The sequence below is a fragment of the Croceitalea sp. MTPC6 genome (genome assembly GCF_036985525.1).
Taxonomy (GTDB): Bacteria; Bacteroidota; Bacteroidia; order Flavobacteriales; family Flavobacteriaceae; genus Croceitalea.
In genome coordinates this window covers 172,653-229,977 of the sequence record NZ_BTGR01000003.1, presented here as the reverse complement: position 1 = coordinate 229,977, position 57,325 = coordinate 172,653, and the positions used below count along the sequence as shown (strand labels likewise).

Here is a 57,325-nt window from a genome sequence, read left to right as displayed (position 1 = left end):
TTTTTCTTGCTTGCTTTGCTTCATTTAAATAAATATACCTGCTTTGAAAATCCCTTACAACCTTATTCGCTTAAAATTAACTATTGTGCTAGTTAGGGAACGTGTCTATTAGCATTGGTATTGTGGTAAGTAGGATTAAAATTGATGTAACGGCAATAAAAACCGTCTGTTTTACTTTTAACCCAGTTTGAACTGCATAGGCCAGTATCAAAACAATCAAAATAATTAGGATTTGAGAAAACTCAATACCTGTGGCAAAACCTAAAAGGGGAGAAAGTTTATTTTCTTCTTCGGCCATAAGCATATTAAAATAGTTGGAAAATCCAAAACCATGAATAAGTCCAAAAAAAGCCGTGGCCAAACTTTGAAAATAAATACCGGTAACATTCTCTTTTTTAAATATCCTTGAAAAATTGAAGATAGCGGTTAAGGCTATTGTAACGGGAATAAGAAATTCTATTAGACCTACATTAATAGAAAAAATTCCATACACTGAAAATGCCAATGAAGTACAATGGGTAATGGTAAAGATGGTAGCCAAAATCAAAACTTGCTTCCAACTTTTAAACGTGAAAGGGACAGCTAAAGCTGCTAAAAAAAGAATATGGTCATAGGCACCAAAGTCCAGAACATGCTCAAAACCTAATTTTATATAAAACCAAAAATCTTGCATTTTGTTAGGTATTAGCTATTAGTATTTTTTTCCAAGCGTCTGTTTCGGCATATCGTTTTATAATTATATTCCTTTTTTGAAGGAAGCTCTTTAAATACCTCTTCAAGAGGATAAAATCAACAAGTTTTCCCAAGATACCAAAAGGTGAAGTATAATCAAAAATATCCTTCATAATGGTCTCTCCATTTCTCTCGCTAAAAAGGTGTTGATGTTTGAAACACTTGAAAGCACCTCTTACCATTTCATCCGTAAACTTATTTGGATAATCAAATTGAGTGATTTTCGAAGTCAATTTTTGATAAAATCCAAAATGCTTAGCTTGCCAAGTCACAAATTCATTCAACCTAATTAATCCTTCTGTTACACCATCAATAGCTTTTTCATTAGTGTTTTTAGCAGAAATCTTGTGTAAATCGATACTTCTAGACAAGTCAAAAACTATCTCTTTTTTAGCCTTAATTCTAGTTTCAAGTATAATTCTGGGCACTAAGTAGTTATTTAGAAGTTATTGACTACAAAACTAGCTCATCCCTCGCTCCTGTTGGATAACCTCATAAGCTTTTTTCACCTCTTTAAATTTTTCCTCGGCACCTTTCTTTATGGCTTCATTCTCTGTTATCACTTTATCGGGATGGTACTTTTTTGCCATGTTGCGATATGCCTTTTTTACTTCGTCATCTGTTGCAGAGCGTTCAATTTCTAATATTTTATATGCATTATCAGCAGATTTAATAAACATTGCCATTATGCTTTCAAAATCATTAAGAGCAACTCTTAAGTATCCTGCCAGTTCTTTTATTTTATTTACTTCTGGCTTACTAACTTGTCCATCTGCCTGCGCTATACCAAACAAAAAATGTATCAATTGCAACCTCACCTCATAGCGGGTTCGCTGATTTAAATAGGAACAAATACGTTGCGCCGAAACCTCTCTTTTTTTAATGACATCATTAAACGTTCTGAAAATAGCATTCGCCTTGTCCTTACCATAAGTGCTCACAAAATATTGGCGCACATAATCCAATTCCCTTTGGCTTACTTGTCCATCTGCTTTTATCACCAGCGAACAAAGTGACAAAAGGTTTAACTCAAAATCAGCAGGAGAAACCGTTTGTTTTGTAAAATCACGGAATACGTTTCTAGCACCTCCCCCATTATTTCCGCCTAAATTATCTAAAAAACTTCCTATTAAAAAGCCTAAAATAGCACCTGGGAGGCGTAAAAAAGTATATCCTAAAATGGCGGCAAACCACTTAATCATATTGCAAAAATTAAAGCATCAAATATAGGGGTTTGCTTAGGAAAAGAATAGTCAAAGACATGTTAAGTCCTTAAAAGAAATACAACAAAAAACCTATCTTTGTAGATATTAAAAAATAGACTATGTATCCTGAGGAATTAGTAAAACCAATGAGAAACGACTTGGCAAGCGCCGGGTTTGAAGAATTATATACAAGTGAAGCGGTTGAGAATGCACTAAAAAAAGAAGGTACTACTTTAGTAGTAGTAAATTCTGTATGTGGCTGTGCTGCTGCCAATGCAAGACCAGCTGCTAAACTGAGTTTACAGAATGAAAAGAAACCAGATAATATTGTTACTGTTTTTGCTGGGGTAGATACAGAAGCTGTGAATACCGCTAGAGCGGCAATGGTTCCTTTTCCTCCATCTTCTCCAAGTATGGCTTTGTTTAAAAATGGGGAGTTGGTCCACATGATTGAAAGACATCACATTGAAGGTAGACCTGCAGAAATGATTGCAGAAAATCTAACCGAAGCTTACAACGAACATTGTTAAAACAACAATTTAGTTTATAAAAAAACCACTTCTATTTTGAGGTGGTTTTTTATTTTTACATATGCAAAAGTTGCTTTCATATCCGCTTACCATACTTTTCTTTACCTTCTTCGGATTAACATTGCTATTGTTCCATCCAATCCAATGGATATGTTTAAATGCTTTTGGTTACAATGCACATAAAAGGAGCGTAAGTATTTTGAACAGATGCTTAATGCTCTGTACACATTTACTGGGTACTCGATATACTTTTATTAACAATCAGAATATTCCTTTGGACAGACCGATAATTATTGTTTCCAACCACCAGAGTATGTACGATATTCCACCCATTATTTGGCATATGCGAAAGCACCATCCAAAATTTGTAAGCAAAAAAGAATTAGGTAAAGGTATTCCTAGCGTTTCATATAATCTTAGACATGGTGGTTCCGCTTTGATAGATAGAAATGATGGGAAGCAAGCGTTAATTGAAATTGGAAAGTTAGGTTCTTATATTGAAAAATATAATCGGAGTGCTGTAATCTTTCCCGAGGGTACCCGCAGCAGAGATGGAAAGCCAAAAGCATTTAAGCCAATGGGGCTAAAAACGCTGTTAAAAAAATCACCTTCAGCTATAGTGGTTCCCATAACCATAAACAATTCATGGAAATTGTTGCGCTTTGGAAAATTCCCCATGGGACTTGGTGCTCATTTAAAATTTAAAGTCCATCCTCCTATTGAAAACAAAGGAAATCCAGATGAGCTTCTCACTTTAGCAGAACAACAAATCATTAAGGATATTAGCATATAACTATGAATGATTCTGAACTTGTTGAAGAAACCATTGTATTTGTAAAAAAGACATTACAAGGTGCAGAAGGAGGGCACGATTGGTTTCATATACAGCGAGTTTTCAACAATACACTACAAATTGCTAAAAATGAAAAGGTCGATGTTTTAGTAGTTAGCCTAGCAGCATTATTGCATGATATAGCCGATGCAAAATTCCACAATGGGGATGAAAGTATCGGACTAAGAATGGCTCATGATTTTTTATCCTCATTGAACGTAAACAAGAAGATAGTTCAACATGTGATACAAATTATAAAAAACATGTCTTTCAAGAACTCTTTGGACAAAAATAAATCTGGATTCTATTCCAAAGAACTAGAAGTGGTACAAGATGCAGATAGATTGGATGCCATTGGTGCAATAGGTATTGCGCGCGCTTTTAATTATGGAGGGTTTAAAAACAGAGAACTCTATAATCCGGATATTGCCCCCAACTTAAAGATGACAAAAGAAGAGTACAAAAAGTCTTCTGCCCCGACCATTAATCACTTTTATGAAAAATTGCTGTTGTTAAAAGATAAGATGAACACTGAGACTGGTAAACAAATTGCTGAACAACGCCATGGGTTTATGCTAGGTTATTTAGAACAGTTTTATGGTGAGTGGAACGGGGAACTTTAGCTTAAGACTGTTATAATTTCTTTCTCAAGTGTTTTTTTGCCAGTTCATTATCGTTTAAATCGATAGCTTTTAACAGGGTTTCTTGATGTTCTTCACTATCTCCAAGCTGATAAAGCAAATCCGCTTTAATGGCATAAAAAAGTCCGCTTGAAGTAAAATTTGCTTCTTTTTCTACTGTTTTTAGCTCTAAAAGTGCATTTTCAGGTCCATTTACTTTAGAAAATGGAACAATTCTATTTAGAGCAGCTATGGGCGAATATCGCTGTTTTAATTGCAAGTCATATAAGTGAAGTATACTTGTCCAATCTGTTTCTTCAAAAGTGTTTGCCGCACAATGATAGTAAGAAACTGCAGCTTCTAAATGATAGCTTGATGGTAGCTTATCAGCAGTCCCTGAGTTTTCAAGATGATGTACCGCAATTTTAATAAGTTCCTTAGAATATTTAGAGCGATCATGAAATTCTAAGGTGACCAAATCTCCATTCTCATCGATGCGAGCATCAAACCGAGCAGCATGAAAACATATCAATGCAATTAGAGCTTCTAGATTAGGGTGCTTACAATACTCATTTTCCCTTAAAAGTAGTGCTAACCTTAAAGCTTCATAACAGATATCTTGTTTAATAATTTGAGAACCTGTTGTTGTGGAGTACCCTTCACTAAATAATAAGTAAATTACTCGTAATACCACAAAGAGTCTCGATTGCAATCCCATCTGAATAGGTATTTGCAAAAACTGAACTTCGTTTTTGAACCTTTTTTTAGCTCGGGTAAATGATTTAGCAACTGTTTCTTCCTTTTTTAATAAAGCATCCGCTAACTCTTTATTGCTAAACCCACCTATCAATTTTAAACTCAAAATGAGTTGATGTTCCTCTGTCAAAGAAGGATGACAGCAGGCAAAAATCATTTTAAGCTGACTGTCTGTTATCTCGTCATCGGTAGTTACTTCCGTATCCAAATCTGATGCTTCAGATTCTTTGGAATCGACAATATAAGACATCTTTTTGTCCCTTCTTAAACCATCTATCATTGCATTATTGGCTACACGAAATAACCAAGCGGTAGGATTATCAGGAATATTTTTATATCCCCAAATACGCATTGCTTTTACAAAAGTCTCCTGAACAGCATCTTCAATTTTTTCTAAATTGGAAACTCCGTATTTGCTGGTCATTACGGCAACTACTTTCCCGTATTCATTTCTAAAGAGGTGTTCTATGGTATCTAATGGTTCTTTTTTTTGCATAACGCACAAAAAAGCCTGATTAAAATCAGGCTTATCATTTGTAGTTCTTAGTGCTGGTCCATGGACAATATTTCGCGAACCTCAACATTACTTCCTTCATAATCAAAAATAGGGCACCCTTTGGAGATTTCAACTGCTTCATCCATATCTTTTGCAGATACAATTAAGTAACCTCCAACTAATTCTGCTCCTTCAGCAAAGGGTCCGTTGGTCACAAGTTCTCCTTTGTTATGAACTACCCTTCCATCCTCTGCCAAGGGGAGTCCATCCAATAATTGGCCTTTTTCTTGGAGCTTTCCCATCCATGCTCCCCATACTTGCATGTGGGCCTGTTTTTCTTCTTGTGACAATTTTCCATAGGCATCGTCACCACCTCTAAATAAATACAAAAAATTACTCATTTGTTTACGTTTTATGTTTGTATGCTACAAACTGATTTATACTCTGTTTTCATGTTTATGACGAAGTACAAATCAAAAATTGGACAACTTCAATAAAGTTATCTAAAATAATTTCATCTGACCGTCTTTAAACTCTTCATGTAAATCTGTTCTTAAACAAGGAAATACTTTATCAGCAAAGTACCTCTGTCTAGCCAACTTGGCCATATCATGGATTTGGGCGGCGATTTTACCTTCTCCTCTATTACGAAGACCAAATCGACTATCATTTATGCTCCCACCGTGACAGTCTTGGATTAAATGCAATACTTTTTCTGCCCTATCTGGCATTGCTTTTTTAATCCAATCTGTGAAAATCTGACCTATGGCTCCATTTAATCTTACTACTGTGAACCCAAATGATAAGGCCCCATGTTCAGAAACTGTTTTTGCAAGTTTTAGTAGTTCGTGACTATTGATTCCCGGTATCATAGGAGCTAACATTGCGTTTACCGGTATTCCATTTTCTGAAAGTACTTTGACTGTTTTTAACCTTCTTTTAATTGTTGCAGTTCTTGGCTCTAACAATCGCCTAGTATTCTCGGACAATGAGGTAATGGAAATATTCACACCAACCAGTTGATTCTCATTTAGTTTTTTTAGGATGTCTAAATCCTGTAATATCCAAGCGTTTTTAGTTATGATGCCCACTGGATGACGGTATTTATAAAAAACCTCTAAACATTTACGGGTAATTCTAAATTTTTGCTCAGCGGGTTGATAGCAATCCGTATTACCTGATAATACTATGGTGGCTGCCTTCCAGTTTTTCTTTTTAAGCTGTACTTCTAAAAGTTCAGGAGCGGATTTTTTAACAAGGATTTTACGCTCAAAGTCCAATCCTGCACTATAACCCCAATATTCGTGTGCATTGCGGGCATAGCAATAAATACAACCATGTTCACAGCCTTGGTATGGATTCATGGAATACATCATCCCAACATCTGGACTGGTAACCTTGTTCACTATTGTTTTGGGAAAAATAGGGATATATTGCGTCCTATTATTGTCCGCTTCTTCACCCTCAATACGGCAAAACTCTAAAAAATCTTCTCGCCTCTCATACACATGTTTGAGAAATCTGTTGGGCGTGTTTTGCTGAGCACCTCTCCCTTTAAGAAAATCTTGTTGTTTCAAGTAAGGATTTATTCCAAATTTATGGAATATTTCCATTTATTTGTTCGTTAGCACTGTTAATTAACAAACCAATAGGTAGAATAACTTGTGCTTTACTGTCTTTTCAAAACCATATATCTAGAGTCCGGTGCTGATAATACCATAGTGTCTTCTTCCGTAAAATAAACATTAAGAGCTGTTCGGTTATTGGCACTTACTATTAGACCAAAAAAAGAAACACCGTATGGAAACTCGACTACTAGAGTTGAAAAAACTCCTTCAAATAAAATCTCATCTCTTTTAAGAGAATAGCTTCCACTATAACTATTAGTAGCAGTAGAACCTCCAAAACCATCTTCATTAAAAGTAATCCTTATAACTTCTCCTTCTGGTGCTGGAATTTCATTGATTTCTACTACCTCCCATTCCCCTTGAATTCTTATGTTATTAAATAGACTATTGTCTGAAGTTTCACAACTTACAACGGATATTAACAGAAAGAGTGATATAATCCTTTTCATCAATCTAGATTTTATAGAAGATGAAAATCAATAAAAATAGTTGCGTTTACTTAAAAACAACCTCAACAAGCTGTTTTTTATTTCCACGTTTTGCGTAGAATAAAAGTTGGTCTTCGGATGAATCTATCAATGGTTTAGAAACCATTAAAGGCAATCTGGCTTCTTCATCACCAATTACTTTTTCGTAATCCAGTTTTCCAGATTCATCCAAAGAAATAAGGAATACGTTTCTATTTCTACTTAGGCCTTGTTTAAAGATTAAACGCTCTCCGTTTATCAATTGTGGATTCTCAGAGGAGGTACAAATAAAGAAATAGGTGTTACCATCTTTATTATAAGAGCTGTATGAAGCATAGGCACCATCGCCTTGGGTAACTTCTGCTTTGTTGATATTTCTGGTCCATAGCATGTCTCCATTTGAATCTAGTTTGGCACTAACAATATCATTATGGTGAAAACGTTCTACTTTCATTCGCTGGCCTGCCCCTGTTACTTGTAAACTATTGGTTACAAAATACTCTTCTGCATTAAAAAGGATATCATTCTCATTGGTAATATCTACACTCTTAAAAATCAGATTTTTGACAACCTTATCTTCTTCCCTACCAAACTTATCTTCCATAAATTGTAGTGAAAAAGGATGGTATTTTTTGGATTGAATGGCAAGTGAATATGGGTTTATGTCAAAATAGGAAACGCCATTATAGCGATTATCCTTTCTGTCGGCATAAAATCCCACACAAAGAAGTTTTCCATTATTCAATATTGGATAGAGTCCTTCCGAATACTTTCCTGGATCATCAAAAGATTGTGTTTTAGAGATTCCACCAGAAATTTTAATCATTTCATATTGAAACTTTCGCTCATCAATCTGAAAACGTTTTTTCTTAAAATAAGCCTTGCCAACGATATAAGTGTCTTCTAAATTATTTGAAAAAGCTACTTGTTCAAAAGCATAATTTTTTTCCTCAACTTCAGCTGAAAAGTCGTGCTCCCATTTTTTATTCAAACTCGTATCAAATAAGTGAATGGTATGTTGATTCTTTTTCCCTTTAATATGGTGCGTACTTATGATAAAACCTGTTTTTTCAGGATTAAAAAGCAAAGTAGTTGAGAATCCATTCTTAAAATTTCGGTTGTAGTAATTCTTGCCAAATGCTCCTTCTACGGCTGGAGTTTTAAATTCCAGTAAACGCTTTATGTTAAAACTATAATTAATAAGGCTAGAAGTATGGGCAGAATATTTGTAGATACCCCTTTCAAAATCGTAATCAAGGAAAATAAGGTGTAACTGGCCATTTTTAGTGAACCCATCTACGAATTGCTTTCCTTTAAGCTTGTAGTTGTACTCAGAGACCAGTTCCAAGTCTTTGTTGTAGTGTTCTATAAAATAGCCTTTGGGCTTTAAAATAAGCCCTTGAAAGTAGGCCCTTACCAAAATATATCCGCCATCACCATCGTCATCAATAGTAACTAGATTGGAATAGCGGTACCTATCACTAAACTTCTCACTAAAGTCGTAAGAAACAGGCATTTTCTGGGCAAAAGAGTTCATGCCTATTGCCAAAATGCATATTAGAAGTAGTCTTGTAATCATAAGAAATAGCTTTGGTTGAACCAAGGCTATGAACCGGGGAAATTGGCTTTACGTTTATCTAAAAAGGCCGAAGTACCTTCTTTAAAATCGTCCGTGCCGAAACACTCTCCAAAAGCATCAATCTCAACAGCATAGCCATCTTTATCATAGCTATAACCCGCATTTACAGCTTTTATTGCCTGTTTTATGGCAACTGAGGAGTTATTCGATATCTTGCTTGCCAGCTTTTCACATAGCGGCAACAATTCTTCTTGGGAAACTACATAATTAACCAAACCACAATCCAACGCTTTCTGTGCATCCAACATGCCTGCAGTCATAATCAGTTCCATTGCTTTCCCTTTTCCAACAAGCTCAGGCAGTCGTTGAGTTCCACCATACCCTGGAATTACCCCTAGGGATACTTCTGGCAATCCCATTCTAGCATTGTCACTAGCTACTCTAAAATGACAGGCCATTGCCAATTCCAAGCCACCTCCCAATGCAAAACCGTTGACCGCAGCAATAACTGGTGTACTAAGATTTGCAACAAAATCAAACAAAAGTTCTTGTCCTTTGGCTGCCAATTTACCCCCTTCTTTTTCAGAAAAATGAGCAAATTCAGAAATATCGGCGCCAGCCACAAATGCTTTCTCTCCACTCCCCGTAACGATAATTACTTTGGTTCCTTTATCTTCATCCAATTCTTTAAATGCCTCATGCAATTCGGTAATAGTAGCTTTATTTAGAGCATTTAATTTTTTAGGCCTATCAATAGTTATAGTTGCAATATTATTCTGCTCCTCTATGTAGATATTCTCGTAGTCCATTAAATAAATGTTAGATATTAGATAAAATTACACATTCAGCATTGTGTGTACAACCCGCCTCTACCGTTCAAAAAAAATTACTCCTTTGGAAATTTAACCGTAAAAACCGTTCCTTTTCCTTTCTGGGAGGTAAAATCTATGCTTCCGTTATAATTTTCAACAATGTTTTTTACCATACCAAGTCCCAGTCCCATTCCACTGGATTTTGTAGTAAACTTGGGCTCAAATATTTTATCCTTAAACTCATCGGCAATTCCCACCCCATTATCCGCGATTGAAATCTTAACTTGATTTTCTTCTGGAGCCACTGTAACCAAAATACGTGGATTTTCAACTTCGGGTACAGCCTGAATTGCATTCTTCACCAAATTGGTAACCACTCTTATTAACTGCGTACGGTCTAACTTTGCTATAATTTCTTCTTCTTGGGATATAAAATGGATATAAGGTTCATGAAAAATGTCCAAAGACAGCTTGGTCACTTTTACCACATTTAACGTCTCTTTTTGCTGGGCAGGCATATCTGCAAAGTTGGAGAAAGCAGAAGCAATATTGCTCATTGTATCTATCTGCTGCACCAAGGTTTTGGAGAACTCTTTCATTTTCAATTCTGCATTAGGGTCTTTGGGATCAAACTTTCGTTCAAAACTTTGCACCGTCAGTCGCATTGGAGTCAATGGATTTTTAATTTCATGTGCTACTTGTTTAGCCATTTCACGCCAGGCTTGTTCGCGTTCGCTCCGCGCCAACTTCACAGCACTTTCTTCCAATTTGTCAATCATGGCATTATAAGCCTCAACCAGTTTGCCTATCTCTTCACTTGGGTCTTCAATACTAATTTTTTCGTTTCGTTTGTTCAGGTTAGTCTGCCCTATTTTGTCCGAAATATTTTGTAGTGACCTAGTTATATATTTGGAAATAAAATACGCCAGTAGGATTGCGGAAAGTAACATCAGCAGATAAACCCCACCAAGACGCATTAAAAACTCCCGAAGCTCCATATCATTAAAGGAATTATCTTCAAAATAGGGCAAGTTCATTATACCTATGGGCTTGAACTTTGGGTCAGTTATATAATTATATGACGCTTGATATTTATCCCCAGCAGTACGCTTTTTCTCTACATAGCGCTTGTCCGCACTTGCCAATAAATTGTTCAATACCTCTGCATCCAAGCAATTTGCCACAGAATCCGCCTCAAAAGCGGGTTTGGAGCTTTTAATCAAGGACCCTTCTAAATCGTAGATATTGAAGTTTACATTTTGAACATCAGAGATCTTATAAATCTCGTTCATAAAAATGAACTCCAAATTCTCTGTAATAGGCTCGTAAGTGGTCTCTTTTAGAACGTAATTGATACTCTGTAGAATCTGCTCCTCTTTGCGTTCTAAGCGGTTCTCATGATAATCCTTGGATTGCTCCCTATATTGATAAATGGTTACCCCAGCAATCAACACCGATGCGATAAGCACCAATAAAATCATGGTAAAGAATATGCGTGACCTTAAGGATAGTTTTTTGAACAAGCCCAATCTAGTTTGGGATTAAAGTTAGCAATAATCGAACCAAAGCAGACTACTCACCTAAATTTCAACCTAAGCCTCAGGGTTTTTATCTCGAATACGTTTATAAAGTCGAATGCCCAACATTAAGAGAATACCCAAGAGGATTATACCCAATACTCCATAAATCCAATTTACAGCGCTTTTTAAAATCACCAAAAAGACTATGGCAAATAGAAGCAGTGTTGCGCCTTCGTTCCAAATACGCATAAAATTAGAAGTGTATTTAACCTTATCATCCTGTAGCTGAGCAAAAATTTGATGACATTTAAAATGATAAGCTATCAATAAAACCACAAATCCCAGTTTTACTTGCATCCATGGCTGATATACCAACGCTATTCGAAGGTGCAACAACCAAAGCGCAAAAAACACACATAAAATTGCCGATGGCCAAGTAATGATATACCATAACCTTTTGGTCATGAGTTTTAATTGCTTGGTTAAAATTTCCTTTTCGGGAGAAGGTTTTGCATTTGCTTCGATATGATAAATAAAGAGGCGTGGAATATAAAAAAGCCCTGCAAACCATGTAATCACAAAGATTAAATGCAGGGATTTGATATAATTATATAATTCCATAAACTTTGGCAGAGGTTATAAGGCCAAAGGTAAAAAAGGAGTTGTTTAAAACCTTATTCCTCTTACCCAAAACCTTAACCTTTTAATCCTCAATACTCAAATACTCTAAATTTAAAGCATTGAACTGAGCATTGAATTCTTTCATTTCCTTATCTACCAAGGTATCAAAGGCCTCTAATTGGGCATTAATTTTAGTGGTCATTTCATTCTTAACAGCAATATCTTGCTCAGTAGGAGGAAAATCATCTATGGAGACCAAGCTATTTAAATGCGCCAATTTATTGGTCAATTTAATGGGAAAGTTTAACGGGTCTTGATTGCTTCTGTTTTTAGTTTGATAAAGCGCTTTCTCTATCTCACCAAAACCTTCTTTCATCTTCTTTGCTTTCTCAACCAGCGCTTTGGTAGCCTCATTTTCTTTGTACTGGGTTGTAAAGGCATCCAATCTTTCATTGATTTTACGAATCTTTTTTATGGACTGATGGGCCTTATCGACCGTTTCATTAATACTGGAAATAAAGTCGTACTGCTTCTGCATATCCGCTACAGAAACCTCAGCACGCGGGTCCGGTAAAATTTTAAACGTCTCACTCAGCGTAGTTCCATTAACATTTAAATGCACTTTGTAACTGCCAGGTACTGCTTTAGCACCGTTTAAATTAGCCCACCATAGAATCATTCCTTTTAAACGCTCTGATCCTTTTCCCCTAGTATCCCAAACATGGGTATTTCCACCTTTTTTTACTTTTAACTTATTCTTTTTGTCTTTGGCAAAAGTGCTAAAGTTCCCAAGCGTATCACCAGCCATAGAAGTATAGGTAAGACTAATACTATCTTTCTCGTTTTTGTCCTTTATGTAGAAATGAGTCACTACTCCATTAGGATGGTTTTGTCCAGCCGTTAGGCTTGGTTTACTAGCCGCACGCCCTTTAGTTCTGTAGGAATCTTTAGGAGCAAATAATTTCATTGAAGCACCTTTATCAGCCGAATTTAATTGATGTAATACCGTTAGGTCGTCCAATATCCAAACACTTCGTCCTTGAGTAGCTACCACCAAATTATTGTCTTTAAGTGCTAAATCTGTGATGGGTACTATGGGTAAATTCAACTGGAATTTCTCCCAATCTCTTCCATCATTAAAAGAAACATACATCCCAGTTTCCGTACCAGCATACAACAATCCTTTTTGATTGGGGTCTTCACGTAGCACTCTAGTAAAATGCTCACTTTCTATGCCGCTTGTGATTTTAGACCATGTTTTTCCATAGTCAGTTGTTTTGTATAGGTATGGGGCAAAATCTCCCAACTTATAACGAGTTGCTGCTACATAACAGGTTCCTTCATCAAAAGCCGAGGGCTCAATACTATTTACCATACTCCATTCCGGCATGTTTGGAGGCGTCACATTCTCCCAATTCTGACCGCCGTCTTTAGTGACATGGATCAAACCATCATCACTGCCAACCCAAAGTAAGCCTTCTTTAAGTGGGCTTTCATTTGCTGCAAAAATGGTGCAATAATACTCAACACTCGTATTGTCTTGGGTTATTGGGCCACCACTACTGACCAGTTTTGTTGGGTCATTACGAGTAAGGTCCCCGCTCAAGAGTTTCCAGCTTTGCCCCTCATTTTCCGATAAGTGTACATGATTGGAAAAAGTATATAATTTTTTGGGGTTATGCCTGCTAAAAATAATAGGGAAATTCCACTGAAAACGATATTTCATAGCCTCTGCACCAGCACCCATTGGGTTATCCGGCCACACGTTTATACCTCTAACCGTATTGTTCTTGTGGTTTACACGTGTTAGAAATCCATCGTAACTACCTCCATACACAATATCATTATCCGTAGGATCAATCGCTAAGTGAGCACTCTCACCACCAGCTGTCCGTTCCCAATCATCTTCGCTTATACTTCCACCATCCGAACGGTGGTTAATTCTTATGGTTGAATTATCCTGTTGTGCCACATAAATACGATACGGGAAGGCATTGTCCGTGGTTACCCGGTAAAATTGTGCGGTAGGTTGGTTATAGTATGTACTCCAAGTTTCTCCACCATCATAGGTAACTTGTGCGCCACCGTCATCACCAATAATCATACGCTTACTATTTTCTGGAGCAATCCATAAATCGTGATGGTCACCATGTGGTGCGTTAAAGGTGTTAAAGGTTTTTCCACCATCTGTGGATTTATGGTAACGTACATTTAAGACATACACCACATCTTCATTCTCGGTATCTGCATATACTCTTGTATAGTACCAAGCCCTTTGACGTAATTTACGCTCACTATTAACCTGGGTCCATTTTTTTCCGCCATCATCCGAACGGTACAAGCCCCCTTTATCCTTATTTTCTACAATGGCCCAAACACGTTCACTATTTTTAGGGGAAACGGTTACTCCAATAATCCCTAAAGTATCTTTTGGAAAACCTTCATTTTTGGAAATCTCTGTCCAAGTTTCACCACTATCCGTACTTTTCCAAAGTGCAGAACCATCACCACCGCTACTCAAAGAGTGAGACGTTCGCTGCGCACGCCAAGTAGACGCATACAAAATTCGTGGATTATTAGGATCAAAGGTTAAATCTACAGCTCCAGCTTGATTATTCACAAAAAGCTTTTTTGCCCATGTTTTTCCACCGTCCGTACTTTTATAGATACCACGTTCTTGGGTAGGTTTATAGATATTGCCCAATACAGCAGCATATACCGTATTATGATCTGTGGGATGAATACGGATTCGTGGCACATGGCGACTGTTTTCAAGTCCAGCGGAAGTCCATGTTTTACCGGCATCTTCTGTTTTCCAAATCCCATAACCACTGGAAACATTTCCGCGAAGCGTTTTTTCACCCCCGCCAACATAAATGACATTTGGGTCACTTTTAGCAACCTCAACAGCACCTATACTTCCACCAAAATAACCATCTGAGATATTCTCCCATGTACGCCCGCCATTCATCGTTTTCCAAACACCACCCCCGGTAGCACCAAAGTAAAACAGATTAGGTTCTCCTGGCACTCCAGTAACCGCCGCAGATCGTCCACCACGAAACGGACCTACCAAACGATATTCCATACTAGAATAAAGCTCTGAAGGAATTGAAGGCACCGCCTTCTGGGTTTTATTTCTTCGCTGTGCGCTTAGATTCAATGGTATAAGTAATAAGGCTAGGGCTAATAAGGATAGCTTAGTAAAGTATTTCTTCATCTGTGTTTTTTTGGTTGGTGATTTTTAGTTGAATGTCATTTCGACATGAGTAGTTTCACTACGAATGAGAAATCTAGATTTCTCACACTCATTTTCATTCGGTTCGAAATGACTAAAACGGAAAACACCTTTTAAATTAGTCAGTCTTAAATGTAGTGAAGAATAGGGTATTAAAAAAATGTGGTCGAGATACAAAACCTGTTTCAGATTTCTATATCTCGACCACACACCATGCAAAAAATTTAGCTTCTTATTACTGCTTTAAACCTAACTCTTTTTTACGCTGTTGTAGTAACTCATATACATCAAGCTCTTGTCCTTCTTTAATCGTTTCATCAACGGTTAGTAGTACATACTTTTTAAGTCCATTTCTAAATAACAACTCTTGACCTATTTTTAAGTCCACACCACTAGATGAATTTGGCGATAAGTTTGGATTCATCACATTAGGAATTATCAGTGGAATAGCTTTATTACTTGGGTTGATTAATTTAAAACTTATGCTTTGTCCTCTTGTACTTTTAGGCTTTAATTTTACATCCGTGTTCAACATCTTTACGGAAATCTTACCCATTTTATTAGAGTTATTAGTGAATGTAATTTTACTTCCTTGCTCCACCATAACCTCAACCTTTCCTAGAGGCCCCAAACCAAAACCGCGAACAAATTCTCCCGTTTCTTTATTCTGAACCTCAACATCAATTTGAGCTCCCGTATTGTTTTTAAGCTGCAGCTCGTACATCTTATAATTTGGATAATCCAATTCTATTGATGAACCAGAAGCTATCTCCACATTAGATTTTTGTGACCATAAAACGGACATCACCATTAAAAATACTACCACACTAAAGATTATTGTTTTTCTCATGATTATTTGTTTTTGAGATTAATACTAGAACAAATTTGAGAAAGTAGTTTTCTATGGACGACTTAAATAAAATAGAGACGTCTCATACGATTTGAGACGTTACTTTTTTAGGGATTCTAGGTATTCTGTGGGCGTTAATTTTACTTCTTTCTTAAATACGCGGTTAAAGGTAGCTTTACTGTTAAATCCGCATTCAAAGGCCAACCCAACTAAAGAAAATTGTTTGTGAGCTCCTCCTTGCAAGCGTTGCTTAAACTCTGAAATTCTAAACTGATTAACAAAATCATTAAAATTAACTCCAAAGCCTAGATTAATAATTTCAGAAGCTTCACTTCTAGGAACGCCTAGCTTTTTAGAAAGCTGTGCCAGATTCAATTCTGGGTCTAAATAAACCTTATCTTTTTTAAACAATGCGTTTACATTTTCCTTCCCTTTTGTAATTCCTTCATCCAAAACTTCAGATCGTTTTGTTTGAGGTTTATTTTTTGCCACCTCAAAATCTTTTAAAAAATTAAAATCTGTGAAGTATCCTTTTACCCCAAAGTATAAAAGGGCGAGAGCGGAAAAGAATTGAATCCACCATTTTTGTGTCCAACTCATCTCAACAATTATTTCATCAACAAGAATTTGAATTAATCCATAAACAAAAATAAAGGAGTAAATAAATAAGAAATTACGAATCCAGTTTAGCTCTTTTTTAAAAGTGTTGGAAAAGAATTGCTGAATATTATGTTTGTAAGTGTAAAATAGCTGAAAAGAAAAAGCTAGGTACAACAGCATTTGAGCAGATGAAATTACCGTTACCAAAGGATTAAGGTATGGCCATTGAAAATTGACTACCAAATAGCCATTTTGTACCTCTGCAAACTCTAGTTGTTGTGCATCATAAATTAATATGACGAGTTTTAACATAAAAAACAGCACCCAAGGCAAGGCATGTAGTAAATGTGTTTTTACAAATTTAAACCCGGGGGTTACCACACTCTTTACATAAAAGTAGATTAAAGGTGCTGTAAGCATTTCCATGCTCACTAAATAGTAGTTTATCTTGGTGTTCCTAAAAGTATCGTACCAACCCATGAAACCTATAGTGTATGTAGTTCTATGGTAGCACATAATCAATAAGATACATGCAAGTAAAACATCTGGAATTCTTTTGTTTTTTACAAACCTGCTGTACAACAAAAAGCAAAGTAATAAGCCTTGCACTACTAACACCAATAATGGGGTGCTATAGATATTAAAATCTGGAAAACCCTGTAAAAACAGTAATAGCATCTTCATTTGATTGACTTATCAAATATATTGTTTTATCGGTATTGAGAAAAGGAAGTAGCTTTGAGAGCTTCAGCAAACAAAAATGAAAATAATTTTGAAAATTCTCACACTCACTACATTCGGTTAAAAATGACTACAGGGTGTTTCAAAACAATTTACTAGCTCTATCGAATCGTATCTCCTCAAAAGAAGAAATCACTTTATTAGCCAGGGAATAATCTTGATTTTTAGAATGTGGACTTTTAAATCCAACACAGTAGATGCCAGCAGCATGGGCAGCTTGTATCCCATTGGTAGAATCTTCAATGACCATACATTCTGATGGACTAAAACAAGAAGTTTCAGCCGCCTTTAAAAAAATCTCGGGATGAGGTTTGGAAGCTTTTAAATCTGCTCCGCTTAGTTTGGCCTTAAAGTACTGGTCCAACTTAAATCTTGAAAATACATTGTTTATGGTGGGCATTGATGCCGAACTCGCCAAAACCAAAGTAAGACCATTTTTGTGGTATTCTTCTATTAACTCACGCACTCCATCAATTAAATCCAGCTCTGGATCATGCAGAAAAAGCTGTTTAAAGATGCTTCTTTTAATATTGACCAATTCATGCGATGCTCGGTTTAAGTTAAACTCCTGCACCAATTGCTTACAGATTTGTAAAGTAGCTTTTCCGGTAAAACTTTCATAAAGTGTATCTGAAACGGAAATCCCCACTTCTTTGAACATTCCATAATAGGCTCTTTGATGCAGAGGCTCAGAGTCTATAATAACCCCGTCCATATCAAATAATACCGCTTTAAGCATTTTGTTTTTTTGGCGAAGATACTCTCAAAAAATATTCTTCCCTCACCCAAAAGTACCATTCCCTAATTCCCACTTTTAAACTTTTGATTACTCCTTTAGTTTAGCTCTAAAGAACAATATCATGAGCTATAAAATTACTATCCCAAAACCATGCTCCGAAGATTGGAACAAAATGACTCAAACGCAAAAAGGCGCTTTTTGTAAAAGCTGTGCTAAAGAAGTAATTGACTTTACCCATACTACGAAAAGTGAGTTATCCCGTAAGATAAAAAAGGGAGATACTATCTGTGGCCGCTTTAAACCAGAACAACTGAATACACCACTACCAACAACATCACAAACACAGTTTAGAAGAAATGCAGCAATGCTTGGTTTTACCTCACTATTGGCTTTAGGAAGTCCACTCCTAGCCCAGCAGACTGTAGAACCTACCCATGAAGTAGAAGGGAATTTTGTGTTGGGGCGTATTGCACCGCAACCTGTAGAAAAAGAATCGTTTACTATAACTGGAGTAATCAACGATATTAATAACTTACCCTTGCCTGGAGTAAACATTGTATTAAAAGGAAGTGTCATTGGTACTAAAACTGACATGAAAGGAAGGTTTAGCCTAACAGTCCCAAAGACAAAAGAAAAAGAAGTATTATTTGTCTCCTATATTGGTTTTGAAACCAAAGAAATCATTGTTCAAGAAAATCAAGCGCCACTTTGTATTAAACTAGAGGAAGATATGCAAATACTAGGAGAAGTGGTAATCATGGAATATCCCGCTAAAAAGACAGATTCCATTAGCAAGCTAAAAAAGTTGTTTCGAAAAAAGCGCTAAATTATTTAATAAGAAATGAACTATCTTGATAGTAAATTAAAGTTTATGAAACCTATTTACTTCCTATTATTTGTTTTTCTAATCGCATGTAAAAACGAAACCAATATACCCGTGGAAAAAGAGACCCAAACTTCTACTTTTTCCATAGAACATATTGATGCCCGCCAAGGCTATTCTGAGGCAGTTATAGTGGAAGCCAATGGTACAAAAACCATATATATTTCAGGTCAAGTAGGAGAAGGTGAAGATTTTGAAGCGCAATTTAGAGATGCCATTAATAAACTTACAGGGACTTTAGAAAATACAGGGGCAACTTTTAAAGATGTTGTTAAATACAGCACTTTTGTAGTAGACTATAAGCCAGAATATTTGGATGCGTTCCGTGCTGTTAGAAAAGAAGTTCTAGGTGATGCCAACATGCCTGCAAGCACTTTAGTTGGTGTGGAAACTTTAGGAGCTCATTCTTGGGGTGTGGAAATTGAGGCCATAGCAGTAATAGAAGCCGACTAAGCTTCAATATGTTTATGTTCTAAAAGCATTTCAAAATCGACTATTTGTAATGCTTTTTCATGCGTAGCTTCTAAAATTACTTCTGGTGCTTTCCCAGCTTTGTAGGCTTGTTTCCATCTAGAGGCACATAAACACCATTTATCTCCTGACTTTAATCCCGGAAACTGATACATAGGAATAGGTGTACTTAAATCATTTCCCTGCATTATTGTGTACTCCAAAAACTCTTCCGCCATAATTGCACAGATAACGTGGGTTCCTACATCTTCTGGCCCTGTTCTGCAAAATCCATCACGATAAAATCCCGTTTTGGGAGTGTAGCAACAGGCTTTTAGTTCGGTACCTAGTACGTTCTTATCCATATCTACTTAAAATTTAAGTCTGTTTATTACATAATTAATAAAACTAAAATAGTTGTATTCACTACTATGTAGAAAAATGCGGGAAATGACTTTATGAACGAATCTCTGATTTTTAGCCGAACCATAAATCCCAAAATCATTAAAATAGCCAGTCCTGCACTGGCTAGTATACCAAAAATCTTCCAATAAAAACCAAATACAAGACCTACTCCACCTACCAATTGCAAGTACGCATTCAATTTTCTAAAGTTCTTTAAACCATAGCGTTCAAATTCTGATACCATAAATGATGAATACAAACAACTAAGCCCAAAAATGATAAATGAAATTGCAGAAAAAGTCATTAAACCTATTAAATACCAAGAAAAGTAGTTCGTATTAATATATCCCATACAATAATTTAGTATTTTTGTTTAACAATTTTCAAAATTAATTAAACAATATGGAATATCTGATAATTGGTATTAAAATTTTAATTTTCATCAGTATCATCAATGTATGGTTTTTAAGATTTAATAAAACCACTCCTTGGCGTGGGAGCGATGCACAGAGCATGAAAGATGAGTTCCAAGCTTACGGGCTATCCACCGCTGCTATGTACTTAGTTGGTGGCCTCAAGGTCATCAGTGCTTTATTGCTCATTGTTTCTATTTGGATTCCTATGCTAACGATTTATGCAGCTGGTGCTCTAGCCATCTTAATGCTAGGGGCAATTATAATGCATATAAAAGTGAATGACCCATTAAAAAAATCTTTTCCCGCTTTCTCATTTCTTGTGCTTTCATTGTTATTGGTTGCCAATTCCCAAGGGATGATTTAATTAGAAAAAAAATCAAAGGATGAAATTTTCCGACGGCAAGAACAAACTTCCAGATTGGCTTAAAAAAGCTAGAATGAGTTGGGAATATAATGGTAAAGGAAGACCTCCTTTTGCCAAAGAGCCAAAAAAAGGACAGATTTCAGTTTGGGATTTTCCAAGACCCCCCGCTATAGAAAAGGTAAAAAAAGAAATCTCGGTATATCAAGAAAAGAACTGCCTTGCTAAAACACGGAATGGTTATGCGATAATGGAAACTGCCCATCCACCAAGCTATTATATTCCGCCTACTGATATTAATCAAAACTTCTTAATTCGTATCCCCAATAAAAAGTCGCTCTGCGAATGGAAAGGCTCCGCTATTTATTGGGCGCTCAAAACAGACCCGGAACAAGCTATTGCATGGAGCTACCCAGACCCATTTTCAGAATTTGAGGCTATCAAAGACCATTTGGCTTTTTATCCCCAACAGCTCAACTGTTTTATTAAACAAGAAAAAGTTACGCCGCAACCGGGAAAAAGTTACGCAGGTTGGATTACCACAAACTTGGTAGGTCCTTTTAAAGGTGAACCTGGAACAGGGCATTGGTAGACGGTAAAGCCACTTGTAACAAATTCATGGTATTTTACACTAATCTAAAGCTAGAACAGAGGTTTTTTGCTAGTTTTAGTACTTTAAATGTATAAACACTACGAACATGGATATTTTTAGTAAAATCAAAGAAAAGCTCAGTCATGAGTTTATAGACATTGTCGAATGGTTAGATTACACGGACGATACCATAGCGCATCGTTTTGAGCGTTACCAGAACGAAATTAAAAACGGAGCAAAACTTATTGTTCGCGAGGGACAGACCGCAGTCTTTGTGAATGAAGGACAACTTGCAGATGTATTTACCCCTGGAACTTACGATTTAACCACAAAGAATTTACCCATCTTAGCCACATTAAAGGGGTGGAAATATGGTTTTAATTCTCCTTTTAAAGCTGAAGTCTATTTTGTAAATACGCATTTGTTTACCGATGAAAAATGGGGCACTAAAAATCCTATTACCCTAAGTGACGACCGTTTTGGGTTGGTAGAAATACGAGCATTTGGAACCTATGCATTTAAAATTGCAGACGCTGGTAAATTTATTGTTGATATTGTAGGTACGGATAATAATTTTACCAATTTTGAAATCAACGAACACCTTAAAAGTTTAATTGCCACCCGTTTTACAGATACAGTTGGTGAAGCAAATCTACCTATCGAATTATATGCAGCCAATACTTCCGAGCTTTCAGATACCTGCCAAGAGGTAATGAAACCTGAGTTCTTATCCGTTGGTATCTCCTTAGAAAAATTCTATATCGAAAACGTTTCGATGCCAGAAGACCTTAAAAAAGAAATCTTTGAATACAGCCGAATAGATAAGTTGGACTTGGATAAATTAACCAAGTTCAAAACTGCTAAAGCTATTGAAGCCGCTGCCAAGAATGAGGGCGGAACTGCTGGTGCCGGAATGGGCATGGGTATGGGCTTTGTACTTGCACAACAAATGGGAGGGCTTATGAGCCCCCAGATGGGCGGCCAACAACCAATAGCTCAGGCGGGCGGAGCAATGCCTCCACCAATGCCAGTAGCTGTACAATATTTTTATGCCGTAGATGGAGCACAACAAGGTCCTGTAGGGATTGACCAGCTTAAGGCTCTTTTTGCCAATAGAACCATTAACAAAGAAAGTTTGGTTTGGAAACAGGGCATGGCTAGCTGGGCCGCTTTACAAGAAGTTGAAGAATTAAAATCATTCTTGGGAGGTAACACACCGCCACCGTTGCCTAATTCATAATCCTTTTTGTCATTCCTGTGAAAACAGGAATCCACAATCAAAAGATTCCCGCCTTCGCGGGAATGACAATATGAAAGAAATTCAAAAAACCGAACTTAAAAAAGCCTGCATTAACTGTGGGGCGGAATTGAAGTATCAACCCGGGACTAAAAACATTAGTTGCGAGTACTGCGGACACAAAGAAGAAATCCATATAGACGAAAATGGTTTTGAAGAGCTAGAGCTATACCCCTATTTAAAAGAAATGGGTGCTTTAAAGCATAGCGAAGAGATTTCTATGCTTCATTGTAAAAATTGTGGTGCTAATCAACATGTGGAAGAAAATTATAAATCCCTCCACTGTGTGTATTGTAGTATGCCATTAATTTTGGAAGATGCTTATAAAGAAGACTGGATATTACCTGGTGCCGTTTTACCGTTTCAAATAAACCAAAAAAAGTCCTTTCAGATTTTTAAAAAATGGGTGAACAGTCTTTGGTTTGCTCCCAATAAATTAAAAAAAGCTGCATTGGACCCCCAGTTTACGAAGGGCCTTTATTTACCTTACTGGACTTTTGATGCACAATTGCGAGCATCTTATTCTGGACAACGCGGAGAGTACTATTACGAAACTAAACGGGTTCGTAATTCGCAAGGGAAAACAGTGACCAAAAGAGTTCGTAAAACGCATTGGTATCCTGCTTCTGGGAATATCTCAGGTTTTGTAGATGATACTTTGGTAGAAGCATCAAAGCAACGAAAAGGACGCGTACCTTCCAAAATTGCACGTTGGAATTTAAAACTATTACAGCCCTTTAGCAGTAGCTTTTTAAGAGGTTTCGTTACCGAAAAATATACCATCCCACTCAAGCAAGGACATTTATCCGCCAAAGGCGAAGCGGAGCGTATTGCAGAACGTTGGTGTCGTCAAGATATTGGTGGGGACACGCAAAGGGTAACAAGTATGAATATGCAATTGTCCGAAGAGACCTTTAAGCATATTTTATTGCCTGTTTATGTTAGTGCTTACCGCTATAATAGCAAGGAGTACAATTTTTTTATTAATGGAGAGAATGGCACTATTTCAGGAACGCGACCTTATAGTTTTTGGAAAATTTTCTTTACAGTAATTCTCGTTTTATTAATCATTGGGTTAATTGTATTTTTTGCCCAATAATATTTTCATATGAAAACATTACCTGTTTTACTTCTCTTTTTATCTGTTGCTACATTCGCACAAAAATCTTCTGATGCTGATGATAAAAAAGCAATCATAGCTGTATTAACTGCACAACAAGATGCTTGGAACAACTATGATATTGAAGCTTTTATGGAAGGTTATTGGAAATCCGATGAGTTAAAATTCTATGGGGCTGGCGGTGTTATAAAAGGTTGGCAAAGCACGCTGGAACGCTATAAAAAGAGCTATCCTAGTAAAGAACATTTTGGAAATCTACGTTTTGTTCTTAACGATATTTCAAAAATTAATGATGGAGCTTATTCCGTTATGGGTGAATATCACCTTACCCGAAAAGTGGGTGACACCAATGGTATTTTTATGCTGATTTTAAAAGAAATTGATGGAGAGTGGAAAGTAATTGCAGATACCTCAGCAAAAGTAAATTAGCATGAATTACGAATACTTAATGTACGCTCATTTAATAACAGTACTGCCCTGTGTTTTTATTGGGGCTTATTTGCTATTAGTTAAAAAAGGTACTGGAATCCATAGGAAGTTGGGGCGAACCTATATGATGTTAATGCTCATTACTGCAGTAATAACATTGTTTATGCCAGCTGCAGTTGGCCCTCAAGTTCTTAATCATTTTGGTTGGATTCACCTTTTTAGTTTTCTAACACTTTGGACCGTTCCTACGGCTTATACAGAAATAAAAAAAGGAAATGTAAGAGCACATAAACGTAAAATGGTTTTACTCTATTTTGGCGCAATACTAATCGCAGGCGGATTTACTTTTGCACCTGGGAGGTATTTAAATGAGGTGTTTTTTGGATAGCATTCTTAGTGTAAAAACAATAAACAAACAGGGCTTCCTATTTCATATTCATTCAAAAATTTCAAAGTTCCCTTTTCAGCATCTCTTTTATAAATGGTAATGTTATTACTTCGTTGGTTGGCAACAAGTAAATGATTCCCGTCTGGGCTTATGGTAAAATTACGGGGCCAATCTCCCTTTACAGATTCACGACCGAGCAAATTAAGTTTACCTGTAGCCTCATCAACCGAAAAAATCACAATGGTGTTTTCCCCACGATTGGAGCCATATAAAAATTTTCCATCAGAAGATAAATGTATATCGGCACAAGCTTTTTGACCTGTCCAGTCTTCCGCAACCGTACTCTCAGTTTGTATGGGATTATAACTTCCTTCGTCATCACGCTCAAAAGCCGTAATAGTGGCATTCAATTCGTTAATCACATACATAAAGGACCTTTCACTATTAAATGTAAAATGTCTAGGTCCAGCTCCTTTTGGCAGCGCTATACTTGACTGATGTGCAGGAACCCATCCATAGGGTTGCTTATCATACCGCTTTAAATCATCCAAACCTAAATCAGCAACAAAAAGACCGTCCGGATTAAAATGTGCTTTATGTACGTGAGCTGTTTTAGTTGAATCATTCGTTTTATGGTCCAACATTTGTCTATCGGTCAAACTTCCGTCATTAGCAATATCAAAAACTGCCAAATTTCCTCCAGTATAATTGGATACTGCCAGTTGTCCATTTTCAGAAAGTGCTACATGACAAGGGTGTGCTCCTCCCGAGCCTTTACTATTTAAAAATTTTAGTTCCCCATTATTTAATGAAAAAGAAGTGACTCCCCCACCCAAAGAATCAAAATCAGTAGTTTCTTGGACTGCATATAGGTTTTTCTTGTCCTTTGATATAGCTAAAAAAGATGGATTAGGTAGTTTGGCTTTTAATTCCATAGAATCTAAAGCACCTGTTTCTGGATTAAATTGTAAAGAATAAATTCCTTCAGATGAGCCATCTGTATAAGTGCCAACAAATAAGGTTTTTGTTTGTATTCGTTTATTATTTTCAGAGCACCCCATAACAAATACGAATATTGATAGTACGATAAAAAGCTTTTTCATACTTAGTTAAATTAGGAAATATTAAAAATAAAGAAACTTAGACTAAAGTAACCTTGATTTCTCTTCTAAGATAAAGTCCCGTAACAATTGTTGCCAAAACATCAGCAATTGGGAACGAAATCCATATGCCAAGTTCTCCAAAGAAATTGGGCAATATCAATATCAAAGGAATAAAAAAGAAGCCTTGCCTTGTTAAGGTTAAAAGCAATGCAGGTATAGCTTTCCCTATTGCTTGAAAATAAGCTGCTCCAATTAATTGTAAAGCAATAATAGGTGTAGCTGCAAAAACCCACCTTATGGCATTTGGGGTACGTTCCAGAACAAAAGCATTTACCAATTTATCCTCTAGAGGCAAGTCAGCTCTATTGCTTAAAAAAAGTGAGGTCAGTGCTTCCGGGAAAATCAATAAGCCAAGAAACACGATACTGCCCAAAACAGAAGCATATTTTATAGCGGTGTAAATAGTCTCTTTTACCCTATCGTATTTTTCTGCACCGTAGTTAAAACCAGCTATGGGTAAAAATCCTTGTGTAATTCCAAACACAGGAAATAATGCAAACATTAGAATACGACCAATAATGGCATAAACCGCGATCATTGCTTCTCCTCCTAAATTAAAGAGGATATTGTTCATTAATAAATAGGTAAAACTGACCACTGCTTGTCTTGCCAAGGTTACAAAACCCAAAGAACTTATTTCTTTTAAAATAGGCATATTAAAACCTAGATGGTTCCAGTTAATTTTTAGCTCCGAATTTTTTGAGAGAAAAAAGTATAGCACATAGCTAAAAGACATAAAATATGCCGTGGTAGTTGCCCATGCTGCGCCAGCCATACCCATATCAAACACATATATGAGCAAATAGTCCATAAATAAGTTTGCCACAGAAGGTATAATCATGGCATTCATGGCAAATTTAGGTTTGCCTTCCGCTCGCATTACATTGTTACCCATCATGGTATACGCTAAAAAGGGGACACCGTATAAAATGATGATATAGTAAACTTTAGCAGGTTCAAAAATGCTTCCTTTAGCCCCAAAGACTGGAATTAAATCATTTACATAAATCAATCCTAGAATAACCATACTTATGGTCATTACAAAAGTCAATGTAATCTGATTTCCAAAAGTCTTTAATGCCTTTTCACGATTATCAGCTCCCAAAGCACGGGAAATAATGCTAGAGCCTCCAACACCAATTGCCATTCCTAAAGCAGCAATAAAAAAAGTAATTGGTAGTACTACACTAATGGCGGCAATTGCAATGGAACCTATCCACTTTCCTACAAAAACAGAATCGATAAGTACATTCAGGGACATCACCAAGATACCTATGGCGGCAGGCACGGATTGCTTCACCAAAAGTTTACCAATAGGTCTAGTTCCAAGTTCTTCTGATGAGACTTTTGCCATTATACTGGCAGGGTTTCCTTAGCTTCCCATTCATTGATCCATTTTGCCATTAGTGCCACCCAAGCATCGTTATCGTTTAGACAGGATATATGCTTATAATGTTCTCCTCCAGCTTCTTCAAATTGCTCTTTTCCTTCCATGGCAATCTCCTCTAAGGTTTCCAAGCAATCGCTTACAAAAGCAGGCGTAATTACAGCCAGTCTTTTCTTGCCTTCTTTCGGAAAACGCTCAAACTGATAATCTGTATACGGTTTTAACCATGGGTCACCCGCCAATCTTGACTGGAAAGAAGAGCTCACTTTTTCTTCTGGCAATCCTAAATATGCTTTTACCAATTCAGTAGTATCATAACATTGATGGCGATAGCACGTATGATGTGCCACCGAATTTATACTACAACACGTACCATCTATCTTACAATGAAATTTTGTTGGGTCAGATTTGCGGATGTGGCGCTCTGGGATTCCATGGTATGAAAATAAAATATGGTCATATTCAAAATCCTTTAATCCCTCTGCAATACTTTCTGATAGTACTTTTATATAATCTTCATTACTGTAAAACGCAGGCATGGTGGTCATTTTCATCTCAGGAAAATATTCTTGCTGATCTTCCATTGCTTTAACCACAACCGTTTCGTAAGAGGACATCGCATAGTGCGGGTAAAGCGGTACCAACAAAACCTCATCTACGTCTTGATTCTTAAGCTCTTGCAAGCCTTCTTTAATACTCATAGAGCCATAGCGCATTCCCAAGGCTACTGGAAGCTCCGTATGTTCCCTAACCTTTTTGGCAAAGCGTTTCGAGATTACAATTAAAGGGGAACCTTCGTCCCACCAAATCTTTGAATATGCTTTTGCCGACTTTTTTGGCCTTGTCTGCAGTATGATTCCACGAACCAATAAGTTGCGTAATAATGGCGGAACATCAATAACGCGACCATCCATTAAAAACTCATCCAAATAAGGCTTTACATCTTTTGGTGTTGGACTATCTGGCGAACCTAAATTGACCAATAAAACTCCTTTCATCTGTATATTATAATTTCTTTTTATCTGTCAGATGAAATTCACCATTAACCTTTTGATATATTCAAAACCGTGATGGCTCATTTCATTAGCAGTGAAGTTGGTTATAATTTTAAGATGTTAAAAATACGACAGCAACTTGATTTTATATTTGAATATCTGAATTACTTTTGTTATTCTTCAATAGATAATGCCAATGACCAATTTAAGATAATGAAAACAATATTAGAAAATGTTTCAAAAGAATCACTTCTCTATTTGGGGGCAGCACTCTTTACTCTATTAATATGTTACTGGCTACTTTCCTTTTTTTTAAAACGTATTGGTAAGAATCCAAAATTTTTACTACCTGAAGGTTCTTTCAAGAAATTATCCTTACCACTTGTACTGTTGTTTATTTCCATTTTGATGCGTATACAGTCACTGCGGGAAATATTAGGGCTTACACATTTAGAATCCTGGTTCAAAAAAGCCAGTACCTTGCTTTTTATATTCGCATTCACATGGCTGATCATAATTGCTTTAAAAGTGATCAAAAAAATAGTGCTGGACAATTACAACGTTGATGAAACAGATAATCTTAAAGCTCGAAAAATCTACACTCAATTCACCATTCTTGAGCGTATAATCATCTTTATTATTATTATTTTGGCACTTGGTGTGGCTCTTATGAGTTTTGAAGAAATACGAGAGATTGGTATCAGTATTTTTGCATCAGCGGGAGTAGCAGGTATAATAGTAGGCTTTTCGGCACAGAAACTTATAGGTACGATCCTAGCTGGAATTCAAATTGCAATTGCCCAGCCCATTAAATTAGATGATGTGGTTATCGTAGAAGGAGAATGGGGTAGGATTGAGCAGATTACCCTTACCTACGTAGTGGTAAAAATTTGGGACAAAAGAAGACTTATTGTCCCAACCCCTTATTTTATTGACAAACCTTTTCAAAACTGGACCAAAACATCTTCTGATATATTGGGTACAGTATTTTTATATACGGATTACAATGTCCCTTTTAATAAACTTAGAAATGAACTTACCCGTATCTTAAAGGCTACAGATCTATGGGACGGAAACGTAAATGTTCTGCAAGTGACAGATTCCAAGGCAAACCATATAGAGGTACGTGCTTTGATGAGTGCAAAAGACTCACCCACGGCTTGGGACTTAAGAGTACACGTTAGGGAAAAATTGATAGTCTTCCTACAGAAAAATTACCCAGAGAGCATCGCAAGAACGAGAATTAAGATAAACAATTCAGATGAAAATTAGACTATTGTTATTTGGGTTTCTTTGGATGAATACCATTTGTTCGCAACAACTTATTTGCTCTCCAAAAGACAGCCTTCTTTTTAATTCTAAAAGTGAGGCTTTATTGATAGGGGTACAATCCAAAAGCTTAGGCGATACTATTGTGTCCATTGGTACATCCTTTTTAGGAACTCCATATGTAGAAAAAACTTTAGAAATCGGTGAAAAAGAATCCCTGGTCGTGAATCTTCGAGGTCTTGATTGTACCACTTTTGTGGAAAATGTTTTGGCTTTTACCCTAGTTCTCAGAACTCCAGATAAATTGTTCGATAATTTCATTGAAAATTTAGAGACCATTCGGTATAGAAATGGAGAATTAAACGGGTATGCCTCTCGTTTACATTACTTTACGGATTGGATTAGGGATAATGAGAAAATAGGTTTAGTAAGAGATATTACTACAGATTTAGGAGGTGTAATGCTAGAAAAACCTATTAATTTTATGGGTACCCATAGAGATTTATATCCCTATTTAAAGGATGATGAAAACTTTAAACAAATTCTAGAAACCGAAGCAGAACTAGCAAAAGAAACGCTATGTTATTTGCCTCTAGATAAAATCAAGTCCCAAGAAAAGAATATCCAATCTGGGGATATTATTGCGTTGGCAACTTCTATAAAAGGATTGGATGTTACCCATACCGGTTTTGCCATAAGACAACCGAATGGTAGAATTCATTTACTACATGCTTCAAGTTCTGGAGAAGTAAAAATCTCCAAGGAACCCCTGGTAGACTATCTAAAAAATATAAAGAACAATATTGGGATTATAGTTGCAAGACCTATTTAGTGCAAAAGTATTCGCCAACACCTTATACAGGTAATCAGTATCTTTCATATATAAAAACCAAACTTGCATATATTTATGTGTTGTATCACATTTCAAAAAACTAAAATCCTAAATGAAAAAAGTAGTAATAGTCGGAAGTTCTAGAAACGATGGAAATACTGCGAATCTAACAAAACAACTGATTGAAAAAGCGAAATGGGATTTAGTGAATCTAAATGACTATGATTTCAGCTATTTTGACTACGAGCACAAAAATCGGAATGATGACTACCTGAATTTAATGAAAGAAATTACGGAAAAATATGAGACTCTAATTTTTGTAACACCTGTTTATTGGTATTCAATGAGTGGAATAATGAAGGTGTTTTTCGACCGATTAACAGATTTATTAACTATTGAAAAAGAGCATGGACGAAAATTACGTGGAAAGAAAATGGCTGTAATGAGTTGCTCAATCGGAGGAAACCTTGGAGAACATTTTTGGCTTCCATTTTCAAAAACAGCAAACTATTTAGGAATGGAATATCTTGGAAATACTCATACTATTAATGGGGAAAACAATGAAACAAAAATAGCAGAATTCATAAAACTGATTGGGAAATAAAAAACGTGCTAAAATAATGGATAATAACAATTACCACGGATTCGACTACCCATCGACTGCGCCCAGGATAGGCTTAAACGATTCTACTCAGAATTGCTAAAGTCTAGCCAAACCAAAAATAAACGCATATTAACCCGTAACTAACCGCTATATGATATCGTTAGCGGCAATTTGTGAAAAACGATAAATTATAGATGAGCATTAAACAATTAGCACTCGGACTTCTGACAATTGGACTGATAAGTTGCAATTCGACAGCTAATGAAAAGAAAACGAATAAAATGGAAACGTATCCTGACATAAAAATTGTTGGTGCGATGAAAAATGTGATGTGGAAAGGTGAATTAGGAAGTAGTATAGACCTTGACACTATTTCAGACAAAAACGGATTATATGGACTTGGACCTGTAAGCTACTTAATGGGTGAACTGCTAATAAAAAACGGAAAAAGCTACCTATCAAAAGTCACTTCGGATTCTACAATGACTGTTGAGAAAACAATTGAAACATCAGCACCATTCCTTGTTTATGGAAACGTAACTAAATGGAATGAAATTGACCTACCTTCTGACCTAAAGACAATTCAGGATTTGGAGAAATTCATTGATGAAAAAACCTCAGAATTTAAAAGACCTTTCGCCTTTAAATTAATCGGTCAAGTTTCAAGTGCGATTATTCATATTCAGAATTTGCCCCAAGGAACAAAAGTATCTTCGCCTGATGAAGCACATCTAGGGCAGATAAATTACAATATTCAAAACGAAGACGCTGAAATAATTGGATTTTTCTCAACTGAACATAAAGGAGTTTTTACTCATCATGACTCATTTTTACATATGCACTTGATAACAAAAGACGAAAGTAAAATGGGACATTTAGATGAATTAGAAATCGGAGAAATGAAATTATATCTACCGAAAAAATAAATAACCTTCACCGATAAAGGCCATGTATCCATGTCGAACAAAAACCCGCCACGGCATATGGCCGAACCGTTACATTAGCCAGAAACTAACTCTAATCTAACATCAGGTCAAAGACATTGGTAATCAACTGTACAAACTCTGCATCTGAATACTTGTCTTTTGAATGTCCCATACTGGAATAAAAACTAATACCGCCATCTGGTCTTTCCCAATAGTGTGCTGTCATCCTTGGGTCATCATAGGAGTTAGACCCGGTATCGGAAACTCGAAGTAACTCCGTAAAATCAGAGGCAATATATCCTCCTTCCCAATAATACCATTCCTCATTATCATCCCAAGGAAATGAAATTCCGTTGGTCAGTCCAGAATTTTGATTTTCAATAGTTACTGTTGCTGCAAAATTATTTGCCGTATGGTTTGGTTCGTTTCTTACACTGCATCCGGTAACATTTTCAGCATACCAATCCCACTCTCCTTTACCGCCACCATTTACTGTGGTCGCTGTACTATGTCCGTAACTGTCACTAGCAGCATGATTGGATATAAAATTTCCTCTTTGAGTAGCATAACTTTCTACATTGGCCCTTTGGGATGCATTTAAAGTGTTACCTGAAGTATTGGTAAAAAAGATAACATCATATTCATTAAGATTAGCTGCAGAATCAAACTCACTTCCTGTGTCATCAACAGTGACCTCAAAATTAAGTTCTGATGCAAAGCCTTCCACCATAGCTACACTTTCGTTTTTAGTATTATGATTGAATCCAGCTGTTTTGGTAAAAACAAGCACTTTTTTCACACTGGATGTTCCCATACTAGTAGTCACCGTTTCACTATCGCTTTGCGCCGATTCATTCTCAGCAGCATCAAAAGCTGAAACCGTAAATGAATAGGTAGTGTTGGGATTTAGACCATTGGCAGTATAAGAGGTGCCTGTTACTTCAGCCACTTTGCTTCCATCTTGATAAATGGTGTAGCCCGTAACTGAAACATTATCTGTTGAAGCATTCCAGACTAAATCAGCACTATTTCCGGTGATACTGCTTGAGACAAGTCCACTCGGTACTGTGGGAGCTTCAGTATCTGGTTCTGTTTCATCTCTAGGTTCTTCTGTTTTTTCACAGGAGCATATTAAAAACAAAGTGAGTAGGGATAATAGGTATCTGTACATTTTGGGGGATGTTTACATATATACGCTACCGAATCCCTTTTCGGACTTCTAAAGAAATGGAATGCTTAGTCTCTTCCTAGGCACCATTCTATGGCACCCAAAAGATGTTGCCTAAATTCTAGTTCTACATAGGATTCATTGGTATGACCTCCTCCAGTGTAGTATGCCCTTCCTCCATCATATTCATGATACCAGGCTATTGGGTGATTGGCTCCGTTGGTGCCACCTTCGTAACTGTTTTCATCTAAATTCATTACTACAGTGACCTTTGGGTTTAAATTTTTATAGTTGTACCATTCATCGCTACGGGTCCAATTGTCCTCTAAATGAACAGTTGATTTATGGTCTTTGGTGAGAACATTGATTTTGGCTTCCCTTACGTTTGGGTTATTTGGGTGACTTTCAAAATAACCACCAACCAATTTTCCGTACCATGGCCAGTCATACTCCGTATCTGATGCAGCATGAACCCCTAGGAAACTACCCCCAGATTGTATATACTTTTCAAATGCTTTTTGCTCACTAGCGTCCAAAACATCCATAGTGGTGCTTAAGAAAACAACTAAGTTATAGTTGGCTAAATTTTCAGAATTAAAATCTTCTGAGCTTTCCGTTCTTAACACGATGAAGTTATTTTTACGCCCTATTTCTCGCAAGGCTTTTACGCCAGTGGCAATGCTCTCGTGGCGAAAACCTTTGGTTTTTGTAAAAACCAGTACTAAATCAGGCTTTTTTGGTGGAGTTGGAGTTTCAGTTTCTTGCCCGTTTGCTGTAATTGAAATGCTAAAGAGCACTACAATGATTGATTTGATGAATTTCATTTTCTATAAGTGTTATGTGGTTGAAGTTAAATATTTTTTAGGGGTGGTTCCATATTTCTTTTTAAACGATGATATAAAATGACTGGCGGTACTGTAACCAATCTTTAGCCCTACTTCATTTACATTGTAGTGGCCCGTTTCCAACATTTTACGGGCATATTCCATCTTATAATCAAAGAGAAATCCAAAAACGGAATCCCCATAAATTTGTTTAAAGCCTTCCTTCAACTTTTTTAAGCTCAATCCAATTTCTTCAGAAAGTTCTGCCAACGTAGGTGGCTCGGACATTCTTGAAATCATGATTTCTTTTGCTTGGCGAATTCGCCTAACATTATCTTCATCTGCTAAAAAAGGGCATTGCTCTAAATCCGCATCCTCTGTCCTATTAAAATACAACGAGATTAATTCGTATACCTTGCCTTTTATGTACAAATTTTTAATGGATGGGTGCAGATTATAACTCATTAACTGACTTAAAACCACCGCCATTGCTGGTGTGAGCACTTCTTGGGAGTAGTATTTTTTTTCACTGTTCTCATCACTCAAAAACGGAATATAATCTGCTTCTGAAGAGAATAGGGAGTGGAACTTTCTAATGGTCATCACTACAGAAAGCAACCAAGAATTAGGTTCTAACACCACATTTAGGGGTAGGTCTTTTTGCGTATTGTAAAGCAACAGGGAATTTTCTTCAGAAACTTCTAGGGAATAGTTGCTATTATTGAACAAAAATTTTGCGTGGCCCTTTAATGAAAAATGAAACTGAATAAAGGTGCTATCGATATTTCGCTCAATTTGTTTAGAAGCCTCTGTATCATTTTGAATTTTAAGCACATAGAAGCCTTCGTCTATTAAAAATTCATCATAGGAACCTTTAGCGATATTTTCTTGCATTTTGTTGTGGTTAATTAGGTATAAAGTGTTATTTAGAATTACTCTAAAGAGTGATATTCATCAGCAAATTTATCAATAAATACAATGTTTTTAGAAGATTTCAACCGAAAAGCTCCTCAAAAACACATTTGCTGATATTTTATGTTCCGCTAGCGTTATTTTTTCCATATCCATAGAACTACTTTTGCAACGCTGGTTTAGTACAATGAAGAATTACCATCTTTCCAAACACAGTTCTTTTTACGCTATTGGCTTAAGCTACAAAAAAGCAGATGCCGAGGTGCGTGGCAAGTTTAGTTTAGATGTGCCTAAAATAGATACTATTACCCTTGATGCCAAAAAAGAAGGTATAGAGGGGTTGCTGGCCATTTCCACCTGTAATAGAACTGAGCTTTTTGGTTTTGCACAGCATCCTTTCCAGCTCATACAATTACTTTGTAAGCATACCTCTGGTACCGTAGAAGAGTTCCAAGAAGTGGCTTATGTTTATAAAAACCATGACGCTTTTACGCATTTGTTTAGAGTTGGGACTGGATTGGACAGTCAAATTCTAGGGGATTTTGAAATTATAAGCCAGATAAAGCAAAGCTTTTACCGTTCTAAAAAGCATAGAATGTCCAATCCATTTCTAGAACGACTATGCAATTCTGTAATACAAGCCAGTAAACGAATTAAAAATGAAACTGAGCTTTCTTCAGGGGCTACTTCAGTTGCTTTTGCATCTGTAAAATACATATTAAATACGGTTCCCAATATTTCCGAAAAGAATATTCTACTTTTTGGAACAGGAAAAATTGGAAGGAATACCTGTGAAAATTTAATAAAGCACACGGACAACTCCCATATCACCTTAATTAACCGAACTAAGGAAAAGGCTGAGGCAGTTGCTGGAAAATTTCATTTAATTGTAAAGGATTATGGTGATTTGCAAGCTGAAATTAGAAAGTCAGATATTCTAATAGTTGCCACTGGAGCTCAGCTGCCAACAGTTTCTAAATCTATAGTACATTCTAAAAAACCATTGCTTATTCTTGACCTCTCGGTGCCAAAAAATGTAAATGATGATGTATCAGAATTAGATAATATAACTCTAGTGCATTTAGATCAGTTGTCACAGATTACAGATGAAACTTTGGCCAATAGAAAGGCATATATCCCTAAAGCAAATGCAATTATTGATGAGGTCAAAAACGATTTCTTAAAGTGGTTGGAGACTAGAAAATTTGCTCCTGTTATCAATGCTTTGAAAGAAAAGCTGATGACGATGAAAGAGGAAGAATTGGACTTTCATTCCAAAAAGTTAACCGACTTTAACCAAGAACAAGCAGAATTAGTTTCAGAACGCATTATTCAAAAAATCACGAAGCAGTTTGCAAATCACTTAAAAAAGTCAGAAGTGGACACGGATGATAGCCTTGCTTTGATTGAAAAAGTGTTTCAGTTAGAAATAAATCCCAAATGAGTAAAGTAATTCGCATTGGCACTCGCGATAGCGAATTAGCACTTTGGCAGGCCACAACCGTTCAGCAAAAATTGGACGATTTGGGTTTAAATACACAATTGGTTCCTGTAAAATCTACTGGTGATTTAGTATTGGACAAACCGCTTTATGAATTAGGCATTACGGGTATTTTTACTAAAACGTTGGATGTGGCGCTTTTAAACGGGGATATAGACATTGCCGTGCATTCCATGAAAGATGTGCCTACCAAATTGCCAAATGGAGTTGTAAAAGCAGCAGTTATGGAACGAGCTTCTAACAAAGATGTTCTGGTACATTTAGGAACAGATTTTTTAAATGGAAATGGAACCATAGCTACCGGCAGTCTAAGACGAAAGGCACAGTGGTTGCACAAATATCCAAAACACAACGTAGTTGATTTACGCGGAAATGTAAATACACGCTTGTTAAAGCTCATTGAGAACGGTTGGAACGGGGCAATTTTTGCTAAAGCTGGATTGGAAAGAATTAAACTGCTCCCAAAGGATGCTACGGAATTGGATTGGATGGTTCCGGCGCCGGCCCAAGGGGCCATGTTAATCGTTGCTCTTGAAAAAAACAAGGAATTGGTTGGGCAAATTTCTGCTTTAAATCATATGGAAAGTGATATCTGCACCGCCATTGAACGTGACTTTTTAAGAACCCTAGAAGGAGGATGTACCGCACCAATAGGTGCCATTGGAACCATAAAAGACCAAAAAGTATATTTTAAAGGTTGCTTACATTCCTTAGATGGACAACAAAAAATTGAGATTAAAAAAGAATGTTCTTTATCAAATGTTTCAAACTTTGGAGAAAATTGTGCCAATGAAATTCTAGAAAATGGCGGACGTAAATTGATGGAAAGTATAAAAAATGAGCTCAATACTATCCACTAAAATACTATCTCCTTCCCAAAAAGAATTGCTGTTAAATGCAAACCTCAGTTTTGTGGAATATGATGCCATAAAAATTGAGTTTCTGCCATTTGAAATTGATAACGGATATGACTATTTCGTATTTACAAGTCAAAATGGAGTGAATGCTTTTCTAAAAGCAAATAATGCCATTGATTTTTCAGCAAACGAGGTCTTTTGTGTTGGTGAAAAAACAAGAATACTTTTAGAGCAAAATCACCTAAGAGTTGTTGAAATGGCCCAAAATTCATCAGAACTAGGGACGATTATTGCCAAAAAATATATAAAACACTCGTTTTTAATTTTTTCCGGAAACTTAAGAAGGCCTGAACTACCTCAAATTTTATTAAAAAATAACATTCGGTACAAAGAAACGATTACATACAATACCTCTCTTAATTTCAAAGTATTTCAAAGTAATTTTAATAGGGTTTTATTCTTTAGTCCGAGCGGCGTGGAGAGTTTTATAAAAGAAAATGGTCTAGGTAAGAGCGTTGCTTTTTGTATTGGAGAAACCACTGCGGCCGAGGCCAAAAAACATACAGATCAAATAATCATTGCTAACAAACCAACCGTAGAAAATGTGTTGGTACAAGCAATTAAACATCATAGAAATTCATGATTAAGAACGACTTATTCTTAAAAGCCTTAAAAGGAGAAACCGTAGATAGGCCTCCGGTATGGATGATGCGCCAGGCTGGCAGATATCTTCCGGAATTTATGGAGATAAAGAAAAAATACGACTTCTTTACCCGATGCCAGACTCCAGAACTAGCATCAGAAATTACCGTACAACCCATTAGAAGATATGGTATGGATGCCGCAATTCTTTTTAGTGATATTTTGGTAATTCCCCAAGCAATGAATATTGATGTGGAGATGAAACCCAATTTTGGTCCTTATCTACCAAACCCCATACGAGAAGAAAAAGATTTGGACGGGGTTATTGTACCAGATATCCAAGATACTTTGGGCTATGTAATGGATGCCATTAAAATGACCAAAGAAAAATTGAACGATGAGATTCCATTAATAGGTTTTGCTGGTTCTCCTTGGACCATTCTTTGTTATTGCATACAAGGCCAAGGCAGTAAGAATTTTGATATGGCCAAAGGTTTTTGCTTTACACAACCAAAAGCAGCACACGAATTACTTCAAAAGATTACGGATACCACCATTGCTTACTTAAAAGAAAAAGTTAGGGCTGGTGTCAATGCTGTTCAAGTTTTTGACTCTTGGGGTGGGATGCTATCCCCCACCGATTATCAAGAATTTTCATTTAGGTACATTCAACAGATTGTAGATGCTTTAAAAGATGAAGCCCCAGTAATTGTGTTTGGAAAAGGGTGTTGGTTTGCACTTAACGATATGGCAAAATCTGGCGCTGCTGCCCTTGGTGTGGATTGGACATGTTCTGCAAGGAATGCACGCTACCTTAGTGGAGGAAAAATTACCTTGCAAGGTAATTTTGACCCCTCTAGATTACTATCCCCTCCATCAGAAATTAAAAAAATGGTAAAGCAAATGATAGATCAATTTGGCAAAGACCAATACATAGTGAATCTGGGACATGGTATTTTGCCAAATATTCCCTTAGAAAATGCGGGTGCTTTTGTAGAGGCTGTGAAAGAATATACCGTATAGTATTATGAATATTTACTTTGAAAACTATAATATTGCTCCCATTCATGAAAAAGATGCTTGGCGCTTATGCGATTTTATGGTTTCAAATTCTGATAGATTCAAAGACTTCTTTCCAGGTACATTGAAAGAAAATTTGAATCCAACTTTATCTAGGCATTTTGTTGCCAAAAAAGTAAAAGAGTTCAATGAAAAAGAAGAGTTCCTCTTTACTGTCAAAGAAAATACCAATCGTGCTATTATTGGTCTTATATACGTTAAAGAATTAAAAAAGAAAGAAGGACAAGGTGAGTTGGCTTATTGTATCGGCTATCAATATGCAGGTAAGGGTTTAATGACCAAAATTGTGGACAAAATTGTTAGGTGGTCTTTTGATGATGCAAATCTAGACACCCTACAAATTATTGCACATCAAACCAATGTTGCCAGTAAAAAAGTGGCAGAGAAAAATAACTTCACTTGGCAAAAAACATTACCAAAAGTCCATGAAATACCAGGTGTGGGATTTGTTGATATGGAACTTTATGAATTGTATAGTGATAAGAAAATAGAATGAATCTCTTTAGAATCATACAGCGAATAAATCTAAAAAGCTTTTGGAACCTATTTAAGCTAGGCATTACGAGTCCTTTCTTTGTGTTACCAACCATGAGCGCCACAAAAGAATGCCTTTCTATTTCCAACAAGTATTTTGGTAGGTTACATTATCAAAATACACCTGCAAATGCATTTAGACACGCTTTTTGGAATTTTATCATAGCTAAAAAATGTACCAAATGGTCTAAAAATATCAAGACAGTTCTAAAATGGACAAAAAATATCACTGATTGGCATGAAAATGCCTTTAGAAATAGAGATTTAGCTAGAAAAATGGATTTTCATAACAATAAAGTTGGTAGGGAAGTCTTTAGAACGCATAGTGAAAATACTCAAGAAGAAGTCATCCATCTTTTTATCGAAATGACTAAAAATTCTATAAAAATCACTGAGCATTCTGTTCTTAAAAATCACCAACTGACACTTGTTCACTTAACAGATTAAAAATGAAAGATAAGTTTTACAACTATATTTCAAGCCTCCAAGACACTATTACCCAGTCTCTAGAAAATATTGATGGTAAAGCAACTTTTAAAGAAGATATTTGGAAGAGGCCTGAAGGTGGGGGTGGAAGAACACGAGTTATTGAAAATGGAGCAGTTTTTGAAAAAGGCGGTGTTAATATTTCTGCTGTTCATGGAGAGCTACCCCAAAGCATGCAAAATTATTTTGGAGTAAAGGATGCGGATTTCTTTGCATGTGGTTTAAGCTTGGTACTACATCCTAAGAACCCCATGGTCCCAACTGTTCATGCAAATTGGCGCTATTTTGAAATGTATGATAAATCTGGAAAAATTGTGGACCAGTGGTTTGGTGGTGGACAAGATTTAACCCCGTATTATCTATTTGTTGAGGATGCCATTCATTTTCATTCGGTTTGCAAAGCTGCGTGTGATAAACACCATCCAGAATATTACGGTAGATATAAAAAGAAATGTGATGAATACTTTTGGAACGCTCATCGCAACGAAGCAAGAGGCATAGGTGGATTGTTCTTTGATTATTGTAAACCAACAGATGAAACTAGCATCGAAGCGTGGTACAATTTTGTTACCGAGGTAGGAGATAGTTTTTTGGAGAGCTATATCCCAATTGTTTCAAAGCGTAAAGAAATAGCTTTCACAAAAGAGCAGAGAGATTGGCAAGAAGTTAGAAGAGGGCGCTATGTAGAATTTAATCTGGTACACGACAAAGGCACCTTATTTGGCTTAAGAACCAATGGGCGCATAGAAAGTATCTTAATGAGCTTACCCCCCCATGTACAATGGAAATATGATTACAAGCCTGAAAAAGAAAGTGAGGAAGAAAAATTAGTGAATATTCTAAAAAGCCCAAAAAATTGGGTTTAATCCTTAGCTTTAGTGTATGAAATTAAAAATCTTTCAGATAGATGCTTTTACTGACCATGTTTTTGGTGGTAATCCTGCAGCTGTTTGTATTCTTGATAATTGGTTAGACCCTACATTGATGCAAAAAATTGCCGCGGAAAACAATCTGGCAGAAACTGCATTCATTGTTCAAAAAAACGCTACATATGAATTGCGCTGGTTTACCCCTGAGACCGAAGTAGACCTCTGCGGGCATGCAACTTTGGCATCTGCGTATGCCCTTTATAACTATCATGGTCATCTAGAAAATACCATTCGTTTTTATTCTCCAAGAAGTGGTGAGCTTCTAGTCCAAAAAGCAAATGATAATTATTTGGTAATGGATTTTCCTTCAGACCAAATTGTTGCAATTCAAGGAAGTACAGAAATCAATAAAGCTATAGGTTTAACACCTGAACGAACTATAAAAGGCAAAACAGATTACCTTTTAATATACAATTCACAGCAAGAAATAGAAGAAATTACACCAGATTTTAGGTTATTGGACAAATTGGACTGCCGTGGTGTAATAGTTTCCGCTCCAGGAGACGAGGTTGATTTTGTTTCACGATTTTTCGCTCCTCAATGTGGAATTCCAGAAGACCCAGTGACCGGTTCCGCGCATACGACGATGACTCCTTATTGGTCCAAAGTTTTTGGAAGAACAGAAATGACCGCAAAACAACTTTCTAAAAGAGGTGGGGATTTGGTTTGTGAATTTTTAGGTGAACGCGTAAAAATTGCTGGAAAAGCAGTTCCATATCTAATCGGAGAAATAGAAATTTAAATTATGTATCCACTTATACGAAATAGAAGATTACGAACTTCGGAAGCAATTCGCCATCTAGTTAGAGAAACAATCATTACTCCAAATGACTTCTTAGTGCCACTTTTTGTGGTAGAAGGAAAAGGCATTAAGGAAGAAATAGAGTCTATGCCCAACTATTTCCGTTTAAGTATTGACAATTTGGAAAAAGAAGTGAAGGATTTATGGGGAATAGGACTATGTGCTGTGCTTCTTTTTGTAAAAGTAGATGACAAACTAAAAGACAATAAAGGTACTGAAGCCCTAAATCCAGATGGTTTAATGCAACGCGCCGTGAAAACGATAAAAAATGTATGTCCAGAAATGCTGGTTATGACGGACGTTGCTCTTGATCCTTTTTCTTCTTACGGTCACGATGGTATTGTCGCAGAAGGTCGAATTTTAAACGATGAGACGAGTGAGGTTTTAGCAGAAATGAGTGTTTCCCATGCCAATGCCGGAGCAGATTTTGTCGCACCAAGTGATATGATGGACGGTCGTATCCTCACCATCCGCGAAGCTTTGGAAGATGAAGGTTTTCAGGATACGGGAATCATGAGTTATTCTGCTAAATATGCAAGTGCTTTTTATGGTCCATTTAGAGATGCTTTAGATTCTGCTCCAGTTAATATTAAAAATGTGCCAAAGGATAAAAAAACCTATCAAATGGATTCTGCGAATAGGTTTGAAGCCATAAAAGAAGTGCAGCAAGATATCGATGAAGGTGCAGATATTGTTATGGTAAAACCTGGGTTATGTTATTTGGATATTGTCCGTGAGGTAAAAAATGAGATTGATGTTCCTGTAGCAGTGTACCAAGTTTCAGGAGAATATGCCATGGTAAAAGCTGCAACTGAAAAAGGATGGTTAGACCATGACGCCGTGATGATGGAACAACTTTTAGCCATTAAAAGAGCTGGAGCAAATATTATAGCAAGCTATTTTGCTAAGGACGCTGTAAAACTTATGGGATAACCACAAAGAATAATAAGTTACTTACTAATTGTCTCCCTGAACATGGTCGAAGGGTTGCCTAAGACTTTATACGTATCTTAGAATAGTTGAACAACTATTCCATTTAATTGAAAACACTTACTAGACTATTTATCCTCTTTGGTTTATTTACCAGCCTAGATTGCTGGTCGCAATACATATTCAATGATAGCGTGCTGAATAAAAAAGTGGATTCTATAATGGCGTTTGCCATTGAAAATGAAGCTTTCCCCGGAGCACAAGTTTTAGTATCCCATAAAGACAGTGTGGTTTTTCACAGAACCTATGGTCATCATACGTATCAGAAAAAAGTAGCTGTAGCAAAAACAGACATTTACGATTTAGCATCTGTTACCAAAATTATTGGTCCGTTACCCGCTTTAATGAAATTGGTGGACCAAGGAAAAATAAATCTTGATGTTCCTTTTAGCACCTACTGGAATCCTTGGAAAAAGAAAAAGGATAAACAAGAACTAACTTTAAGAGAAATTTTGAGTCATCAGGCTGGTTTGGTTCCATATATCGTCTTTTTAAAAAAAGTAATGAAAAACGAAAAGTTTAAAACCCGCTTCATAAAAAAGACATCAAATAAAAGATTTAACCAACAGGCTTACAATGGGATTTATGTGAAAAACAGGTTTAGAAATAAGGTTTATAGAATCATAAATCGCTCAAAAGTATCAGATGAAAAAAAATATAAATATTCCGGTTTAGCTTTTTTATTGTTCCCAGAAATCATCTCCAATATTTCAGGGAAACCCTATGAGGAATTCCTTCAAAACGAATTTTACGCCCCCATGGGTTGCAATACGCTTGGGTTTAATCCATTGAAAAGACAGTTTGCAAATACCATAGTCCCGACCGAAATTGACACGCTATTCCGAAAAAGCCTGGTAAAAGGCTACGTTCATGATGAAAACGCCTCACTATTTGGTGGCGTTTCGGGTAATGCAGGTCTTTTTGGCACCGCAGATGACCTCAGCAAAATGATGGCGATGTATCAAAACTATGGAAAGCTCAATGGAAAAAGGTATATATCTGAAAAAACGGTAAAAGAGTTTACAAAAGCACATTATAAATCTAATGAAAATAGAAGGGGTCTTGGTTTTGACAAACCGTTATTAGGAAATGATTCGCTAATGATTTCACAAGCGTATCCATCTCCAAAAGCAAGCCCTAAAAGCTTTGGACATTCAGGATTTACAGGGACTTTTGTGTGGGCTGACCCTGAAAACCAATTGGTATTTATTTTTCTTTCTAACCGGGTCTATCCAGATAGAGGTCATAGAAATCTATATGAACTTAATGTAAGGGTGGCGCTTCAAGATTTATTTTATAATGTCATTAAATAAATTTAGACCTTTGTTTAATAACGAATCATTACTTTAGTATCAACTCTAGATATCATTATGGGTTTACTCATTTTTTACGCTTTAATTTCGATTTTCTTTTCGTTTCTATGTTCTATTCTGGAAGCTGTTCTTTTAAGTATTACTCCTACATTTTTAAACGTAAAAAAACAAGAGGGTAAATCGTATGCTTCCGAATTGGAAAATCTAAAAAAGGATGTGGACAAACCCTTAATTGCAATCCTTACCCTTAATACAATTGCTCATACCGTCGGAGCAATTTTAGTGGGTGTACAAGCAAAAGTTGCCTATGTAGAATTATATGGTACTACTACGCGCTCCGTTTTTGGAATCGAATTTACCGAGGATTTAATGGTCGGTGTTGTTTCCACTGTTATGACAATTTTAATATTGGTAGCGTCCGAAATAATCCCAAAGACCATTGGCGCCACGTATTGGAAGCAACTATCCAATTTTACTGCAAAGGCCTTAAAAGTAATGGTCTTTTTTATGAAATGGACAGGTTTGCTTTGGGTTTTACAACTGTTCACTAAGTTGATAGGTAAAAAAGGAGGTCATGGTAGTATCCTGAGTCGGGAAGATTTTACTGCAATGACAGACATTGCTGAAGAAGAAGGAGTGTTTCAAGAATCCGAATCTAAAGTAATTAGAAATCTTTTGACTTTTAGTGAGATACAGGCCAAAGATGTAATGACTCCCCGTACGGTTATGAAAATTGCATCCGAAGACACCACTATTCAGCAGTTTTTTGAGGCAAATCGTCCTTTACGATTTTCAAGAATCCCAGTATTTAAAGATAGAGCGGACAATATCACTGGATTCTTCTTGAAAGATGAACTACTCGAAGCAATCATTAATAAAAAAGGCAACGAAACCTTGTCGACCATCAAACGTGAAATTTTGGTCACCAATAGAATTAAGCCAATTCCTGAGCTGTTTGATAAATTTGTGGAGAAAAACGAACATGTTTCGTTGGTAGTAGATGAATATGGATCGGTAAGTGGGTTGGTAACCATGGAAGACGTTATTGAAACGCTTCTGGGGCTTGAAATTATGGATGAGAGTGATAATGTAGAAGATCTTCAAGTCTTAGCTCGTAAGAATTGGGAGTCTCGTGCCAAACGGCTAGGTATTATAGAAGGTTCTAATGAAGTAGAGTAATGGAAACAGCCTATTTACAAACTCCTATTGGTTATGCAGCGCTACAAGGTGACGAAAATGGATTAGCATCCATTACTGTTTTTGATGGAGAAAAACCTGTAGATATTACACCAGAGGTTTTGGAAGACGCTGTTTACCAGTTTACAGAGTATTTTGAAGGAAACCGCAAGGTGTTTGATTTAAAACTAAATCCAGAAGGAACCGATTTTCAGAAAAGGGTTTGGGATGCTCTTTTGAAAATTCCGTATGGAAAGACAATGTCGTATCTGGAACTTTCCAAAAAGCTTGGTGATGTTAAAGCCATACGTGCAGTAGCAGCAGCAAACGGTAAAAACCCCTTATGGATTGTTGTTCCTTGCCACCGGGTCATTGGAAGTAACGGGGATTTAACAGGTTATGCAGGTGGACTTCATCGTAAAAAATGGTTGCTGGAGCATGAAAGTCCCGTAAAACAGCAAACCCTGTTTTAATTACACTCTATTTCACTTAATGCTGTTTCTGCTGTAGCTTGAGCTAACGAGTAATCTTCAGTAAAAAGAATAAATTTATCAATTGCATGTCCAGAGGAACGGGCTGACACCTCCATATTGTAGATTCCTGCAGTATCAAATGTTACAAAAATATCATGACCATCATTGTCAGACGTCTTTGATTGCCACTTAAACCCCAAGTTGTTTCCACTTCGATATATTTTAAACCAACCATCCTTACTACTTCCATTTGGGTTTGGAGTTTTTCCTGAACCTGAAGGATAAACAATACTATTATTCTTTTGCCCAAAAAAATCATTCGCATCATTAAAACGAAGCCATGTATCATTATGTTCTGTTCCCTCATCACCAATAGTTACAGCAGAATTCCATAAAAATTGATAGGTGCCGGGGGTTTCAATTTCAATTTTAAATATTGTTAGACCCTCTCCTGGGTTTTGGAGGTTTTGGTCTCCAGTCCATACCATAAATCCCTGTCCTGAAAAGTCTGGTTCGTTATCTTTTTGTTCCCAATCTCCAGAAAACGCTGCTTTCTCAAATTCAACAACTATAAGCCCTTCCTTTTCTTTGAATATAAAGTCTTCGGGGTTAGTACATGATGTAATTTCTTCATTAGTAGAATCATCGACAACATTAGTGTCTTCAAAGGAACTACTCTCCGAAGAACATGAAACTAAAAAAATACAGATGGCTAATGCAATGTAGCTCAAGTTTTTGAGCAACAATCGGCTTGAATTTGGGGTTTTCATATCGATAGTGGCTTTAAAATGTTTAATCTATAAGTGGTTGTAAGTAACACTTTAAATCAAAAAGAATATAGATAATTATAAAACGTAGCAAAATAGTTCTTATTTTATCTATGTATTTAGATACGCAATTAAATGTGAGAGTTTATTTGAATTTCAGCGTGTTTTACTACTTTAATACCTATGCTTTATAAAATAAATTTAGAGAACATCCTTTTTTTAGATATTGAAACTGTTCCCGAAAGCTCCAGTTTTAAAGAATTGTCTGAAGAAAAAAGATTGTTATGGGAACAAAAATCCAAATACCAAAGAAAAGAAGAGTTCACACCAGAGGAGTTTTATGACAGAGCTGGAATTTGGGCGGAATTTGGTAAGATTATTTGTATCTCCGTTGGTTATTTTGTGGATAAGGGTGCAGAAAGAAATTTTAGGGTTACCTCTTTTCATGGCGATGAGATAAAACTCCTAAATGATTTTAAAAATCTGTTGTCTGAACACTTTAACCAAGCCAAACATTTGCTTTGCGGACATAATGGAAAAGAATTTGATTTTCCTTATATCGCTAGGAGAATGCTCATAAATGGAATTAAACTTCCTTATAAATTGGATTTATTTGGAAAAAAACCATGGGAAATTCCTCATTTGGACACTATGGAGCTATGGAAATTTGGTGATTATAAACACTTTACCTCTTTAAAATTAATGGCCAATGTGTTGGGGATTCCTTCACCTAAAGACGATATGGATGGGAGTATGGTAAGAGACGTTTATTACAATGAAAATAATCTGGATAGAATAGTAATTTACTGTGAATTGGATGTGGTGACTACTGCCCAAGTGTTCTTGCGGCTACGTGGAGAGGAATTACTTAATGATACCCAAATAAAAAAAGTATGAAAACTGAATTCCTTCATATGACCCCTGTTCTTTCATCTCAAAATATAAAGCGCGATGTGGAATGGCATAAAAATTATACTGGCTTTGAACTTGTTTTTGCAGATGATATGTATGCCGGTTTAAAACGAGAGAATTTGTTTATTCACTTACAATGGCATGCTGATACAGAGGAAGATCCTTTGTTAGGTGGTTCTGTCATCAAGATTTTTGTCAAAAACATTCAACCCATTTTTAAAGAATTCATAGGAAGAGGTACTGTAAAAGAAGATAAACTTCGTTTAAATACCCCTTGGGGGACCCATGAATTTGGATTTTATGACTTAAACAACAATGCCGTTTTTATCGTGGAAGATGTTTAGCTTTTAAAAAACTTGGTGCTTTTTACTCCTGAATAATCTTGTACTGTGATAATATAAAGTCCAGATTTTAAAGTTGAAACGTTTATTGCTTCTACAGCTTTCCCTCTCTTGACAACATTTCCTGAAGAGGACGAAATCATATATGTTGCATCTTTGGAAACTTCTGCTGCAATGGCAATTTCAGAAACCGCAGGATTTGGGTAAACCGCAATAGCTAAGTCATCTCGAAAAATCGTAGCAGGAACTTCTTCAATTTTAGTATTTGTACCATTAAATACAAATTCTATTGTTTCGCTAAATTCTGAACTCATGTTTTCAGAACAAATAGAACGTAGACGTACTTCATAGGTTTTCCCCATCTGTATATCAGACATTGTAATTGCACTGTTCCATGTTAACTCCGTTTCCCAATTAGAGCTTGCAGCTTCTTTAAATTGCACTTCATACAAGGTTTCTTCTACTGCACCCCATGAAAATGATGCGCTATTTTCGTCAGCTTCATTCAAATCTATGTTTGTTGGAGCTATTAATTGACACTCTGTTAGTGCAATACCAGAAACTATCAAAGAAAAATCTTGTGCCCCATTTTCCAAAGCTCCTTTGTGCCTAACTGTAATGGTATACTCTCCTTCAGCATCATAAATATCAACCCTTTCAAAAGGATCTACATTATTATCTCCTTTGGTCGCATTCATACTTGCTGTAGAAGCATTCATTTTCCATGGAAAATATGAGCCTCCATTCTTAGTTATTCTAATATCCAAATCATTAACCAAGGCAGCTGTAGGGTTGTTTAAATCTCCACTGTTTATATGTTTCCCTTCAGGATCTGTCCAAGAGATTGAAGCCATTAAAGGTTCTGTTCTGTTTGCTTTTACGGTAATGCTATAAGTTTGTCCGTGTTCTAGAGTTTCTTCCGAGATAATGGTTGCATATTCTCTGTTTTTTAAAACTTCAGCTGCTTTTTTTGCGTTCATTACGCCCCAGCCCATTTTATAATCAGGACCAGGTTCTTGGACATCATCAGCAGTATGCAAGGCAAGTCCTTTTAATGTCGCTGCTTTCATATATGACCCAAAAAGTTCTCCATGAAACTCTTGTAACAATAAAAGAGAGCCTGTTACTCCTGGAGCCGCCATGGAAGTGCCCATGGAGCTATTGTAACTTTGATTGTTATGGGAGTATGTAGTATAGACTGAAGTTCCATCACCCGCTAAATCTGGTTTAATTCGGCTATCATCAATAGGTCCAAAACTACTATAGTCGGACACTAAAGCTTCTTTTAGTTCGCCTTCATTGTTAATTTTTACATCAGCTCCAGCAATCACCAAACCGTTTTTTGAAGTATTAAACCCTAATAACAAGTCAAATCCATCCTTGGTTTTACCATAACAAGGAGTGCTGTTATCATCCATTTTTCTAGAGTTACCTGCAGCGGTAACCATTAAGTAATAAGGAGCATTGTACATAATTTTGTCCCAGTCTTGGGATACCTTTATATAAGAGCCAAAATACCAATCTGGCACACGATTACTTTTTATTCCATAAGAGTGATTGGAAAGTAATAGTCCATTTGCTGCCGCTTGAGCAACTTCAACTTTATCCCTTGTCCAATCATGGCTTAAAGCGGTAGCTTTATAAGCTACCCCTTTTGCTTTTTCTTTTACTCCTGAAGATACAATTGCCCCAGTAACCATGGTTGCATGTGAACCTAGTTCATTCTCATTGGTATCTGCATTGATTACTCTACCATCAAATTCTTGATGTGTTGTCAATGCTACACCAGCATCCCAAACACCAACCTCCATATCCAATCCGTCCAGGCCTAAATCCAAAAGACCATCTTTATGTAGAGTGTTAGCTCTAGATACTTTTCCAGTTGTACTATATGTTGAGTAGAATAAGGGCGTTCCATCCGTTCCAAAATCATTTAATGCTGTAATATTTCCATCATCCAATGTATTAGTTGCCTGAAAATTACTTGACCTAGCCACTCTTGCTATTTTAGCTTTAGAAGTTTTATATTCTTTTTCAAAACTCAAAATCAAAACCTTAAGTTTAGTATTGTCATAGCCAGAAACGATTACTTTTTTTTGGTTTTCTGATTGGGCAGAAAGGATAAATGAACCAAATGTTAGGGCAAAAAAGAAGACTATAATCTTATTTGTAGGGATGAATGTAATATAGTCCATAATTGTAGATTAAGTAAGAATTGGACTACAAATATATTTTCAAACATCATTTTTACCGTCAAAAAACATGATTAATTCGACAAAATGCGTACTTTTTCACTATCAGTTGTTGTGAACTATACGAATAATGTGGTGAAAATTCCTACAAATTATTTTTAAGGACTATATAAACTGGAAAATGATCACTGTATCCTCCTAGATATTTTTTACCCGCAAAAGTGCGAAATGGATTCCCTTTATACTTTCCCTTCCATTCCTTTAAAAAATTTGGGGCATAGATTTCCGCTTTTTTAAAACTATGGGTGCCTTTCTCATAATTTAAAAAACTGTGCGAAATTATAATCTGGTCAAATAGACTCCATTCACCTTTATAATTGGCACTGCCACTTACTGGAGAAAGCATTTTTTGCATAGGATTAATAAATCTACCTGATTCCATAAGAATCTTTATGCTTTCAGAATTGGGATCATCGTTAAAATCTCCCATCAAAATACAATTAGAAACATCAGAATGTGTTGACAATTCCTCTAGCTTTCTTAAAATTGTATTTGCTGCTTCTATCCTTTTGTATGATGTCTCATCTGCTCCATCTCTCCTAGACGGCCAATGGTTAACAAATACATGTATCTCTTCTTCATTTAACTTACCATGCACGTATAAAATATCCCTAGTAAAATCCCTATCTCCATTTCCATTAGAGATTAATAAAGGTATAGTTTCAGCATCAATTACTTTAAAATGCTCTTTATGATAAATCAAGGCGGTGTCTATACCGCGTTCATCTGGCGAATCAAAATGAACATAATGGTAATCTTTATCTTTTAATTCTCCTGTTCTAAGTAGCGTAGCTATTACATCACTATTCTCAACTTCTGCTATACCTATTAGTATAGGCGGGTCGTCTGAATCATCTGTCCCTATTTGAGAAATAGCTTTAGCTATTTTTTTTGATTTTATCCCAAACTTTCTGTCATCCCATCTTTTAAACCCGTCCGGGGTAAAATCATCATCCAAGGTGCCTTTATCATTCTTGGTATCAAAGAAGTTTTCTAGGTTGTAGAACGCAATGGTATACTGCTCTTTTGGATGGGACATATCTTATTCCTTATTTATCTGTATTTTAAGTATCGAACAATTTTCGCATCTTATTGGTTCTATACTTTCTGTGAAATGGTATGGCAAACGGTACTAATAAATATGTAAATCCAGAAATGCTTGCATACTTACCTCCAAAAAAAACTACGATCAACATTGATAATACGGCAATGCACATCAATATCGCATAAGCCTGAATGAAGGTTTTTGTTATGTAGGTTTCACGAGGAGACAGTTCAAGTTCTTTTCTTTTTTTAAATGCATGTAAGTGCATCGCAAATAAAAAAGTATAAATCAAAAAGAGACCCAAACCAAACCGTATAGTTAAATCTGCCCATTGCGAAACATTCAAACTCGCATTCCTCAGCTCATTTAAAACTAACTGTAAAGCCTCAGAATCATCTCCAAAAGACAATTTTATTTTTGCATAAATTGAAGTTCCCAGAAAAGAGAACAAATACTTTAGCGGATAGACATAAAACAGCAGTACAAAAAGAAAAAGGAAGTTTAAAATTTTTGTCTTTCTATCTTGTAATCCATAATGGAGATAAAAATTATGGTGGTTGTCCCAAATACCCAATAAAAGTATGATACAGAAAATAAAACCGATGAAGCTGTACATTGAGGCTTGCAGTTCTATATAAGTGTTAGGTACTTGTGAGGAAATCACCAATAGGGTTATAGCAAAGCCAAATATGGCATCAGTTAAATTTTCAAGTCTTGAGGTTTCCAGACCCCTATATCTAAAACCATCTTTGGAAATCTCTGTCCTTTTTACAAAGAATTTTTTTGCCATTAGTATTGAATTCGCTTGGTAAGAAATGAAAAATACGAAAAAGCTATTACAAACATTGCTTAGCTTTGCACTTTACTCAATAATCAAGACTGTTTATTTTATTTATGTTAGAGAAGAAATCCATAGACTACGAAAAAGCTGTTTTGATAGGGATAATCAATAAATCCCAAAACCAAGAAAAAGTTACGGAGTATTTGGACGAGCTTGAGTTTCTAACTTTCACCGCTGGGGGTGAGGTGAAAAAACGTTTTGTACAACGGATGGATATCCCCAATCCAAAAACACTGATAGGTAGCGGTAAGATGGAACAGGTTCAGGCTTATGTAAAAGAAAACGAAATAGGCTCGGTCATTTTTGATGATGAACTTTCCCCAGCACAGCAACGAAATATTGAAAAGCTTTTACGTTGTAAAATTATAGATCGTACCAGTCTTATTTTGGACATATTTGCCCAACGTGCGCAAACAAGCTATGCACGAACCCAGGTAGAATTGGCACAATACCAGTATTTGCTACCAAGATTAACAGGGCTGTGGACCCACTTAGAGCGACAAAAAGGGGGTATTGGAATGCGTGGTCCAGGAGAAACCGAAATTGAAACGGATAGGCGAATCGTACGTGACAGAATTTCTTTGCTAAAGAAGAAATTGAGCAAAATTGACCGCCAAATGGAAACCCAACGCGGCAACAGGGGGTCTTTGGTAAGAGTGGCACTTATTGGATATACCAATGTTGGCAAATCAACCTTAATGAACGTTATTAGCAAAAGTGATGTGTTTGCCGAAAATAAGCTCTTTGCTACATTGGACACTACAGTAAGAAAAGTAGTTATAGGCAATCTCCCTTTTTTGTTGAGTGATACCGTAGGGTTTATTAGAAAGTTACCAACCCAATTGGTTGAGAGTTTTAAAAGTACTTTGGATGAAGTTAGAGAGGCCGATTTATTATTACATGTGGTAGATATATCGCATCCCAATTTTGAGGAACACATAGCTTCCGTCAACCAAATATTGGATGAAATCAAGAGTGCTGATAAGAAAACTATCATGGTTTTCAATAAGATTGACCAATACACTCCAGAAGTTATAGAAGATGATGATTTGGTAACCGAAAAGACCAGTATCCATTTTACATTGGATGAATGGAAAAAAACTTGGTACAATAAGATTGGGGATAGGGCTCTTTTTATTTCGGCATTGAACAAAGAGAATCTAGATGAATTTAGAAAACGTGTTTATAACGAAGTTAGGGATATTCACGTTACACGTTTTCCCTATAATAATTTTTTATATCCAGAAAATTTAGATGAGTACTAATCGAAATTCTTACAAAAAGAAGTAGTTCACCGATTATTTAAAACACTTCATTTTTTAGACCACGTTTTCCAATTACTTGACAACAATATTTTTTAATTCGAGTTCATAGAACGTAGATTTGAAGTGTTGAATTATTAGTGTTGTTCCCAAATCTTTCACTTATATTCAACCATTAAAAAATTTTAATGCCCCAATTTTTTATACCTACTTAACTAAAAAGCCCCAACAAATGTTGGGGCTTTTTTGATTTATGTATTATCTCTATTCTGTCTAAAATGAATAACTTAAACCCACAGTATAAAAAGATTGTAGCTCGTTATCCAAATCATCAAAAGATGTAGCAGTTGCAGGATCTTGGGCAAGAGCAAAGTTTAATGCTTCTTGTTTATTGTTACGTAATCCAAAATCAAAACCTACTCCGATGCCTTTCCAAAGCGTATATGAGAAATTGTTTGTCCAGGTCCAGTTGTTTAGATTACTACTTTCATAACTTGCAAAAGCAGATAGGTTAGATTTAAAACCTATAGCACCAATCTTGCGCGTGTAGTCTGCAACAATTTTAGCACCTAAAGATGAATTAAAAACCGCATCGTTATCAGCAAACACAAAGTTGTAGTTTAAAGGATGGACTACCACTATTAAATTTTCTATTGGCGTCCAGGTACCACCAATACCTAAATCCAAATAACCAGGGTCATTAAAATTGTTTAACAAAGTAGTTCTATATTCTCCTAAAGCTGAGATTGCAAAGTTTTTACTGATATTTCTACCGTACAAAGAAGTAAGTTGAAAAACATCTGTAAGTGCTTCAAAGTCTTCTGAATCTGTATCGATATCTTTATTGTCTAATTTTACCCAACCAAGGTTAAGGTTTAAGGAATTGTTCCAAAAAAACTTCTCTTGTTTTAAGTTAGCGAAAGCATTTCCTGTAATCCCTATATTACCTGAACTATTGTTTGGTGTACCTTGAGCAAACCAGTTGTTAAAGTTAGACAAGCTACCTCCAATAGTACCAAAAGCACCCGTTCTCCACCCAGGCATACCATCAATTTGAGCTTGAAGCGTATCCACACGACCTTGAATTGGTCCCGTTAAAGCTGCAATAGAATCTTTTTTAGCAGCAATTTGAGCTTCTAGCTCCTCTTTTGTTTGTGCATTTACCAATGCAACCGTAAAAACCATAGCTATGGCCAAAATCGTTTTTTTCATAATGTAGTGTTTATGTTCATTAGAAACGCAAAAGTAAGAATTGTCACAATCTTTTTAGGTAACGACTTACTTTCTCTTAAAAAGTGGAACGGAAGAACAAGCCTCACCGTACATTACACTTTTAGCAACGTCTTGTATTCGAGCTATTGCCATGATATAAGCATTTTGTGGAACTGGCTTATTTGAACATCCTTTAATAATAACTGGCTTGTCCTTAAATTCAGAGACATCTAGATTAGAAATAATAGGCAGATATATTGAAGATTCTAATTCTTCTAGGTTTCCTACAATTATCTTTTTAGCATAAAGACTAAGCCTTGATGAAATAAGCATATAGGCCCAGCCAGGAATAATGGCATCACTAGAGCAGGTTAATGCTACATAGTTATCTTGATATTGCTCCCAATCATGATTTTCAACAAAAGCTCTAAATTCTTTTTCCCTAAGAATCAACTCTTCATAAAGCCAATCCTTTACATCGAACAAAATACGTTTGCCTTCCGGATAAAGCTCTTCTAAATCAAAAGTGACTAATTTGCTCTGGGCAACTCTATTTATTATTTCATCAGCCATATTATAACAAGCCTAACTCTAATTTAGCTTCTTCACTCATTAACTCTTGTGTCCAGGGCGGGTCAAAAGTAATCTCGACCTCAACATCTTTTAATTCATCCAAGGATTTTACTTTTTCTTCTATCTCTACAGGTAAAGATTCTGCAACGGGGCAGTTAGGCGAGGTCAATGTCATCAGAATTTTAGCATCATAATCTTCATTGATAAAGACATCGTAGATTAATCCCAACTCGTATATATCCACTGGAATCTCTGGATCATAAATTGTCTTTAAAACCCTAACTATTTTTTCACCTAGTTCGGCTGTATCTATTGTTGTTTCCTCGTTCATTTTAATTTAATTGTGTTTGGTAAGCAACGGCATACAATTTTAGTTGCTTTATCATACTTACCAATCCGTTAGCCCTTGTTGGCGATAAGTGTTCTTTTAAACCTATTTCATCTATAAAGTCAGTATTGGCATCAATAATCTCTTGAGGTTTTTGATTGCTGAAAGCACGAATAAGTATAGCAATAATTCCTTTGGTAATTATTGCGTCGCTGTCCGCTGTAAAAACCAATTTATCTTTATCCAATTCAGCATGAACCCAAACTTTGCTTTGGCAACCTTTAATGATATTATCATCAGTCTTGTACTGATCGTCTATTAAAGGAAGTGATTTTCCTAAATCTATCATATACTCATAGCGCTGCATCCAATCCTCAAACATGGAAAACTCATCTACGATTTCTTCTTGTATAGCCTGAATATTCATTTATTCCGTTTATGCAAAAATACGATTCAATGGAGTGCTAGTCAAAAGATTGGCAAAATGTTAAGTAGCTCTATAGCAACATGCCTTTTGCACGTTGCACACCGGCAACTAGCACATCTACTTCTTCTTTGGTATTATAAAAACTAAAACTAGCACGTACTGTTCCTGGAATTTGGTAGAAGTCCATAATAGGTTGTGCGCAATGATGACCAGTCCGGACAGCAACACCCAATTTATCCAAAATACTGCCAATGTCATACGGATGCAACCCTTTAATATTAAAGGAAATTACAGAAGTTTTCTCTTTTGCTGTTCCGTAGATTTTTAGTCCGTCTATTTTTAGTAATTCTGATGTGGCATATTCTAAAAGTTCATGCTCATAAGCTGCTATCTCATCAAAACCTATAGAATTCATATAATCCAGTGCAGCTCCGAAAGCGATTCCTCCACAGATGTTTGGCGTACCCGCTTCAAACTTATGGGGTAAATCCGCATAGGTGGTTTTCTCAAAAGTTACCTCGGCAATCATCTCCCCACCACCTTGGTAAGGCGGGAGTTTTTTAAGCCATTCTTCTTTTCCATATAACATTCCCACACCGGTTGGTCCACATACTTTGTGGGCGGAAATGGTATAGAAATCGACATCCAATTTTTGAACATCCGCTACTAAATGTGGAGCAGCTTGGGCACCATCAATCAAAACTGCAGCACCAATTTTGTGTGCTTTTTTTATGATTTCTTCAATTGGATTTATAGTACCTAAAGCATTGGAAATATGGTTACAAAAAACCAGTTTGGTTTTATTGGAAAGTAATTCTGCATACACATCCATTAGCAACTCCCCATCTTGATTCATGGGAATTACTTTTAGCTCTGCTCCAGTTCGCTCGCATAGCATTTGCCATGGCACAATATTGGAATGGTGTTCCATGGCAGAAACCAATATTTCATCTCCTTTTTTAATTAGTGATGAAAAACCATTCGCAACAATATTAATGCTATGGGTCGTACCTGAGGTAAATATAATCTCATGTGATTTTGAAGCATTAAAATGCTTTTGAATCTTTAGACGTGCTTCCTCATATTTATCTGTAGCTTCTTGTGACAAAGCATGTACGCCTCTATGGATATTTGCATTGTAATTCTGGTAATAATCCACAATCACATCTATCACCTGTTGTGGTGTTTGAGATGTTGCAGCATTATCAAGATATACCAAGGATTTTCCGTTGACCTCACGATTAAGGATAGGAAAGTCTTTTCGAATAGTATTTACGTCTAAGGATGTCGTCTTAAGCATGTTTTAGCTTCTTACTTGCTGAAGGGTGTTTATAAATCAAACCCTAAATTGACTCCAAGTTTTTTAGCAATCAATTTATTAATTCTGCCTTTTAATTCAGGAATACGCACACTCTCCAAGACATTATTAGCAAATGCGTACATTAAAAGTGCCCTTGCTTCTTTCTTAGGAATTCCACGAGACTGCAAATAAAACAAGGCATCTTCATCTAACTGACCAATGGTACAACCATGTGAGCATTTTACATCATCCGCAAAAATCTCTAATTGCGGTTTTGTATTTATGGTTGCTTTATCACTTACTAAAATGTTGTTGTTTTGCTGAAATGCATTTGTTTTTTGGGCAATCTTGTCTACGATAATCTTACCATTAAAAACCCCTGTAGAATTCTCACCATAGATTCCCTTGTAATCCTGATGGCTTTCACAGTTAGGTTCAATATGATGCACCAAAGTGTGATGGTCTACATGTTGTTTCTCTCCTAAAATGGTGACCCCTTTCATTGTAGAATCCATGTACTCCCCATTCTGGAAGAAGTTGAGATTATTACGGGTCAGCTTTCCACCAAAAGAAAACGTATGAACACTTACGTTACTTTTACTTTTCTGATTGATATAGGTATTATCTATTAAAGAAGCTGTACCAGCATCGTTTTGAATTTTATAATAGTCTACGATAGCGCTTTCAGCCGCAAAAATCTCCGTTACGGAATTAGTTAGCACTTCATTTGCAGTGAGACTTTGATGACGCTCTATAATTTGTACTTCGGCATTCTCCTCAACAATAACCAGATTTCTAGGTTGTAACATTAAAGAAGCTTCATTACCGGTTGCAAAATTTAAAATCTCAACAGGCTTTTTAGGCATCTTGTTTTTTGGAATATAGATATAAGCAC

Annotated in this window: 64 protein-coding genes (2 of these 64 only partly in view); 30 read left to right on the top strand and 34 right to left on the bottom strand. The window is 36.3% G+C overall.

Translation table 11 applies throughout. The features are described 5' to 3' along the window. From AACP56_RS07705 to AACP56_RS07690, 4 genes are all read right to left on the bottom strand, one after another. Positions 1–24: the 5' end (the start) of a deoxycytidylate deaminase gene (locus AACP56_RS07705; RefSeq protein ID WP_339335756.1), read on the bottom strand. It extends 414 nt beyond the left edge of the window; only the first 24 of its 438 coding nucleotides appear in the window; it begins with the start codon at positions 22–24; its stop codon lies beyond the left edge, outside the window. 64 nt (positions 25–88) lie between these two features. Continuing rightward, complete coding sequence (locus tag AACP56_RS07700; RefSeq protein WP_339335758.1) at positions 89–673, bottom strand: HupE/UreJ family protein; 585 nt, start codon at positions 671–673, stop codon at positions 89–91. A 4-nt stretch (positions 674–677) separates the two neighbouring features. Then, the gene (locus AACP56_RS07695; protein WP_339335760.1) at positions 678–1,160 is read right to left on the bottom strand and encodes an SRPBCC family protein; all 483 of its coding nucleotides are present in this window, start codon (positions 1,158–1,160) and stop codon (positions 678–680) included. Positions 1,161–1,193: 33 nt separating this feature from the next. Further along, positions 1,194–1,934 carry a TerB family tellurite resistance protein gene (locus AACP56_RS07690; protein WP_339335762.1) on the bottom strand — a complete coding sequence of 247 codons (741 nt, stop codon included), beginning with the start codon at positions 1,932–1,934 and terminating at the stop codon, positions 1,194–1,196. Positions 1,935–2,056: 122 nt separating this feature from the next. Here AACP56_RS07690 and AACP56_RS07685 point away from each other — a divergent pair, with 122 nt between their 5' ends. The 3 genes from AACP56_RS07685 to AACP56_RS07675 all read left to right on the top strand — a co-directional run bounded on the left by AACP56_RS07685 (position 2,057) and on the right by AACP56_RS07675 (position 3,922). After that, positions 2,057–2,467, top strand: a complete 411-nt coding sequence (locus AACP56_RS07685) for a BrxA/BrxB family bacilliredoxin (protein ID WP_339335764.1) — start codon at positions 2,057–2,059, stop codon at positions 2,465–2,467. Positions 2,468–2,528: 61 nt separating this feature from the next. Beyond that, complete coding sequence (locus AACP56_RS07680; RefSeq protein WP_339335766.1) at positions 2,529–3,260, top strand: lysophospholipid acyltransferase family protein; 732 nt, start codon at positions 2,529–2,531, stop codon at positions 3,258–3,260. Between the two features lie 2 nt (positions 3,261–3,262). Continuing rightward, the gene (locus AACP56_RS07675) at positions 3,263–3,922 is read left to right on the top strand and encodes an HD domain-containing protein (RefSeq protein ID WP_339335768.1); all 660 of its coding nucleotides are present in this window, start codon (positions 3,263–3,265) and stop codon (positions 3,920–3,922) included. A gap of 10 nt (positions 3,923–3,932) precedes the next feature. Here AACP56_RS07675 and AACP56_RS07670 read toward each other — a convergent pair whose 3' ends face one another. The 12 genes from AACP56_RS07670 to AACP56_RS07615 form a co-directional block, all read right to left on the bottom strand. After that, positions 3,933–5,171: an RNA polymerase sigma factor gene (locus AACP56_RS07670; protein ID WP_339335770.1), complete on the bottom strand. Its 1,239-nt coding sequence runs from the start codon at positions 5,169–5,171 to the stop codon at positions 3,933–3,935. A 47-nt stretch (positions 5,172–5,218) separates the two neighbouring features. Continuing rightward, a complete protein-coding gene (locus tag AACP56_RS07665) occupies positions 5,219–5,572 on the bottom strand; it encodes a YciI family protein (RefSeq protein WP_339335772.1) in 354 nt (117 codons plus the stop codon). Positions 5,573–5,674: 102 nt separating this feature from the next. Next, positions 5,675–6,784, bottom strand: a complete 1,110-nt coding sequence (locus tag AACP56_RS07660) for a PA0069 family radical SAM protein (RefSeq protein WP_339335774.1) — start codon at positions 6,782–6,784, stop codon at positions 5,675–5,677. A gap of 56 nt (positions 6,785–6,840) precedes the next feature. Continuing rightward, positions 6,841–7,248: an META domain-containing protein gene (locus tag AACP56_RS07655; RefSeq protein ID WP_339335776.1), complete on the bottom strand. Its 408-nt coding sequence runs from the start codon at positions 7,246–7,248 to the stop codon at positions 6,841–6,843. Positions 7,249–7,294: 46 nt separating this feature from the next. Further along, positions 7,295–8,845, bottom strand: a complete 1,551-nt coding sequence (locus AACP56_RS07650) for a hypothetical protein (RefSeq protein ID WP_339335778.1) — start codon at positions 8,843–8,845, stop codon at positions 7,295–7,297. Between the two features lie 26 nt (positions 8,846–8,871). Next, a complete protein-coding gene (locus AACP56_RS07645; RefSeq protein WP_339335780.1) occupies positions 8,872–9,654 on the bottom strand; it encodes an enoyl-CoA hydratase/isomerase family protein in 783 nt (260 codons plus the stop codon). 77 nt (positions 9,655–9,731) lie between these two features. Then, positions 9,732–11,138 carry a sensor histidine kinase gene (locus tag AACP56_RS07640; RefSeq protein ID WP_339337019.1) on the bottom strand — a complete coding sequence of 469 codons (1,407 nt, stop codon included), beginning with the start codon at positions 11,136–11,138 and terminating at the stop codon, positions 9,732–9,734. A 111-nt stretch (positions 11,139–11,249) separates the two neighbouring features. Continuing rightward, positions 11,250–11,798 (bottom strand): CopD family protein, encoded by a 549-nt coding sequence (locus tag AACP56_RS07635; protein ID WP_339335782.1) that lies wholly within the window; start codon positions 11,796–11,798, stop codon positions 11,250–11,252. Between the two features lie 82 nt (positions 11,799–11,880). Continuing rightward, complete coding sequence (locus tag AACP56_RS07630) at positions 11,881–15,018, bottom strand: VPS10 domain-containing protein (RefSeq protein ID WP_339335784.1); 3,138 nt, start codon at positions 15,016–15,018, stop codon at positions 11,881–11,883. Positions 15,019–15,271: 253 nt separating this feature from the next. Next, the gene (locus tag AACP56_RS07625; RefSeq protein WP_339335786.1) at positions 15,272–15,886 is read right to left on the bottom strand and encodes a hypothetical protein; all 615 of its coding nucleotides are present in this window, start codon (positions 15,884–15,886) and stop codon (positions 15,272–15,274) included. A gap of 99 nt (positions 15,887–15,985) precedes the next feature. Next, complete coding sequence (locus tag AACP56_RS07620) at positions 15,986–17,164, bottom strand: helix-turn-helix domain-containing protein (protein ID WP_339335788.1); 1,179 nt, start codon at positions 17,162–17,164, stop codon at positions 15,986–15,988. A 145-nt stretch (positions 17,165–17,309) separates the two neighbouring features. Then, positions 17,310–17,966, bottom strand: a complete 657-nt coding sequence (locus AACP56_RS07615; protein ID WP_339335790.1) for an HAD family hydrolase — start codon at positions 17,964–17,966, stop codon at positions 17,310–17,312. A 121-nt stretch (positions 17,967–18,087) separates the two neighbouring features. Between AACP56_RS07615 and AACP56_RS07610 the strand changes: the two genes are divergently transcribed. Together AACP56_RS07610 and AACP56_RS07605 are read left to right on the top strand one after the other, a co-directional pair. Further along, a complete protein-coding gene (locus AACP56_RS07610) occupies positions 18,088–18,792 on the top strand; it encodes a carboxypeptidase-like regulatory domain-containing protein (RefSeq protein WP_339335792.1) in 705 nt (234 codons plus the stop codon). Positions 18,793–18,837: 45 nt separating this feature from the next. Further along, entirely contained in the window at positions 18,838–19,302 is a 465-nt protein-coding gene (locus tag AACP56_RS07605; protein WP_339335794.1) for a RidA family protein, read from the top strand. On the opposite strand, the gene AACP56_RS07600 is transcribed toward AACP56_RS07605, so the two are convergent. Together AACP56_RS07600 and AACP56_RS07595 are read right to left on the bottom strand one after the other, a co-directional pair. Beyond that, complete coding sequence (locus AACP56_RS07600; RefSeq protein ID WP_339335796.1) at positions 19,299–19,664, bottom strand: DUF2237 family protein; 366 nt, start codon at positions 19,662–19,664, stop codon at positions 19,299–19,301. The genes AACP56_RS07605 and AACP56_RS07600 overlap by 4 nt on opposite strands. Positions 19,665–19,690: 26 nt before the next feature. Next, positions 19,691–20,056 carry a DoxX family protein gene (locus tag AACP56_RS07595; protein ID WP_339335798.1) on the bottom strand — a complete coding sequence of 122 codons (366 nt, stop codon included), beginning with the start codon at positions 20,054–20,056 and terminating at the stop codon, positions 19,691–19,693. Between the two features lie 50 nt (positions 20,057–20,106). On the opposite strand from AACP56_RS07595, the gene AACP56_RS07590 reads away from it, so the two are divergent. From AACP56_RS07590 to AACP56_RS07565, 6 genes are all read left to right on the top strand, one after another. Then, positions 20,107–20,484: a DoxX family protein gene (locus tag AACP56_RS07590; RefSeq protein WP_339335800.1), complete on the top strand. Its 378-nt coding sequence runs from the start codon at positions 20,107–20,109 to the stop codon at positions 20,482–20,484. A 19-nt stretch (positions 20,485–20,503) separates the two neighbouring features. Continuing rightward, positions 20,504–21,073, top strand: a complete 570-nt coding sequence (locus tag AACP56_RS07585; protein ID WP_339335802.1) for a DUF427 domain-containing protein — start codon at positions 20,504–20,506, stop codon at positions 21,071–21,073. A 106-nt stretch (positions 21,074–21,179) separates the two neighbouring features. Further along, the gene (locus AACP56_RS07580) at positions 21,180–22,313 is read left to right on the top strand and encodes an SPFH domain-containing protein (protein ID WP_339335804.1); all 1,134 of its coding nucleotides are present in this window, start codon (positions 21,180–21,182) and stop codon (positions 22,311–22,313) included. 70 nt (positions 22,314–22,383) lie between these two features. After that, positions 22,384–23,469, top strand: coding sequence for a DNA helicase PriA (locus AACP56_RS07575; protein ID WP_339335806.1), 1,086 nt, complete (start codon positions 22,384–22,386; stop codon positions 23,467–23,469). A 9-nt stretch (positions 23,470–23,478) separates the two neighbouring features. After that, positions 23,479–23,919, top strand: a complete 441-nt coding sequence (locus AACP56_RS07570; protein WP_339335808.1) for a YybH family protein — start codon at positions 23,479–23,481, stop codon at positions 23,917–23,919. A 1-nt stretch (position 23,920) separates the two neighbouring features. Next, positions 23,921–24,307 (top strand): DUF2306 domain-containing protein, encoded by a 387-nt coding sequence (locus AACP56_RS07565; protein WP_339335810.1) that lies wholly within the window; start codon positions 23,921–23,923, stop codon positions 24,305–24,307. Between the two features lie 5 nt (positions 24,308–24,312). Here AACP56_RS07565 and AACP56_RS07560 read toward each other — a convergent pair whose 3' ends face one another. From AACP56_RS07560 to hemH, 3 genes are read right to left on the bottom strand one after another with little or no spacing between them, the layout of a single operon-like run. Then, a complete protein-coding gene (locus AACP56_RS07560; protein WP_339335812.1) occupies positions 24,313–25,410 on the bottom strand; it encodes a lactonase family protein in 1,098 nt (365 codons plus the stop codon). Positions 25,411–25,447: 37 nt separating this feature from the next. After that, complete coding sequence (locus AACP56_RS07555; RefSeq protein WP_339335814.1) at positions 25,448–26,824, bottom strand: MATE family efflux transporter; 1,377 nt, start codon at positions 26,822–26,824, stop codon at positions 25,448–25,450. Beyond that, positions 26,824–27,855 (bottom strand): ferrochelatase, encoded by a 1,032-nt coding sequence (hemH, locus tag AACP56_RS07550; protein ID WP_339335816.1) that lies wholly within the window; start codon positions 27,853–27,855, stop codon positions 26,824–26,826. Before hemH ends, AACP56_RS07555 begins: the two co-directional genes overlap by 1 nt. Positions 27,856–28,065: 210 nt before the next feature. Between hemH and AACP56_RS07545 the strand changes: the two genes are divergently transcribed. From AACP56_RS07545 to AACP56_RS07530, 4 genes are all read left to right on the top strand, one after another. After that, a complete protein-coding gene (locus AACP56_RS07545) occupies positions 28,066–29,124 on the top strand; it encodes a mechanosensitive ion channel family protein (RefSeq protein WP_339335818.1) in 1,059 nt (352 codons plus the stop codon). Beyond that, positions 29,114–29,953 (top strand): N-acetylmuramoyl-L-alanine amidase-like domain-containing protein, encoded by an 840-nt coding sequence (locus AACP56_RS07540; protein WP_339335820.1) that lies wholly within the window; start codon positions 29,114–29,116, stop codon positions 29,951–29,953. Before AACP56_RS07545 ends, AACP56_RS07540 begins: the two co-directional genes overlap by 11 nt. A gap of 112 nt (positions 29,954–30,065) precedes the next feature. After that, complete coding sequence (locus tag AACP56_RS07535) at positions 30,066–30,557, top strand: flavodoxin family protein (RefSeq protein ID WP_339335822.1); 492 nt, start codon at positions 30,066–30,068, stop codon at positions 30,555–30,557. A 281-nt stretch (positions 30,558–30,838) separates the two neighbouring features. Continuing rightward, on the top strand, positions 30,839–31,483 hold the full coding sequence (locus tag AACP56_RS07530) for an acetolactate decarboxylase (protein WP_339335824.1): 645 nt from the start codon (positions 30,839–30,841) through the stop codon (positions 31,481–31,483). 91 nt (positions 31,484–31,574) lie between these two features. Here AACP56_RS07530 and AACP56_RS07525 read toward each other — a convergent pair whose 3' ends face one another. The 3 genes from AACP56_RS07525 to AACP56_RS07515 form a co-directional block, all read right to left on the bottom strand. Continuing rightward, positions 31,575–32,654, bottom strand: coding sequence for a ThuA domain-containing protein (locus AACP56_RS07525; RefSeq protein ID WP_339335826.1), 1,080 nt, complete (start codon positions 32,652–32,654; stop codon positions 31,575–31,577). Positions 32,655–32,719: 65 nt separating this feature from the next. Beyond that, complete coding sequence (locus AACP56_RS07520) at positions 32,720–33,475, bottom strand: ThuA domain-containing protein (RefSeq protein ID WP_339335828.1); 756 nt, start codon at positions 33,473–33,475, stop codon at positions 32,720–32,722. 12 nt (positions 33,476–33,487) lie between these two features. After that, a complete protein-coding gene (locus AACP56_RS07515; RefSeq protein ID WP_339335830.1) occupies positions 33,488–34,369 on the bottom strand; it encodes an AraC family transcriptional regulator in 882 nt (293 codons plus the stop codon). 205 nt (positions 34,370–34,574) lie between these two features. On the opposite strand from AACP56_RS07515, the gene hemA reads away from it, so the two are divergent. The 12 genes from hemA (at position 34,575) to AACP56_RS07455 (ending at position 45,170) form a co-directional block, all read left to right on the top strand. After that, entirely contained in the window at positions 34,575–35,831 is a 1,257-nt protein-coding gene (hemA, locus tag AACP56_RS07510; protein ID WP_339335832.1) for a glutamyl-tRNA reductase, read from the top strand. Beyond that, positions 35,828–36,748 (top strand): hydroxymethylbilane synthase, encoded by a 921-nt coding sequence (gene hemC, locus AACP56_RS07505; RefSeq protein ID WP_339335834.1) that lies wholly within the window; start codon positions 35,828–35,830, stop codon positions 36,746–36,748. The genes hemA and hemC overlap by 4 nt, the downstream gene beginning before the upstream one ends. After that, the gene (locus tag AACP56_RS07500) at positions 36,726–37,388 is read left to right on the top strand and encodes a uroporphyrinogen-III synthase (RefSeq protein WP_339335836.1); all 663 of its coding nucleotides are present in this window, start codon (positions 36,726–36,728) and stop codon (positions 37,386–37,388) included. The genes hemC and AACP56_RS07500 overlap by 23 nt, the downstream gene beginning before the upstream one ends. Further along, a complete protein-coding gene (gene hemE / locus AACP56_RS07495) occupies positions 37,385–38,410 on the top strand; it encodes a uroporphyrinogen decarboxylase (RefSeq protein ID WP_339335838.1) in 1,026 nt (341 codons plus the stop codon). The genes AACP56_RS07500 and hemE overlap by 4 nt, the downstream gene beginning before the upstream one ends. A 4-nt stretch (positions 38,411–38,414) precedes the next feature. Further along, entirely contained in the window at positions 38,415–38,963 is a 549-nt protein-coding gene (locus AACP56_RS07490; RefSeq protein ID WP_339335840.1) for a GNAT family N-acetyltransferase, read from the top strand. Then, on the top strand, positions 38,960–39,448 hold the full coding sequence (locus AACP56_RS07485; protein WP_445227698.1) for a DUF6973 domain-containing protein: 489 nt from the start codon (positions 38,960–38,962) through the stop codon (positions 39,446–39,448). Before AACP56_RS07490 ends, AACP56_RS07485 begins: the two co-directional genes overlap by 4 nt. A 2-nt stretch (positions 39,449–39,450) precedes the next feature. After that, positions 39,451–40,353, top strand: coding sequence for an oxygen-dependent coproporphyrinogen oxidase (gene hemF / locus AACP56_RS07480; protein ID WP_339335844.1), 903 nt, complete (start codon positions 39,451–39,453; stop codon positions 40,351–40,353). Positions 40,354–40,369: 16 nt separating this feature from the next. Beyond that, positions 40,370–41,158, top strand: a complete 789-nt coding sequence (locus tag AACP56_RS07475) for a PhzF family phenazine biosynthesis protein (protein ID WP_339335846.1) — start codon at positions 40,370–40,372, stop codon at positions 41,156–41,158. A gap of 3 nt (positions 41,159–41,161) precedes the next feature. Then, entirely contained in the window at positions 41,162–42,151 is a 990-nt protein-coding gene (gene hemB / locus AACP56_RS07470) for a porphobilinogen synthase (RefSeq protein WP_339335848.1), read from the top strand. 107 nt (positions 42,152–42,258) lie between these two features. Further along, on the top strand, positions 42,259–43,521 hold the full coding sequence (locus tag AACP56_RS07465) for a serine hydrolase domain-containing protein (RefSeq protein ID WP_339335850.1): 1,263 nt from the start codon (positions 42,259–42,261) through the stop codon (positions 43,519–43,521). A gap of 57 nt (positions 43,522–43,578) precedes the next feature. After that, positions 43,579–44,700, top strand: a complete 1,122-nt coding sequence (locus AACP56_RS07460; protein WP_339335852.1) for a hemolysin family protein — start codon at positions 43,579–43,581, stop codon at positions 44,698–44,700. Beyond that, positions 44,700–45,170, top strand: a complete 471-nt coding sequence (locus AACP56_RS07455) for a methylated-DNA--[protein]-cysteine S-methyltransferase (protein ID WP_339335854.1) — start codon at positions 44,700–44,702, stop codon at positions 45,168–45,170. The genes AACP56_RS07460 and AACP56_RS07455 overlap by 1 nt, the downstream gene beginning before the upstream one ends. Here AACP56_RS07455 and AACP56_RS07450 read toward each other — a convergent pair. Next, positions 45,167–45,940, bottom strand: coding sequence for a hypothetical protein (locus tag AACP56_RS07450; protein ID WP_339335856.1), 774 nt, complete (start codon positions 45,938–45,940; stop codon positions 45,167–45,169). The two genes, AACP56_RS07455 and AACP56_RS07450, sit on opposite strands and share 4 nt — an antisense overlap. A 180-nt stretch (positions 45,941–46,120) precedes the next feature. On the opposite strand from AACP56_RS07450, the gene AACP56_RS07445 reads away from it, so the two are divergent. Next, complete coding sequence (locus tag AACP56_RS07445) at positions 46,121–46,834, top strand: 3'-5' exonuclease (RefSeq protein ID WP_339335858.1); 714 nt, start codon at positions 46,121–46,123, stop codon at positions 46,832–46,834. Continuing rightward, positions 46,831–47,193 (top strand): glyoxalase/bleomycin resistance/extradiol dioxygenase family protein, encoded by a 363-nt coding sequence (locus AACP56_RS07440; RefSeq protein ID WP_339335860.1) that lies wholly within the window; start codon positions 46,831–46,833, stop codon positions 47,191–47,193. Before AACP56_RS07445 ends, AACP56_RS07440 begins: the two co-directional genes overlap by 4 nt. On the opposite strand, the gene AACP56_RS07435 is transcribed toward AACP56_RS07440, so the two are convergent. From AACP56_RS07435 to AACP56_RS07425, 3 genes are all read right to left on the bottom strand, one after another. After that, the gene (locus AACP56_RS07435) at positions 47,190–49,385 is read right to left on the bottom strand and encodes a S8 family serine peptidase (protein WP_339335862.1); all 2,196 of its coding nucleotides are present in this window, start codon (positions 49,383–49,385) and stop codon (positions 47,190–47,192) included. The two genes, AACP56_RS07440 and AACP56_RS07435, sit on opposite strands and share 4 nt — an antisense overlap. A gap of 142 nt (positions 49,386–49,527) precedes the next feature. Continuing rightward, a complete protein-coding gene (locus AACP56_RS07430) occupies positions 49,528–50,481 on the bottom strand; it encodes an endonuclease/exonuclease/phosphatase family protein (protein ID WP_339335864.1) in 954 nt (317 codons plus the stop codon). Between the two features lie 25 nt (positions 50,482–50,506). Next, the gene (locus AACP56_RS07425) at positions 50,507–51,277 is read right to left on the bottom strand and encodes a TMEM175 family protein (RefSeq protein ID WP_339335866.1); all 771 of its coding nucleotides are present in this window, start codon (positions 51,275–51,277) and stop codon (positions 50,507–50,509) included. A gap of 104 nt (positions 51,278–51,381) precedes the next feature. Here AACP56_RS07425 and hflX point away from each other — a divergent pair, with 104 nt between their 5' ends. Further along, positions 51,382–52,593, top strand: a complete 1,212-nt coding sequence (hflX, locus tag AACP56_RS07420) for a GTPase HflX (RefSeq protein ID WP_339335868.1) — start codon at positions 51,382–51,384, stop codon at positions 52,591–52,593. A 270-nt stretch (positions 52,594–52,863) separates the two neighbouring features. Here the strand turns inward: hflX and AACP56_RS07415 are convergent, their stop codons facing one another. The 6 genes from AACP56_RS07415 to sufD form a co-directional block, all read right to left on the bottom strand. Further along, the gene (locus AACP56_RS07415; protein WP_339335870.1) at positions 52,864–53,802 is read right to left on the bottom strand and encodes a DUF3078 domain-containing protein; all 939 of its coding nucleotides are present in this window, start codon (positions 53,800–53,802) and stop codon (positions 52,864–52,866) included. Between the two features lie 66 nt (positions 53,803–53,868). Then, positions 53,869–54,375, bottom strand: a complete 507-nt coding sequence (locus AACP56_RS07410; protein WP_339335872.1) for a DUF2480 family protein — start codon at positions 54,373–54,375, stop codon at positions 53,869–53,871. Position 54,376: 1 nt separating this feature from the next. After that, positions 54,377–54,706, bottom strand: a complete 330-nt coding sequence (locus AACP56_RS07405) for an iron-sulfur cluster assembly protein (RefSeq protein ID WP_339335874.1) — start codon at positions 54,704–54,706, stop codon at positions 54,377–54,379. Between the two features lies 1 nt (position 54,707). Beyond that, on the bottom strand, positions 54,708–55,130 hold the full coding sequence (locus AACP56_RS07400; protein WP_339335876.1) for a SufE family protein: 423 nt from the start codon (positions 55,128–55,130) through the stop codon (positions 54,708–54,710). 70 nt (positions 55,131–55,200) lie between these two features. Beyond that, positions 55,201–56,430: an aminotransferase class V-fold PLP-dependent enzyme gene (locus AACP56_RS07395; RefSeq protein WP_339335878.1), complete on the bottom strand. Its 1,230-nt coding sequence runs from the start codon at positions 56,428–56,430 to the stop codon at positions 55,201–55,203. Between the two features lie 29 nt (positions 56,431–56,459). Beyond that, positions 56,460–57,325, bottom strand: partial view of a Fe-S cluster assembly protein SufD gene (gene sufD / locus AACP56_RS07390; RefSeq protein WP_339335880.1) — the 3' portion only. Its footprint extends 451 nt past the window's final position; only the last 866 of its 1,317 coding nucleotides appear in the window; the start codon falls outside the window, past its right edge; the stop codon is at positions 56,460–56,462.

Coding starts and splice junctions, on each gene's coding strand:
- AACP56_RS07670 (WP_339335770.1), bottom strand. CDS start 5,171: ATGCAAAAAAAAGAACCATTAGATACCATAGAACACCTCTTTAGAAAT.
- AACP56_RS07690 (WP_339335762.1), bottom strand. CDS start 1,934: ATGATTAAGTGGTTTGCCGCCATTTTAGGATATACTTTTTTACGCCTC.
- AACP56_RS07425 (WP_339335866.1), bottom strand. CDS start 51,277: ATGGCAAAAAAATTCTTTGTAAAAAGGACAGAGATTTCCAAAGATGGT.
- AACP56_RS07545 (WP_339335818.1), top strand. CDS start 28,066: ATGAAAACAATATTAGAAAATGTTTCAAAAGAATCACTTCTCTATTTG.
- AACP56_RS07575 (WP_339335806.1), top strand. CDS start 22,384: ATGAAAGAAATTCAAAAAACCGAACTTAAAAAAGCCTGCATTAACTGT.
- AACP56_RS07680 (WP_339335766.1), top strand. CDS start 2,529: ATGCAAAAGTTGCTTTCATATCCGCTTACCATACTTTTCTTTACCTTC.
- hemA (WP_339335832.1), top strand. CDS start 34,575: ATGAAGAATTACCATCTTTCCAAACACAGTTCTTTTTACGCTATTGGC.
- AACP56_RS07605 (WP_339335794.1), top strand. CDS start 18,838: ATGAAACCTATTTACTTCCTATTATTTGTTTTTCTAATCGCATGTAAA.
- AACP56_RS07595 (WP_339335798.1), bottom strand. CDS start 20,056: ATGGGATATATTAATACGAACTACTTTTCTTGGTATTTAATAGGTTTA.
- AACP56_RS07635 (WP_339335782.1), bottom strand. CDS start 11,798: ATGGAATTATATAATTATATCAAATCCCTGCATTTAATCTTTGTGATT.
- AACP56_RS07395 (WP_339335878.1), bottom strand. CDS start 56,430: ATGCTTAAGACGACATCCTTAGACGTAAATACTATTCGAAAAGACTTT.
- AACP56_RS07590 (WP_339335800.1), top strand. CDS start 20,107: ATGGAATATCTGATAATTGGTATTAAAATTTTAATTTTCATCAGTATC.
- AACP56_RS07520 (WP_339335828.1), bottom strand. CDS start 33,475: ATGAAATTCATCAAATCAATCATTGTAGTGCTCTTTAGCATTTCAATT.
- AACP56_RS07475 (WP_339335846.1), top strand. CDS start 40,370: ATGAAATTAAAAATCTTTCAGATAGATGCTTTTACTGACCATGTTTTT.
- AACP56_RS07440 (WP_339335860.1), top strand. CDS start 46,831: ATGAAAACTGAATTCCTTCATATGACCCCTGTTCTTTCATCTCAAAAT.
- AACP56_RS07410 (WP_339335872.1), bottom strand. CDS start 54,375: ATGGCTGATGAAATAATAAATAGAGTTGCCCAGAGCAAATTAGTCACT.
- AACP56_RS07630 (WP_339335784.1), bottom strand. CDS start 15,018: ATGAAGAAATACTTTACTAAGCTATCCTTATTAGCCCTAGCCTTATTA.
- hemC (WP_339335834.1), top strand. CDS start 35,828: ATGAGTAAAGTAATTCGCATTGGCACTCGCGATAGCGAATTAGCACTT.
- AACP56_RS07500 (WP_339335836.1), top strand. CDS start 36,726: ATGAGCTCAATACTATCCACTAAAATACTATCTCCTTCCCAAAAAGAA.
- AACP56_RS07675 (WP_339335768.1), top strand. CDS start 3,263: ATGAATGATTCTGAACTTGTTGAAGAAACCATTGTATTTGTAAAAAAG.
- AACP56_RS07640 (WP_339337019.1), bottom strand. CDS start 11,138: ATGATTTTATTGGTGCTTATCGCATCGGTGTTGATTGCTGGGGTAACC.
- AACP56_RS07660 (WP_339335774.1), bottom strand. CDS start 6,784: ATGGAAATATTCCATAAATTTGGAATAAATCCTTACTTGAAACAACAA.
- AACP56_RS07570 (WP_339335808.1), top strand. CDS start 23,479: ATGAAAACATTACCTGTTTTACTTCTCTTTTTATCTGTTGCTACATTC.
- AACP56_RS07615 (WP_339335790.1), bottom strand. CDS start 17,966: ATGCTTAAAGCGGTATTATTTGATATGGACGGGGTTATTATAGACTCT.
- AACP56_RS07580 (WP_339335804.1), top strand. CDS start 21,180: ATGGATATTTTTAGTAAAATCAAAGAAAAGCTCAGTCATGAGTTTATA.
- AACP56_RS07600 (WP_339335796.1), bottom strand. CDS start 19,664: ATGGATAAGAACGTACTAGGTACCGAACTAAAAGCCTGTTGCTACACT.
- hemH (WP_339335816.1), bottom strand. CDS start 27,855: ATGAAAGGAGTTTTATTGGTCAATTTAGGTTCGCCAGATAGTCCAACA.
- AACP56_RS07625 (WP_339335786.1), bottom strand. CDS start 15,886: ATGAGAAAAACAATAATCTTTAGTGTGGTAGTATTTTTAATGGTGATG.
- AACP56_RS07525 (WP_339335826.1), bottom strand. CDS start 32,654: ATGTACAGATACCTATTATCCCTACTCACTTTGTTTTTAATATGCTCC.
- AACP56_RS07445 (WP_339335858.1), top strand. CDS start 46,121: ATGCTTTATAAAATAAATTTAGAGAACATCCTTTTTTTAGATATTGAA.
- AACP56_RS07535 (WP_339335822.1), top strand. CDS start 30,066: ATGAAAAAAGTAGTAATAGTCGGAAGTTCTAGAAACGATGGAAATACT.
- AACP56_RS07455 (WP_339335854.1), top strand. CDS start 44,700: ATGGAAACAGCCTATTTACAAACTCCTATTGGTTATGCAGCGCTACAA.
- AACP56_RS07490 (WP_339335840.1), top strand. CDS start 38,415: ATGAATATTTACTTTGAAAACTATAATATTGCTCCCATTCATGAAAAA.
- hflX (WP_339335868.1), top strand. CDS start 51,382: ATGTTAGAGAAGAAATCCATAGACTACGAAAAAGCTGTTTTGATAGGG.
- hemF (WP_339335844.1), top strand. CDS start 39,451: ATGAAAGATAAGTTTTACAACTATATTTCAAGCCTCCAAGACACTATT.
- AACP56_RS07515 (WP_339335830.1), bottom strand. CDS start 34,369: ATGCAAGAAAATATCGCTAAAGGTTCCTATGATGAATTTTTAATAGAC.
- AACP56_RS07665 (WP_339335772.1), bottom strand. CDS start 5,572: ATGAGTAATTTTTTGTATTTATTTAGAGGTGGTGACGATGCCTATGGA.
- AACP56_RS07650 (WP_339335778.1), bottom strand. CDS start 8,845: ATGATTACAAGACTACTTCTAATATGCATTTTGGCAATAGGCATGAAC.
- AACP56_RS07655 (WP_339335776.1), bottom strand. CDS start 7,248: ATGAAAAGGATTATATCACTCTTTCTGTTAATATCCGTTGTAAGTTGT.
- AACP56_RS07405 (WP_339335874.1), bottom strand. CDS start 54,706: ATGAACGAGGAAACAACAATAGATACAGCCGAACTAGGTGAAAAAATA.
- hemB (WP_339335848.1), top strand. CDS start 41,162: ATGTATCCACTTATACGAAATAGAAGATTACGAACTTCGGAAGCAATT.
- AACP56_RS07560 (WP_339335812.1), bottom strand. CDS start 25,410: ATGAAAAAGCTTTTTATCGTACTATCAATATTCGTATTTGTTATGGGG.
- AACP56_RS07415 (WP_339335870.1), bottom strand. CDS start 53,802: ATGAAAAAAACGATTTTGGCCATAGCTATGGTTTTTACGGTTGCATTG.
- AACP56_RS07700 (WP_339335758.1), bottom strand. CDS start 673: ATGCAAGATTTTTGGTTTTATATAAAATTAGGTTTTGAGCATGTTCTG.
- AACP56_RS07610 (WP_339335792.1), top strand. CDS start 18,088: ATGAGCTATAAAATTACTATCCCAAAACCATGCTCCGAAGATTGGAAC.
- AACP56_RS07555 (WP_339335814.1), bottom strand. CDS start 26,824: ATGGCAAAAGTCTCATCAGAAGAACTTGGAACTAGACCTATTGGTAAA.
- AACP56_RS07430 (WP_339335864.1), bottom strand. CDS start 50,481: ATGTCCCATCCAAAAGAGCAGTATACCATTGCGTTCTACAACCTAGAA.
- AACP56_RS07645 (WP_339335780.1), bottom strand. CDS start 9,654: ATGGACTACGAGAATATCTACATAGAGGAGCAGAATAATATTGCAACT.
- AACP56_RS07485 (WP_445227698.1), top strand. CDS start 38,960: ATGAATCTCTTTAGAATCATACAGCGAATAAATCTAAAAAGCTTTTGG.
- AACP56_RS07685 (WP_339335764.1), top strand. CDS start 2,057: ATGTATCCTGAGGAATTAGTAAAACCAATGAGAAACGACTTGGCAAGC.
- hemE (WP_339335838.1), top strand. CDS start 37,385: ATGATTAAGAACGACTTATTCTTAAAAGCCTTAAAAGGAGAAACCGTA.
- AACP56_RS07530 (WP_339335824.1), top strand. CDS start 30,839: ATGGAAACGTATCCTGACATAAAAATTGTTGGTGCGATGAAAAATGTG.
- AACP56_RS07585 (WP_339335802.1), top strand. CDS start 20,504: ATGAAATTTTCCGACGGCAAGAACAAACTTCCAGATTGGCTTAAAAAA.
- AACP56_RS07400 (WP_339335876.1), bottom strand. CDS start 55,130: ATGAATATTCAGGCTATACAAGAAGAAATCGTAGATGAGTTTTCCATG.
- AACP56_RS07620 (WP_339335788.1), bottom strand. CDS start 17,164: ATGCTATTACTGTTTTTACAGGGTTTTCCAGATTTTAATATCTATAGC.
- AACP56_RS07540 (WP_339335820.1), top strand. CDS start 29,114: ATGAAAATTAGACTATTGTTATTTGGGTTTCTTTGGATGAATACCATT.
- AACP56_RS07435 (WP_339335862.1), bottom strand. CDS start 49,385: ATGGACTATATTACATTCATCCCTACAAATAAGATTATAGTCTTCTTT.
- AACP56_RS07460 (WP_339335852.1), top strand. CDS start 43,579: ATGGGTTTACTCATTTTTTACGCTTTAATTTCGATTTTCTTTTCGTTT.
- AACP56_RS07450 (WP_339335856.1), bottom strand. CDS start 45,940: ATGAAAACCCCAAATTCAAGCCGATTGTTGCTCAAAAACTTGAGCTAC.
- AACP56_RS07565 (WP_339335810.1), top strand. CDS start 23,921: ATGAATTACGAATACTTAATGTACGCTCATTTAATAACAGTACTGCCC.